General features: G+C 71.3%; 44 protein-coding genes (2 of these 44 only partly in view). 24 read left to right on the forward strand and 20 right to left on the reverse strand.

Annotated features, from left to right (window positions below; all coding sequences use genetic code 11):
• The 3 genes from OG542_RS39565 to OG542_RS39575 all read right to left on the reverse strand — a co-directional run.
• A protein-coding gene (locus OG542_RS39565; protein WP_328417554.1) for an MMPL family transporter crosses the window boundary here: on the reverse strand, positions 1-1575 show its 5' portion. Its footprint begins 687 nt before the window's first position; 1575 of the gene's 2262 nt are visible here — the first part of the coding sequence; its start codon is at positions 1573-1575; its stop codon lies beyond the left edge, outside the window.
• 42 nt (positions 1576-1617) lie between these two features.
• A complete protein-coding gene (locus OG542_RS39570; protein ID WP_328417556.1) occupies positions 1618-2616 on the reverse strand; it encodes a DMT family transporter in 999 nt (332 codons plus the stop codon).
• 92 nt (positions 2617-2708) lie between these two features.
• A complete protein-coding gene (locus OG542_RS39575) occupies positions 2709-3521 on the reverse strand; it encodes a chitosanase (RefSeq protein ID WP_328417558.1) in 813 nt (270 codons plus the stop codon).
• Positions 3522-3745: 224 nt separating this feature from the next.
• Between OG542_RS39575 and OG542_RS39580 the strand changes: the two genes are divergently transcribed.
• Positions 3746-3928: a hypothetical protein gene (locus OG542_RS39580; RefSeq protein WP_328417560.1), complete on the forward strand. Its 183-nt coding sequence runs from the start codon at positions 3746-3748 to the stop codon at positions 3926-3928.
• A gap of 7 nt (positions 3929-3935) precedes the next feature.
• On the opposite strand, the gene OG542_RS39585 is transcribed toward OG542_RS39580, so the two are convergent.
• On the reverse strand, positions 3936-4664 hold the full coding sequence (locus OG542_RS39585) for an ankyrin repeat domain-containing protein (RefSeq protein ID WP_328417561.1): 729 nt from the start codon (positions 4662-4664) through the stop codon (positions 3936-3938).
• Positions 4665-4822: 158 nt separating this feature from the next.
• Here OG542_RS39585 and OG542_RS39590 point away from each other — a divergent pair, with 158 nt between their 5' ends.
• The gene (locus OG542_RS39590) at positions 4823-6955 is read left to right on the forward strand and encodes a SpoIIE family protein phosphatase (RefSeq protein WP_328417563.1); all 2133 of its coding nucleotides are present in this window, start codon (positions 4823-4825) and stop codon (positions 6953-6955) included.
• 23 nt (positions 6956-6978) lie between these two features.
• Here the strand turns inward: OG542_RS39590 and OG542_RS39595 are convergent, their stop codons facing one another.
• Together OG542_RS39595 and OG542_RS39600 are read right to left on the reverse strand one after the other, a co-directional pair.
• Positions 6979-7641 carry a GAF and ANTAR domain-containing protein gene (locus tag OG542_RS39595; RefSeq protein ID WP_408057885.1) on the reverse strand — a complete coding sequence of 221 codons (663 nt, stop codon included), beginning with the start codon at positions 7639-7641 and terminating at the stop codon, positions 6979-6981.
• A gap of 457 nt (positions 7642-8098) precedes the next feature.
• Positions 8099-10672: a SpoIIE family protein phosphatase gene (locus OG542_RS39600; RefSeq protein ID WP_328417565.1), complete on the reverse strand. Its 2574-nt coding sequence runs from the start codon at positions 10670-10672 to the stop codon at positions 8099-8101.
• A 149-nt stretch (positions 10673-10821) separates the two neighbouring features.
• Between OG542_RS39600 and OG542_RS39605 the strand changes: the two genes are divergently transcribed.
• The gene (locus OG542_RS39605; protein WP_328417567.1) at positions 10822-11409 is read left to right on the forward strand and encodes an AMIN-like domain-containing (lipo)protein; all 588 of its coding nucleotides are present in this window, start codon (positions 10822-10824) and stop codon (positions 11407-11409) included.
• Positions 11410-11571: 162 nt separating this feature from the next.
• On the opposite strand, the gene OG542_RS39610 is transcribed toward OG542_RS39605, so the two are convergent.
• The 5 genes from OG542_RS39610 to OG542_RS39630 all read right to left on the reverse strand — a co-directional run bounded on the left by OG542_RS39610 (position 11572) and on the right by OG542_RS39630 (position 15651).
• Positions 11572-12675, reverse strand: a complete 1104-nt coding sequence (locus OG542_RS39610; RefSeq protein ID WP_328418322.1) for a GNAT family N-acetyltransferase — start codon at positions 12673-12675, stop codon at positions 11572-11574.
• Positions 12676-12771: 96 nt separating this feature from the next.
• A complete protein-coding gene (locus OG542_RS39615; RefSeq protein ID WP_328417569.1) occupies positions 12772-13161 on the reverse strand; it encodes a hypothetical protein in 390 nt (129 codons plus the stop codon).
• 146 nt (positions 13162-13307) lie between these two features.
• On the reverse strand, positions 13308-14003 hold the full coding sequence (locus OG542_RS39620) for a hypothetical protein (RefSeq protein WP_328417571.1): 696 nt from the start codon (positions 14001-14003) through the stop codon (positions 13308-13310).
• An 83-nt stretch (positions 14004-14086) separates the two neighbouring features.
• Positions 14087-15145 (reverse strand): LLM class flavin-dependent oxidoreductase, encoded by a 1059-nt coding sequence (locus OG542_RS39625; RefSeq protein ID WP_328417573.1) that lies wholly within the window; start codon positions 15143-15145, stop codon positions 14087-14089.
• Positions 15145-15651 (reverse strand): SRPBCC family protein, encoded by a 507-nt coding sequence (locus OG542_RS39630; protein WP_328417575.1) that lies wholly within the window; start codon positions 15649-15651, stop codon positions 15145-15147. Before OG542_RS39630 ends, OG542_RS39625 begins: the two co-directional genes overlap by 1 nt.
• A 325-nt stretch (positions 15652-15976) precedes the next feature.
• On the opposite strand from OG542_RS39630, the gene OG542_RS39635 reads away from it, so the two are divergent.
• A complete protein-coding gene (locus OG542_RS39635; RefSeq protein WP_328417577.1) occupies positions 15977-17329 on the forward strand; it encodes a diacylglycerol/lipid kinase family protein in 1353 nt (450 codons plus the stop codon).
• 67 nt (positions 17330-17396) lie between these two features.
• Here the strand turns inward: OG542_RS39635 and OG542_RS39640 are convergent, their stop codons facing one another.
• Positions 17397-17723 (reverse strand): antibiotic biosynthesis monooxygenase family protein, encoded by a 327-nt coding sequence (locus tag OG542_RS39640; RefSeq protein ID WP_184598889.1) that lies wholly within the window; start codon positions 17721-17723, stop codon positions 17397-17399.
• Between the two features lie 115 nt (positions 17724-17838).
• On the opposite strand from OG542_RS39640, the gene OG542_RS39645 reads away from it, so the two are divergent.
• Positions 17839-18789 carry a TIGR01777 family oxidoreductase gene (locus OG542_RS39645; RefSeq protein ID WP_328417579.1) on the forward strand — a complete coding sequence of 317 codons (951 nt, stop codon included), beginning with the start codon at positions 17839-17841 and terminating at the stop codon, positions 18787-18789.
• A 13-nt stretch (positions 18790-18802) separates the two neighbouring features.
• Here OG542_RS39645 and OG542_RS39650 read toward each other — a convergent pair whose 3' ends face one another.
• Positions 18803-19675 (reverse strand): hypothetical protein, encoded by an 873-nt coding sequence (locus tag OG542_RS39650; protein ID WP_328417581.1) that lies wholly within the window; start codon positions 19673-19675, stop codon positions 18803-18805.
• A 125-nt stretch (positions 19676-19800) separates the two neighbouring features.
• Positions 19801-19947 (reverse strand): hypothetical protein, encoded by a 147-nt coding sequence (locus tag OG542_RS39655; RefSeq protein WP_184598895.1) that lies wholly within the window; start codon positions 19945-19947, stop codon positions 19801-19803.
• A 139-nt stretch (positions 19948-20086) separates the two neighbouring features.
• On the opposite strand from OG542_RS39655, the gene OG542_RS39660 reads away from it, so the two are divergent.
• From OG542_RS39660 to OG542_RS39670, 3 genes are all read left to right on the forward strand, one after another.
• The gene (locus OG542_RS39660) at positions 20087-20515 is read left to right on the forward strand and encodes a hypothetical protein (protein ID WP_328336120.1); all 429 of its coding nucleotides are present in this window, start codon (positions 20087-20089) and stop codon (positions 20513-20515) included.
• A 292-nt stretch (positions 20516-20807) separates the two neighbouring features.
• Positions 20808-22448: a phosphoglucomutase (alpha-D-glucose-1,6-bisphosphate-dependent) gene (pgm, locus tag OG542_RS39665; protein WP_328417583.1), complete on the forward strand. Its 1641-nt coding sequence runs from the start codon at positions 20808-20810 to the stop codon at positions 22446-22448.
• A gap of 129 nt (positions 22449-22577) precedes the next feature.
• The gene (locus tag OG542_RS39670; protein ID WP_261681969.1) at positions 22578-22868 is read left to right on the forward strand and encodes a zinc ribbon domain-containing protein; all 291 of its coding nucleotides are present in this window, start codon (positions 22578-22580) and stop codon (positions 22866-22868) included.
• A gap of 52 nt (positions 22869-22920) precedes the next feature.
• Here the strand turns inward: OG542_RS39670 and OG542_RS39675 are convergent, their stop codons facing one another.
• A complete protein-coding gene (locus OG542_RS39675) occupies positions 22921-23322 on the reverse strand; it encodes a hypothetical protein (RefSeq protein ID WP_328418324.1) in 402 nt (133 codons plus the stop codon).
• A gap of 210 nt (positions 23323-23532) precedes the next feature.
• Here OG542_RS39675 and OG542_RS39680 point away from each other — a divergent pair, with 210 nt between their 5' ends.
• Positions 23533-24015, forward strand: coding sequence for an SRPBCC family protein (locus OG542_RS39680; protein WP_328417586.1), 483 nt, complete (start codon positions 23533-23535; stop codon positions 24013-24015).
• A 223-nt stretch (positions 24016-24238) separates the two neighbouring features.
• Positions 24239-25246: a trypsin-like serine peptidase gene (locus OG542_RS39685; RefSeq protein WP_328417588.1), complete on the forward strand. Its 1008-nt coding sequence runs from the start codon at positions 24239-24241 to the stop codon at positions 25244-25246.
• A 175-nt stretch (positions 25247-25421) separates the two neighbouring features.
• Here the strand turns inward: OG542_RS39685 and OG542_RS39690 are convergent, their stop codons facing one another.
• Together OG542_RS39690 and OG542_RS39695 are read right to left on the reverse strand one after the other, a co-directional pair.
• On the reverse strand, positions 25422-25676 hold the full coding sequence (locus tag OG542_RS39690; protein ID WP_184598906.1) for an EF-hand domain-containing protein: 255 nt from the start codon (positions 25674-25676) through the stop codon (positions 25422-25424).
• Positions 25677-25738: 62 nt separating this feature from the next.
• Positions 25739-26437, reverse strand: coding sequence for a helix-turn-helix transcriptional regulator (locus OG542_RS39695; protein ID WP_408057834.1), 699 nt, complete (start codon positions 26435-26437; stop codon positions 25739-25741).
• 89 nt (positions 26438-26526) lie between these two features.
• On the opposite strand from OG542_RS39695, the gene OG542_RS39700 reads away from it, so the two are divergent.
• Positions 26527-26964 carry a hypothetical protein gene (locus OG542_RS39700; RefSeq protein ID WP_328417591.1) on the forward strand — a complete coding sequence of 146 codons (438 nt, stop codon included), beginning with the start codon at positions 26527-26529 and terminating at the stop codon, positions 26962-26964.
• 85 nt (positions 26965-27049) lie between these two features.
• Here the strand turns inward: OG542_RS39700 and OG542_RS39705 are convergent, their stop codons facing one another.
• Positions 27050-28024, reverse strand: a complete 975-nt coding sequence (locus tag OG542_RS39705; RefSeq protein ID WP_328417593.1) for a tyrosinase family protein — start codon at positions 28022-28024, stop codon at positions 27050-27052.
• Positions 28025-28027: 3 nt separating this feature from the next.
• Positions 28028-28414: a hypothetical protein gene (locus OG542_RS39710; protein WP_328417595.1), complete on the reverse strand. Its 387-nt coding sequence runs from the start codon at positions 28412-28414 to the stop codon at positions 28028-28030.
• Between the two features lie 205 nt (positions 28415-28619).
• Here OG542_RS39710 and OG542_RS39715 point away from each other — a divergent pair, with 205 nt between their 5' ends.
• Both OG542_RS39715 and OG542_RS39720 read left to right on the forward strand, forming a co-directional pair.
• Entirely contained in the window at positions 28620-29009 is a 390-nt protein-coding gene (locus OG542_RS39715) for a cupin domain-containing protein (RefSeq protein WP_193482836.1), read from the forward strand.
• 148 nt (positions 29010-29157) lie between these two features.
• On the forward strand, positions 29158-30393 hold the full coding sequence (locus tag OG542_RS39720) for a glycosyltransferase (RefSeq protein ID WP_328417597.1): 1236 nt from the start codon (positions 29158-29160) through the stop codon (positions 30391-30393).
• A gap of 226 nt (positions 30394-30619) precedes the next feature.
• Here OG542_RS39720 and OG542_RS39725 read toward each other — a convergent pair whose 3' ends face one another.
• On the reverse strand, positions 30620-31651 hold the full coding sequence (locus OG542_RS39725) for a LacI family DNA-binding transcriptional regulator (RefSeq protein ID WP_328417599.1): 1032 nt from the start codon (positions 31649-31651) through the stop codon (positions 30620-30622).
• Between the two features lie 267 nt (positions 31652-31918).
• Between OG542_RS39725 and OG542_RS39730 the strand changes: the two genes are divergently transcribed.
• From OG542_RS39730 to OG542_RS39780, 11 genes are all read left to right on the forward strand, one after another.
• Entirely contained in the window at positions 31919-33229 is a 1311-nt protein-coding gene (locus tag OG542_RS39730; protein ID WP_328417601.1) for an ABC transporter substrate-binding protein, read from the forward strand.
• A 36-nt stretch (positions 33230-33265) separates the two neighbouring features.
• Positions 33266-34219 carry a carbohydrate ABC transporter permease gene (locus tag OG542_RS39735; protein WP_328417603.1) on the forward strand — a complete coding sequence of 318 codons (954 nt, stop codon included), beginning with the start codon at positions 33266-33268 and terminating at the stop codon, positions 34217-34219.
• 31 nt (positions 34220-34250) lie between these two features.
• On the forward strand, positions 34251-35072 hold the full coding sequence (locus OG542_RS39740; RefSeq protein WP_328418328.1) for a carbohydrate ABC transporter permease: 822 nt from the start codon (positions 34251-34253) through the stop codon (positions 35070-35072).
• A gap of 57 nt (positions 35073-35129) precedes the next feature.
• Positions 35130-37064, forward strand: coding sequence for a glycoside hydrolase family 127 protein (locus tag OG542_RS39745; protein WP_328417605.1), 1935 nt, complete (start codon positions 35130-35132; stop codon positions 37062-37064).
• A complete protein-coding gene (locus tag OG542_RS39750; protein ID WP_328417607.1) occupies positions 37019-41236 on the forward strand; it encodes an Ig-like domain-containing protein in 4218 nt (1405 codons plus the stop codon). The genes OG542_RS39745 and OG542_RS39750 overlap by 46 nt, the downstream gene beginning before the upstream one ends.
• Before the next feature lie 22 nt (positions 41237-41258).
• A complete protein-coding gene (locus tag OG542_RS39755; RefSeq protein ID WP_328417609.1) occupies positions 41259-43412 on the forward strand; it encodes a glycoside hydrolase family 127 protein in 2154 nt (717 codons plus the stop codon).
• 355 nt (positions 43413-43767) lie between these two features.
• Positions 43768-45030: an MFS transporter gene (locus OG542_RS39760; protein ID WP_328417611.1), complete on the forward strand. Its 1263-nt coding sequence runs from the start codon at positions 43768-43770 to the stop codon at positions 45028-45030.
• Positions 45030-48356 carry a type I polyketide synthase gene (locus OG542_RS39765; RefSeq protein ID WP_328417613.1) on the forward strand — a complete coding sequence of 1109 codons (3327 nt, stop codon included), beginning with the start codon at positions 45030-45032 and terminating at the stop codon, positions 48354-48356. Before OG542_RS39760 ends, OG542_RS39765 begins: the two co-directional genes overlap by 1 nt.
• Before the next feature lie 47 nt (positions 48357-48403).
• Positions 48404-55606: a MupA/Atu3671 family FMN-dependent luciferase-like monooxygenase gene (locus OG542_RS39770; protein ID WP_408057886.1), complete on the forward strand. Its 7203-nt coding sequence runs from the start codon at positions 48404-48406 to the stop codon at positions 55604-55606.
• Between the two features lie 196 nt (positions 55607-55802).
• Complete coding sequence (locus OG542_RS39775; RefSeq protein ID WP_328417617.1) at positions 55803-57008, forward strand: glycoside hydrolase family 64 protein; 1206 nt, start codon at positions 55803-55805, stop codon at positions 57006-57008.
• Between the two features lie 245 nt (positions 57009-57253).
• Positions 57254-57671, forward strand: the 5' portion of a protein-coding gene (locus OG542_RS39780) for a hypothetical protein (protein WP_328417619.1). It continues 251 nt past the right edge of the window; the window shows 418 of its 669 coding nt (coding positions 1-418); its start codon is at positions 57254-57256; the stop codon falls past the right edge of the window.

Here is a 57671-nt window from a genome sequence, read left to right on the forward strand (position 1 = left end):
GGCATCCGGCAGCGTGTCGTCGACGAGGCGGTTGGTCAGATCCGTGGTCGTCCCGCTCTGCGGGGACTGGGCCGAGTAGACCGTGCCGATCAGGACGTCACCGTCCTGGGTGGGCGTCAGGGGAGTGACGACGACGGCGCCTTCGACCGAGTCGAGCGTCGTCTGGGCACGCGAGGCCAGATCGTCGCGCTGCGAGTCCGGTACGTCCGTCTGGTCGATGACGACGGTGAGCGGACCGTTGGACCCGGGTCCGAACGCGTCGCTCATCAGGTCGTACGCCCGCCGGTCGGTGAAGGAGGTCGGGTCGGCGCCGTCCCCGATGTGGCCGAGCCGGATCGACAGCACCGGGATCGCGAGCACCACGATCACGGCGACACCGGCCGCCAGGAACCACAGCGGCCTGCGCTCCACCCGCTGCGCGTACCGGTGCCAGGTGCCCTGCGGCGTCTCACCAGTCTCGGCGTCGGTCTCGGCGACGGGGCGGCGCACCCGGTAGCGGTCGATGTGCCGGCCGATGAGGCCGAGCAGGGCCGGGACCAGGGTGAGCGCGCCGATGACGGCCGAGACGACGGTGACGGCGGCGGCGAGTCCGAGCAGGGCGATGAACGAGACCCCGGACGCGGACAGGCCCGCCAGCGCGATGATCACCGTGCAGCCGGAGACGAGCACGGCGTGGCCGCTGGTGCTCGCGGCCTGCCCGGCGGCCCGCACCGGGTCCATACCGTCGATGAGGTTCTGCCGGTGACGCGTGATCAGGAACAGGGCGTAGTCGATACCGACCCCGAGGCCGATCATTGTGGCCAGGGTCGGCGAGACCGTCGCGAAGGTGAACGCGACGGCCAGCAGCCCGAGGATGGCGAGACCGCCGACGACGCTGATCAGCGCGGTGAGCAGCGGAATGCCGGCGGCGATGACGCTCCCGAATCCGACCAGCAGCACGATGACGGCCACACCGAAGCCGATCAGCTCGCTCACCCGGTCGTCGGCCTCCGGCCGGGCGAGCTCGCCGAGCGGCCCGCCGTACTCGACCTCCGCTCCCGCCGAACGCAGCGGCTGTACGGCATTGTCGACGCCGCTCAGGTAGCCGGCGCCGAGAGTCGAGGGCTGCTGGTCGAAACGGACGGTGATGTACGCCGTCTTCTCGTCGTCCGACAACGGCCCGACGTTCTGCTGCTGCGACTGCCCCGAGGGCGAGCCCTGGGCGGACAGCGGGTTCTGTGCCGACAGGACGTGCGGGAGCTTCTCCAGGTCAGCGACCGTGGTGGACATCTGTGAGCTCAGCGCGGTCAGGGGCTGCTGGTCGTCGTGCAGCACGATCTGGCTGCTGTAGCCGCCCGCCTGTGGATCGTGCTGCTCGAGTACGTCCAGGCCCTTCTGGGACTGCGCCTGGGGCAGGGTGAAGTTGTCGGAGTACGTCCCTCCTGAGACATGGTTGACGACCTGGAGAGCCACCAGCGCCACGAGCCAGGCCCCGATGACGATCCCGAAGTGGCGTGCGCACCACTCGCCCAGCCGCCGCAGCAGACCCGCACGTGCGGGCTTGCTGTCCCCTTCACCGGTGCGGGTGTGCGGCATGGACGTCACTCCTGTGTCGGCCGAGAGGTTCGGTGCCGTCCATTAGAGGCGCGGGGTGTCACTCCGGCGTTCCTGGCGCGCGGACTCCTCGCCACTCCGGGCGGGCGTTCCCCCAGGTGGCCGCCGGGGGAGCGTGGCGGCCCGTCGGCCAAGGCGACCGCCGAGGAAGGCCACGTCCAGCGCCCCGGACCCCAGGGCGACGCCCAGGCCGACCAGCGCGCTGCCCGCCGCCTGCGCCAGGCCGTAGGAGCCCGTGCCGGCCAGCGGTGCGGTGCCGGCCGCCGCGACCGGGATGAGGCCGGAGAACAGGGTGGCGCGTTCCGCGCCGATCCGCTGCATGCCCATGTACCAGCACACGAATCCGACCACGGTGACCACCACCGCCTGCCACAGCAGCGCGGCGGCCTCGGCGGCGTCCGGACGCCGCAGCCACCCGGCCCCGTCGACCAGCACTCCGACCGCCGCCGACTCCAGTGCGGCGACCGCGCACACGGTGGCGGACAGCAACCGGGGCCCGAGCGGCCGAAGCACGGGTACGGCGAGCACGGCGAATCCGACCTCCCCCGCCAGGGCGCACACGGAGAAGGCGAGGCCCGCGCCGTCGGTGCGCCCCCAGCCCTGGACGGCGCAGGCACCGACGGCCACGAGCAACGCCCCGTACAGGACCGCCCGCTTGGGCCCGCGTCCGTCCAGGAGGGGCACGAGCACGGCGACGACCACCGGCGCACAGCCCACGAACACGCCGGGAACCGCCGGTTCAGCCGTGCGCTCCGCGGCGATGACGGCCAGGTTGAAGCCGACCATGCCGATCGCGGCGAGCAGGACGAGACGGACCCACTGACGAGGCGCCAGCGCCCTCAGCCGGGCGGTCGATCCCTCCCCCGCCAGGGGCAGGAGCAGCAGACAGGCCAGCCCGTAGCGCAGGAACTGGCCGCCCGCGTACGGGTACTCGCCCAGGACGCTGTTGGCCGTGAAGGAGGCTCCGACTAGGACGCAGGCGAACGCGGCGAGCAGTGCTCCCCGCGTGGTGGTGACGTTCATAGCGGCGACGCTAGGCAGCGCGGCGGCCCGGTTCGAGGTCCACTCCCGTCCCGGCTTCGTGGACCAATCCGGCCCGGGCCGCCGCCTCCGGGTCAGCCGATGTGGTAGCTGTCGCCGTAGACCTTCCAGTCCAGCGGCGGGTCGAGGTCGAGGTTCCGCTTGCGCAGGAAGACGCGCTGCGCCGTGTCGACCCGGCTCGTGTCGCTGTGCGCTTCCTCCTGCCGCATGGCCCACACCCGCGCGTCCAGGAAGGCGTCGAGGTACGACACCTCGTCACCGCCCCACGCCGGCGGGTTCGCCGTGCGCAGCGCACGCTTGCGGATGTTGCTGAAGCTCAGGGGGTCGTTGCCGTCGCCGTGCATGACGATGGCGTCGTAGTACGCGAACTGGCCCAGCACCCGCAGCCCGTCCGCCTTGCCCTGCCGGACCGCCGGGCCGAAGTACACCCGGTCGCGCTCGTCGTCCTGCGCCCGCCGGAACGCGGCGTCACGGGCCGCCCGGCGCCAGTCGCCGGGGAAGCCCGGGTCGAGTCCGTCGTGCGAGTCGGAGCCGTCGACCTCGCGCAGCGCCGGCAGGTACCTCGCGAGGACGTTGCCGGGCTTGCGGTCGGTGTAGAGCTCGACCAGGTCGAGCATGTCGCCGGTACCGGAGCAGAACCCGATGATGCCGGCGGTGTAACCGCGGCCGTCGCCGATGTCCTCGATGTACTGGTACTGCGCCTTCCAGTCGAGCGAGGAGTTCTCCGCGCTCGACACGAGCCGCATGGCGATCTCCTTCTTCGCCGGGTCGTCGAGCCCGATCGCACGGACGGAAGCCGTGGCGTGCGGCGGCTTCAGGAACGGAGCGGCGGCGAGGGCGACGCCGAACAACGCCAGAGCGGTGCGGCGCGGGGTCGGGTGTCTCACGGGGCCTCCAGACAGAGTGGGGGTGGGGAGAGCTGGCCGTGCAGAACTGATAGGAAGGTTTCCTATCACTGTCCGCGTGTCTCCGGAACCGTCAGATGCGAAGTTCGTATGCTCGAACGAGCCGGCTGAGCACCGCCACGGGAACCAAGGGCCCGCCCCGCACGTCAACTCTTTGCCCAGGGAGGCCGACCGGTCTCGGAGGCCGGCGAGAGAGGGGAATCGCGGTGGACGACGCGACGTCGCAGCAGGGGAGCGAGGCGGAGGCCGCAGCACGCCGGGCCCGCTTCGGCGCGCTGCCGGAGCCGGTTCGCGTGGAGGAGATGGTCGAGGAACGAGCCGCGAGCGCCCCCGACCCAGCGCGCACCGCCTACAACCAGGACGAGTGGCTCGTGCGCTACTGCCTGTGACGCGACCCTACGAGCGGCTCTTCGCGCCCAGGTCGCGCAGCCACCGCACGACGTCGTCGGCGTCATGGGCGCGGGCGATGTCGAGCGGTGTCATGTCGTCGTAGCCGCACCAGCCGGCGTCGGCGCCGTGCTCGTGGAGATACCGCGCGGTGGGCAGATGCCCGCCGTGGCAGGCGCCCCAGAAGGCGCTGGTGATCTCGTCGGGCGAAGGGCGCTCCCCGGCCTCTACGCAGTCCCGCACCCGGTCGAGCAGGCCGAGCGTGGCGGCGTCCTGGAGGGTGGTGCGGGCGCCGTGCTCGACCAGCCGGCGCGCGGCACGCCACTGGCCGAACGCGCGGGCGTCGGCGAGCGGCGTGCCACCGGCGATCACTGCCCCGGGGGCCTCGATGTCGGCCCCGGCGGCGATGAGCGCGTCCAGGACGGCCACGTCGTTGCTGCTGGCGGCCCAGTGCAGCGGCGTCTCCGTGTGCGCACCGCCGAACCGGGCGTCGGGATCGGCCCCCGCGGCGACCAGGGCGGCGACCACCTCGGGCCCGCGGGGGAAGTGGCCGGGCCAGTCGGTCGCGATGTGCAGCAGACTGCGCGTGCCCTTGCCGTCCTCACCGTGCTCGGTGATGCGTGCCGTGGCCAGACCGGGATGGTCGGCGAGCAACTGCCCGAGTCCGGGCAGATCGCCGGCCCGGATCGCTCCGGTGACGGCGACGGCCAGCGGATCCTGTGATGTCAGCGTCTGCAAGCCGGCCTCCCGATCGCCGTCCAGGGCTTCCGATTCTGTACGACGACGCCCCCGCACACCACGCTCCGTGCCCTTAGCACTCACTCGCGAGGTCATGCCCGACGACATGCCCGCAGGCCCCGCGAGGCGTAGCGTCCGGGTAAGAGCGGGAGGACAGCATGTCCGCGAGCGACGCGCCGCCCGGGGGCGCCGGGCCGCTGGACGCCCTGGGGGTGGCCCTGGCCGACACCGTGCGCGGAACCGGAGCCTCGATCGGCGGCCTGTACCTGATCGAGGAGGCGGAGCCCGTGCTGCGCCTGGTCGCGCTGTGCGGTCTGCCGATCGCGTTCAGCGCCCCCTGGCAGCGGCTGCCCCTGACCGCACCGGTCCCGGTCGCCGACGCGATCTACGAGGACGCACTGGTCAGCATCGCGAGCCAGGAGGAGATGGCCCGCCGCTACCCCCGCGCCGCCGCGGTCCTGCCCTACCCGTTCGCCCTGACCGCCGCTCCGCTGGCCGGCGTACGGCGCCGCTGGGGCGGCATCGTGCTGATGTGGCCCGCCGTGCGTCCGCGCCGCATCACGCCACGCGAAAGCGGCCACATCACCTCCAGCGCCCGCCGCATGGCCCGCCTGCTGGACGCCGCCGCAGGGCCGCCCGCCCTTCCCGACCAGCCGCGCATCGTCCCCGTCGACGCCGCGCACCACCCCGTGCAGACCGGTCTGGCAGCCGCCGACTACCTCGAACGCCTCCCCGAAGGCGCCCTCGCCCTCGACCTGGAGGGCCGTATCGCCTTCGCCACCGTCACCGCGGCCCGACTGCTCGGCCGCCCCGCCGACCGGCTGCTCGGCACCCGGCCCTGGCAGTCTCTGCCCTGGCTGGACGACCCCGTCTACGAGGACCACTACCGCACGGCGGTCGTCAGCCGCACACCCGTGTCGTTCACCGCGCTCCGCCCGCCCGACCTGTGGCTCACTTTCCAGCTCTACCCGGACTCCAGCGGGATCAGCGTCCGCGTCGTCCCGAGCGGAGAGCGGAACGAGGCCCCTGCACCGCCCGCCACCGCGCGCAGCCCCGCGGCGGCACCGACGGGACGCCTCTACCAACTGGTGCACCTGGCCGCCGCGCTCGCCGAGGCGGTGACCGTGCGCGACCTCGTGGCGCTGAGTGCCCACCAGATCCTGCCCGCCTTCGGCGCCCAGGGCCTCGTGCTGTCCGTCGCCGAGGCCGGACGTCTGAAGATCACCGGCCACCACGGCTACCCGGCCGACGTCATGGACCGGCTCGACGCCCTGTCGCTGGACACCGACCTCACCCCGGCCGGCCAGGTCCTCGCCAGTGGCACCCCCGCCTTCTTCGCCGGCCCGGCCGAGCTGGCCGCCAACTACCCCGGCGCACCCCAGATCAGCGGCAAACAGGCCTGGGCGTTCCTGCCGCTGATCATCTCCGGCCGGCCGGTGGGCTGCTGCATCCTGTCCTACGACCACCCGCACACCTTCACCGCCGATGAACGCGCCGTCCTGACCTCCCTGTCCGGTCTGATCGCCCAGGCCCTCGACCGCGCCCGGCTCTACGACACCAAGCACCGTCTCGTCCACGAACTGCAGCGCGCCCTGCTGCCTCGGGCCCTGCCGAACCTGTCCGGCCTCGACGTCGCCGCCCGCTATCTGCCCGCCGGCCACGGCATGGAGGTCGGCGGCGACTTCTTCGACCTCCTGCGCCTGGACGAGACGACCGCGGCCGCCGTCATCGGCGACGTGGAGGGCCACAGCATCGCCGCCGCCGCTCTCATGGGTCAGGTGCGCACCGCCATCCACGCCCACGCCACCGCTGGCGCCGCACCTGACCAGGTCCTCGTCCGGATCAACCGGCTTCTGTCCGACCTCGACTCCGAACTGCTCGTCTCCTGCCTCTACGCCCATCTCGACCTGGCCCGCCACCAGGTGGCCTTCGCCAGCGCGGGACACGTGCCGCCGCTGCTGCGTCACACCAGCCGCGCCGCCGCAGTCCTCGACGTCGAGCCCGGCCCGCTGCTGGGCATCGACACCGGCGGCCACTACCCGGTCACCACCGCGCCCCTGCTCCCCGGCACCACCCTCGCCCTCTACACCGACGGCCTGGTCGAACTCCCCGGCACGGACGCCACCCGGACCACGTCCGACCTCGCCGGGCAGCTGGACGCCGCCGACGGCCACGACCTGGAACGGATCATCGACCGGCTCGTCCACCACGCGACGCCCACCGGACAGCACACCGACGACATCGCGGTACTCCTGCTGCGCGCGTACCGCTCCGACGGCGACCGGGCCTGAGGCCGCTGCCCGCAGCGTTCTGGTCAGGCCGGGTCGGTATCCGTGCGGACGTGCAGGGCGACATCGCGCAGCTTGATGTTGTGGTTCTGCGAGATACGCCGCAGCACGCCGAAGGCCTCGTCCTCGCTCAGTTGGTGGCGTTCCCTGAGGATCCCCATGGCCTCTCCCACCGCATGCCGGGTCTCCAGGGCGTGCTCGAGCTGGTCGACGGTACGGGCGGTGGCCAGTGCCACGGCGGCATGGGAGGCGAGCAGCCAGCCCGCGGCCTCGATGTCCTTGCCGAAGGCCCCCGGGCGGCGCGAGTAGAGGTTCAGGGCGCCGAAGTTCTCCCGCTCGGTGTAGAGCAGCACACCGGTCATGCTGCCGATCCCCAGATCGCGGGCCGCCCGGGAGAACCGCGGCCAGGACGGCTGCGGCGTGGTCATGTCGGCGATACGGAACAGCCGCTCGCCGTCCACACGGCGGGCGGCGTCGAAACACGGCCCCTCGCCCAGCTCGCCCTGGAGCCGGTCGGACTCCTCGACCATGTAGCCGCACACGGCCAGCGTCACGGCCCGGCCCTTGGACACCGTCAGGATCCCCGCCGCGTCACAGCCCTCGACGAGCTTCACCGCCGAAGCGGCGATCTCGTCCAGCGTCGCCTGAACCGAGTCCTGGGTCACCAGATCCCGGGCAAGCTGCGCCATCTGCTCGGCGTACCGCTGCCACTCCACCGCCACCACCGCCTCGCTCACCGGTCCCGACCACCGTACTCCGGGCCACGCCGCCCGTCCGTGCGGCCCTGCGCAGCGACGGGCGAGCGATGCCGAGGCGGCGGGACCGACGAGAGGCCCGGGCAGCCCCCACCCGCCGGTCCGGCCCGCGCCACACCGGAACCCGCCGGGTCCGGAAGCGGCGGCGCTCACCGGGCCTGGGTGTGCCGGTGGTGGTGGGGCTGGGTGTGCCGGTGCCGGCCGGGCTGGGTGCGGTGGTGTCCGTCGGTCTGGGTGTGCCAGAGCCGGCCGGGCCCGATGCGGCGGCGTTCACCGGGCCTGGATGTGCCGGAATTCGCCGGGCCTGGCATGGCGACGATGCCGGAGTTCGGCGGCCGGATGCCCCGGAATACGTCGGCGCATCCGGGGCCGTACCCGGCGGCCGGGCCGGTCAGCGGTACGCCGTCAGCAGCAGGGCCACGTCGTCCGGCCGCTCGGGGGCGCGCCGGGCCGTCCTCACCAGCCGGTCGGCGAGATGCTCCACCGAGTCCGCCGGGGTGCCGGCCAGAGCACGGCGGACTTCCTCGATCCCCGTCTCGATGTCGCTGCCGGGCTGCTCCACGAGCCCGTCGGTGTACAGGGCGAGGACGCTGCCGGGGGCCAGCGTGAGCGCGGTGACCGGATAGACCGAGTCGGGCTGCACACCCAGCATGACCCCGCCCACCAGGTCCAGCGGCTCCGCGCGCCCGTCGGGGTGGCGCAGCAGCGGCGGGGGATGGCCGGCCCGCACGGCGAGTGCGCGCCCGGTACGCGGGTCGAGTTCGATGTAGCAGCAGGTGGCGAAGACGTCCGACTCCAGCTCGGCCAGCAGCCGGTTGGTGTGGGTGATGACCTCCTGCGGCGGCCGCTCGCTCGCGGCGAAGGCGTGCACGGCACTGCGCAGCTGGCCCATCACCGCGGCGGCGCCGACACTGTGGCCCTCGACGTCCCCGATCACCAGGGCCACACCCCGCCCCGTCGTGATCACGTCGTACCAGTCGCCGCCGATGGCCATGCCCTGGGTGCCGGGCAGATAGCGGCCGGTGGTGCGCAGCCCCTCGACGGCGGGCAGCCGGTGCGGCAGCAGCCCCTCCTGGAGGCCGCGGGCGACGGCGGACTCCGAGTCGTAGAGCCGTGCCCGCTCCATGGCCTGGGCTGCCAGCCCGCTCAGCGCGGTGAGGGCGGAACGCTCGTCGGCGGTGAACCGGTGCGGGGCGTCCCAGCCGAGGATGCAGGAGCCGACGGGATGACCGGAGGCGATCAGCGGCAGGAACGACCAGGCGTGCATCCGGTCCAGGGCGATGCCCGGGTAGGCGACGGAGAGGTCCTCGGGTGACTCGAAGAAGAGCGGGAGCCGCGTGGTCAGCGCATGGACGCCGGGCAGGTGCGTGTCGAGGGCGACGCCCTCGAACTGGGTGAGAAAGCCCTCGGGGTACCCCGACTCCCACTGCAGGTACATCCGGCCCTCGCGGACGGTGTACAGGGCGAGTTCCCGCGCGCCGAACGCGGGCAGCAACTGCTCGGACACGGCCCGGCACACGTCCTGCACGGTGACCGCCTCGGTGAGCACGCTCGCCATCTGCACCACGTGGTACAGCGCTCCGGCCCGCGCCGCCGCGACCGGCCCGGTCGGCGGCGCCACGGCCGCGGTGCCCGGCACGGGACCGGCGGACGACCCGTCCTCGCGCTCCGCCTCACCTCCGGTGGGCGGGACGGTCGGATGGACCCGGCCGGTCAGCCCGTGCACATCCGGGTACAGCACGAAGCTCAGCCAGTTCCCGGCGGGATGCCGCACGAGGAAGGACACCTGCTCCTGCGACAGCATCGCCGCCCGGTAGCGGTCCTCGTACGCGGGATCCCGGAGCCAGGTGATCACCTCCCACGGGTAGCGGCCCAGAAGCTCTTCCCGGCCGGCGCCGAGCAGTTCCTCGCAGCGGCGGTTGCCGTACGTCACACGGCCGTCCTGGTCCAGGGAGAACAGCCCGTCGGGCAGCCGCTCCGCGGCCTCGGCCGCGGTGAGCCCGCCTGCCGCGTCCACGAGGGCGCCCACCAGGATCCGGGCGGAGCCGGAGCCGCCGCGCACGAGATGGCCCCACAGCTCGACGGGCCGGTAGCTGGTCTTCCCGCCGCCGACGGCCTCGTCCCGGACCCGGAAGCGACGGGATCTGACCCGGCCGTGCGTCAGCGCGTCCTGCCGGCTCGCGCGCAGTTCGTGCAGGTCGTCCGGGCTGACGCGGGCCTCGACGGCCGCCATGGTGCCGTCGAAGTCCGCTCCGGCGATGCCGAGGAGCGCGAGGGCCTCGTCGTCCGGCGTGCACCGGTCGCTGTCCAGGTCCCAGTCGAGAAGCCCGACCCGCACGGGGTGGACGGCGGCCGTGGGCAGCCGCACGCCGACGGGTTCGTCGTCGTACTCGATCGGGTAAGGACCGGAGCCCGAGCCGGACGGGCCGACCGCGAGGCGTCCGAGGCGCTCCTCCAGATCCTGCTCGGCGGGGCGCAGCGCGAGATCCACCGCCTCCGCGTCCGTCGGCGACCGGGCGGCCGAGCGCAGCACGACCAGCACGCCCACGGCTTCCCCGCCGGCCCGGACGGGCTGGTAGGCGGAGCCGAAGGAGTACGGCAGCCCGGCGGTGAAGTGCGGGAAGCGCACCATGGTGGCGCGCTCGTCCGGCAGCCACAGGGTCTCGTCGCGCCGGTAGGCCTCGGCCATGGGCAGGGCGCCGCTGATGGGCACCCGCCACCACGACCTGAGCAGTGACCGGGGCACCCCGGTCACCAGGGCCAGCACCAGCGAGCGCCGGTCGCGGGAGCGCAGGTAGACAAGGCCGCCGTACCCACCGAGGTCCCGCACGGCCGCGATCAGCGGAGCGGTGAGGGCATCCTCGACCCGGCCGGTGTCCCCGGTCCGGGTCCGGCCGTCACCCCCGCCCCGGCCCGGGCCGCCGAGAGACCGCGGCCCGTCCGGTACGGCGGCTGCCTCATCCATCTCGCGTCCTCCCGGTACGGACGCACCGGACACCGATCGCTCCCCATCAGGATGTGTCATCGTCGGCACTCCGGCGCGGCAAGTGCAACCTTTCGGTCGTCACGGGCGTCTCACCCGATATCAGCAACACGCAAGCCTCGGGGGCGAAAATGGTACGAATCAGAACAGCATGCGCGACTCTCGCGCTCGTGGGTGCCACGCTGGGAATGGCGGCGGTCCCGGCCGGCGCGGCTCCGGTCGCCACCCGGCAGGCGACCCAGGCCGCGTCGTGCCCGACCGGCTGGGGAAGTCTCGCCAAGACCGACACCAGCGCCACGATCGCGCCGGTGAGGGACGTCAGGACCGGCCGTCACAGCTGCTTCGACCGGATGGTCATCGACCTGCCCGGCGCGGGCGGCGACGTCGGCTACTCCGTCCGCTATGTCGACCGGCTCCACCAGGACGGATCGGGTCGCCACATTCCCGTGGCCGGCGGAGCCGTCCTCGAGGTGCGGGTGGCCGCGCCCGCCTACGACCCGGAGACCGGCGCCGCCACGTATCCCGGCCGGGTGGCGCGCCCGCTGCCGGGCGTGGACCTCACCGGCTACCGCACCTTCCGGGACACCCGCTTCGCCGGCAGCTTCGAGGGGGAGACCCAGATCGGACTCGGCCTCCGCGCCCGACTGCCCTTCCGTGTGCTGCAGCTGGACGACCGCATCATCGTGGACGTCGCCCACAGCTGGACCGCCACGAGGTGACGGCACAGCGCGCCCGGTTCTCCGGAGCCGGGCGCGCGGGTCCAGGCGATCCGCAGGGAGGCGACAGGGCAAGCGCCTCAACGGTGATACGTCCGCTCGGTCCGCGCCCACCAGGGCCCCCGCGCCTACCAGGGCCCCCGCGCCCGCCCGGCGGGACCGCTCTCACCGGCCGCGCACGCGCCCCAGTTCCGCCAGGGTCCGTGCCGCGGCACCGGCCAGGCGGGGCCGGTTTCGTACGAAGCGGCGGGCGGCCCGGGCGGGCTCCCGGCCCAGCCAGTGGACGGCTCCGGCCGGCACAGGCCGTACCACCGCCCCTTCGTACACCCGCAGGTCACGGGTCTTGAGCGACTCCTTGTAGCGGGCGGGGCCGCTCCCCAGGTCGACCGTCTCGACGCCGTCGGCAGCCGCGGCCTCCAGCATCCTCAGCTGCAGCACGAGACCGGGGGAGTACTTGGCGTAGGCGCGGTCGTACGCCGGGAACCACCAGCACAGCACCGTGCGCGAGCGCAGACCGAAGTGCGCGGCCACAGGCCGGTCAGCGGCGTAGAGCACGGACAGCACGCCACGGCACTCCGGTTCCTCGCTCTCCCCGAGCAGCGCCACCAGCCGGGTGATCCACTCCTGCGCGAACCGGTCGCGCCGGCCGGTCCGCCGGTACTGCGCCGACTTCCAGTCCATCAGCGCCCGCAGAGCGTCCGGATCCAGGGCGTCGTACACGAACCGAACCTCGCCGACCTGCCGGGCCAGCTTGCGCTCCTTGGCCAGGGTCTGTCTGAGGAAGCTCGGCGACTTCGCCCGCAGCCGCTTCGTGTACCGCTCGAAGCCCTCGCCGATGTCGACGACCGGCGAGGCGAGTTGCTCGGCCGCGTGGGGCACGAACAGTCCCTGGCCGGCTTCGAGGTTGTCGAACTCCCAGGACGACAGTGCGCAGGACCGCAGTAACCCGCGCGCGTCGAGCCGGATCCCGGGCCGTAACACGGCCCCCTGGCTGTCGGACACACCGAGCCCGATGGCCCGGCCCTGCCCCAAGGGGCCCCTCTCGTAAGGGAAGAACCCGACCGGGGAGCCGTCGTCCAGCAACACCGCCACTCTCGCTCCCGGCCTGACCTGCCCCACCAGGGTGGTGAACGCCGGGTCGAGAAAGGGATTCGCGGGGGCCGCGGACTCCGTCCGGATCTCCCGCCACATCTTCTGGTCGTTCGGGCCGAGTTCGTCCGGCCTCAGAACGAGAACGCGCTTTCCAGGCAACTCTGCCTCCTGTGTCATCGGCATGGGACACACGAAGGCCTGCACATCACCGCGAATCGGCACCAGGCAGTACTCAGGCCGCACGGCGCAGGCCCTTGTCGGTACTGGCGTCACTCAGCAGCGGAACGTCTGCAGCTCGACGGCGTTCGGGGCGGATCCGACCGTCCCCGCGCACCGGCCCGTCCCCGCCGCCCGGATGTCCGTACCGCCCCGGTCCACCACGGGCGCCCCGGTCACCACCGCGCTCGCCCCGGCCGCGCCCGCGGCCCTCGGTGTCCGTGCCGCCAGGTGCCGGAGCGACGGCTCCTCCTCGCACGGACAGGGCTCCCCGGCTCCTTCAACCTCAGGCGTCGAAGCCGCACCGGTTGCCCGCACATCCACGGCTGCTGTGGCCGCGGCCCCCGCCGTGCGCTCGCCCTGCGACGTGAGCCCCGGGACGACGAGCCGCAGCAACAGCAGGCAGGCCACCAGGCCCACCAGCGCTGCCCATCGTCGCCGCACCATCAGACCCCCCGACACGGCCGGCTGCGCCTACCAGTAGGCCGAGCGCGTCTCGCCCCCGTCAAGCCCTTGTGGGCCGATTCGCCCCGCTCGGCCAGTTGCTGCCGAAATCCAACGGAAAGCGCTGCCGCCCTTCTCGCGGGATCAGGTCAGCGGCTGCCGCCGGGCGTGCTCAGTACCTCGCCCGCCTTCGGCGCCCGGATGTCGAGCGGCTCGTCGAAGGCGCTGAACGAGGTGGTGGTCTGCTGCGCGCCGCTCTTGTAAACGGTCTTGAGCAGGTAGGGCTTGCCCTCGTCGGCCACGTAGAAGGTGTACGTCCCTTGCTTGTCCGCCTCGTCCGTCACGATCAGCTCGACGGCTCTCGTATCCCCGACCTGAGCGGAGCCGCCCTTCTTCGCCGTGCCGAACGAGTCGAAGGGCCGTTCGCACGAGGTGAGACCGTCGCCCGAACCGGCCGGGTCCACCGGCGTCTTCACCCACAGTTTCTGCTCGCCGGTGACACCCGGCGTCTTCTTCCACTTCTGCAGGTAGGCCCGGTTCGGCCGGACGTAGTCGGTCTCGCCCAGACGGATCTGCTCCAGGGCACCGCCTCCGGGCATCTCCGTCTTCGACCTGCACCGGCTGTCCAGGTCGGTCACGAGATGGCTCGTGACGGTACCGCTCGTCGTGCGGTTGGTGATGTCGACGGTGACGGAGTCCAGCTTTCGCATCGTCGCGTTGGCCTCGTCGAGGAGGTCGCCGGCGGACTTGTCCTCGCCGCTGCCGCCGGAGCCGCACCCGGCGAGGGCGGCGCCCGCCAGCAGGCACGCGAGCGCGGTCGTCGTCACGGTGGCAATGGCCCGCACGGAGCCCCCCTGATGTTCGTGTCGGCCGTTGATCAGCAGGGGAGCCTACCTGGCCGCCGGTGCGCGCGGCGGACAGGCCGGGTTCATGCGCCGGTACCGGCCTCGCGGACCAACTCGATCGCTCGGCCAAGGGTGTCGAGCCGGTCATCCAGGGTCTCCCCGGCCGGGTAGAGACGGACCGTGTCCACACCGGCGTCCCGCCAGACACGCAGTCGCCGCCGCACCATCTCCTCGGTGCCGATGAGCGTGGTGGCCAGCACCATCTCATCGGTGACGAGACCCGCCGCGCCGTCCCGGTCGCCCGCCTGCCAGCGCTCCCGCACCTCCGCAGCGACCTCGGCCCAGCCCTGACGGCCGTAGGCCCGGTTGTAGAAGTTGGTCGACGCGGAGCCCATGCCGCCGAGGCTGAAGGCGAGTTCCTTCCTCCGGCCCGCGACCATGGCGTTGAGCGCCTCCTCGTCCCGGGCGAACGCGACCTCGGCGCCCTGGCAGACGTCGAACCCGGCGCGTCCGCGCCCGGCGGCGGCCAACCCCTCGTCCAGCGGGGCGAAGTAGGCCTCCGCCGCGCCCTCCGGTACGAAGCTGGTGCCGAGCCAGCCGTCCGCGACCTGGCCGGTCAGCCGCAGCATGGCGGGCGACAGTGCGGCCAGGTAGACGGGGACGGGGTGCTCGGCCCGCATCGACAGGCGCATCGGCACCGCCTCGCCGCCGGGCAGCGGAATCCTGAACTCGGAGCCCGAATGGGAGATTTTGCCGCCCGCGACCACCTTTCGCACGATCTCCACCGTCTCGCGCGTCCGGGCCAGCGGACGGGCGAACGGCACCCCGTGCAGGCCCTCCATCACCTGCGGTCCGGACGGGCCCAGACCCAGCAGGAAACGCCCGCCGGACAGGTTGGACAGGGTGATCGCCGCCTGGGCGAGGGCCACCGGCGTGCGCGTCCCGACCTGCATGACCGCGGAGCCCAGCAGCATCCGTTCCGTGCGGGCCGCGTAGAAGCCCAGGGCGGACGGGGCGTCCGACCCCCACGCCTCGGCCACCCAGCAGACGTCGAGCCCCAGTTTCTCCGCCTCGACGACGAAGTCGGCCTGCCGGGACCAGGAACCGAGGGCCGCCGCCTCGACGGTCGTCGCCGTGCGCATCACGCCTCCGCCCGCTGCCTGATGTGCTCCAGCGTGGCGGTCATGCCTCGCTCGAACTCCCGCAGTCTCACGAACACGATCTTCTGCTCCTTCTCCGGCATGGCGTCGATCGCGAAGGAGAGGCCGGAGCGCCCCGGCCCCATCCGCATCCACTGCGACAGTTCGGTCCCGCCGTCCCTGGGCTCGAGCCCGAACCGCCAGACGGCACTGGGCTCGGCCGGATCCCCGACCGCCCAGGCGAACACCCGCTCCGGGTCACAGGCGACGACCGTGGAGGTCGTCTCCCACTCGCCGAACGACTCGTGCCGGCTCCGGCCGGTGAACCGCGCCCCGACGGCCGGCCCGGCGGCTTCGTCGACCCACCCCGCCCACTGCAACTCCTCGCTCAGGTCCGGCATCCGCGTCACATCCGACACCAGCGCCCACACTCTCCCCGGCGGAGCGGCGATCCACGTCGTCACCTCCACCGTCGGTTTGTCCGCGTACCGCGCGCCCGTCCACTCCATCGCGTGCCGGCCTCCTCGTCGACAGGGACTGTGACGGTAGAGTTTCGTAATAAGACTCACCAGGTCAAGAGAGCGTGTGTGTCCATTCCCTCAAGGGGTGGTGAAGGCGGGCGCCGATGTGCCCCGGTGCGCGGAACCGCGCTCGCAGGGCCGCGTACGCTACCGATGGCTGGACCCCGAGGGATCTTCACGTCTGACGTGCCCGCCGGTGGGGAGCCATCAGGGACGGCAGTGGCCGAGCCGATCTGTCGGCGGGCACCATGATGCACGTGCCGGGCGCGGTCGCGAGGGTGCGTTCGAGCCGGCCTTCGAGCGGAGGAACGAGATGGGATCGGCGATGGGGGAGCGGGATCACCGCCGGCAGAGATGGGCGGCCAGAGGAGCCCTGGCCGCGGTCGCGCTGGCGGCGTTGCTGCCTCTCGTCTCCGGCGGTCTTAAAGGACTGCTGCTGCTTCTGGCCGGCCTGGTGGGACTCGCCCTGACCGCGGCGGCGCTCTGGTGGATCCTGTCCCGCCGAGGACCGGCACGCATGGCGGCGGCCGTGCTGGCCGTCGTCGCCCCCGTCGGCGTCATCACCCTCTTCGCCGCCGCGAATCTGATCTGGGTGGTCTTCGCCTCGCTGCTGCTGTGGTGCCTCGCGGTCTGGAGCGGCCGCTACGCCCTGCGCAGCACGGGTCTGCGGCCGATGCGGGTCAAGGAGTACCGCACACCGCCACCGCAGCGCCCCTTCATCCTGCTCAACCCGCGTTCCGGCGGCGGCAAGGTCGGGAAGTTCTCCCTGAAGGAGAAGGCCGAGGAGCTGGGCGCCCAGGTGGTCCTGCTCGACCCGGACCACCATCAGGACGTCACCGCCCTGGCCAAGGCCGCCGTGGCCGACGGAGCCGACCTCCTGGGCGTGGCGGGCGGCGACGGTACGCAGGCGATGGTCGCCGCCGTCGCGGCGGAACACGGCCTTCCGTTCCTCGTCATCTCGGCCGGCACACGCAACCACTTCGCCATGGACCTGGGCCTGGACCGTGACGACCCGTCCACCTGCCTCGACGCCCTCACGGACGGGGTCGAACTCCGCGTCGACCTCGGCTTCGCCGACGGTCGCCCCTTCGTCAACAACGCGTCGTTCGGCGTCTACGGGGCCGTCGTCCAGAGCCCCGGCTATCGCGATGACAAGGTGGGCGCCGCGCTGGAGCGGCTGCCCGAGCTGCTCACCCGGCAGAGCGGCCCGCGTCTGACGGCGAGCGCCGACGGCACCACCATCGCCGACCCGCAGGCCGTGCTGGTGAGCAACAACGCCTACCGCATGGACGACCCGTTCGGCTTCGGCCGGCGCGAGCGGCTCAACTCCGGGAAGCTGGGCGTGCTCGCCGTCCGCGTGGACAGTGCCGTGGAAGCGGCCGAACTCCTGCTGTCCCCGCGCCCGGAAGGCCTCACCGTGCTCACCGCCCAGCACGTCGTCGTCGACGCCGACGAACCGCATCTCGAAGTCGGCCTGGACGGCGAGGCGCTCACCCTGCCCGCCCCCGTCCACTGCCGCATCGCACGCCGGGCCCTGCGTGTCCGGGTGCCCCGCAACCGCCCTGGAGTCCCCGAGGCGCCACCGCGCCTGGACTGGCGCCGGCTCCGCAAACTGGCGGCCGCGGTCGGCCGTACCGCCGCACCCGCGCGTTCCCGGCGCTCCTGAGCCCGTAGGTGCGAGGTCCCCCATGCCCGAAGCGGCACGGGGGACCTCGCACCTACGCTCAAGCGGGCTACGCGCCCTTCGGCGCCGCCTGCTGCACGACCTCGAAGGACCAGAGGGTCGAGTCGCTCGCGGCGGGCTTGGGGCGCTCGCCGCCCTCGCCGCCGCCTTGGTGCGCGGCCTTCATGGGCCCCTCCATCCAGGCCTGGAACGACGCCTCGTCACGCCACCGCGTGTAGACGAGGTAGGTGTCGGTGCCCTCCACCGGGCGGAGGAGCTCGAACCATTCGAACCCGTCGGAGCTCTCCACGGTGTGCGCGCGGGAGGCGAACCGCTTCTCCAGTGTCTCCCGCTGCTCGGCGGGCACGGTCAGCACATTGATCTTGACTACGCTCATGGCCCCATCTTGCCCGATGTCAGGTCCGAGCCGACCGGGACCTGCACTCCCGTAGGTTTTGAACGTGTTCAAATATGAGCTAGGGTCGATCCCGCACGTCGAGGGGGAGACCTTCATGAAGATCGTGATACCCGGCGGGACCGGGCAGGTCGGCACGGTCCTCAAGCGCGCGTTGAGCGCCGCCGGACATGACGTCGTGGTGCTGAGCAGACGCCCCGCACACCAGGACGAAGTGCACTGGGACGGTGCGACCCCGGGGCCGTGGGTGGAAGAGATCGACGGCAGCGACGTCGTCGTCAACCTGGCCGGCCGGAGCGTCAGCTGCCGCTACACCCCGGCCAACCTCCGCGACATGATGGACTCGCGGGTCGACTCCGCCCGGGTCGTCGGCGAGGCCATCGCCAAAGCCGCCCGGCCGCCCCGGGTCTGGCTCCAGATGAGCACCGCGACCGTCTACGCCCACCGTTTCGACGCGCCCAATGACGAGGCCACCGGCGTGATCGGCGGAGCCGAACCCGACACCCCCGGCTACTGGGCCTACAGCGTCGACATCGCCAAGGCCTGGGAGCGGGAGCAGGAGGCGGCCGACACGCCGGACACCAGGAAGGTGGCCCTGCGCGCCGCCATGGTGATGAGCCCGGACCGCGGCGGTGTCTTCGACGTCCTGCTGAGACTCGCCCGGCTCGGCCTCGGCGGCCCGGTCGCCGGCGGCGCACAGTACGTGTCCTGGATCCACGACCAGGACTTCGTCCGGGCGGTGGAGTTCCTCGTCGCCCGGGACGACATCGCGGGCCCGGTCAATCTCGCCGCTCCCGCGCCCTTGCCGCAGCGCGCCTTCATGCGCGTCCTGCGTACCGCCTGGGGGATGCCGGTGGGTCTGCCCGCGACGCGCTGGATGGCCGAGGCCGGCGCCTTCGTGCTGCGTTCGGACACCGAACTGCTGCTGAAGAGCCGACGCGTCGTCCCCGGCCGTCTGCTGGAAGCGGGCTTCGATTTCGAGCACCCCGGCTGGCGGGAGGCCGCGGACGACCTCGTGCGGCGGCTGCGCGGCCGGGGCGATCAGTGAGGGTGAGCCGACGTCAGCTCTGACCCTTGCCCTGCTCGAGGGCCTGTCCGGTCATGTCGGTGACCTGTCCGGCCGGGGGTGCGTCCGCTTCCACCTCGGTTCCGAAGTCGGTGAACTCCATGAGGGTGCGCACCTTGACCTTCTGCGGCGAGGACGAGGCGTCGGTGGAGGAGCGTTCCGTCGACGTCGGCGCGGCCTGAAGGGTCATGTCGAACTGCTGGCGCCGCATACGGCCCTGTTCGTCGAGCCACACGTCCATCGGCAGGGTCGGACCGACCTGCTGCCGCAGGGTGTCGCCGTTGGGCAGCTTGGCGACGTCGACGGAGACGCGGTAACGCGTGGTCTCGACCCCGTCGATGGTGGCCGTGCCCTTCTTGGTCACGTCCTTGTCGGTGATCCCTTTGGCGTACGCGGCGGACTGTGCCGGGTCGCTCATGGACTGGTCGCCGCCGCCCTGCCGCCCGGCGACCTTCCCCAGGTCGATCTTGATCCAGGGCTTCTTGCCCGGCGCCTGTCCCTTGGGCATCTTCTGGTACAGCACCTGATCGACCACGCGCTGCTCGATCCGCTGCCCCTGCACCGTGACCGTCATGACGCTGTCGCCGTCGTCCAGGTCCACGGCGCCCTGTCCGTTCGCGGTCGCCGAGTCGCTCCGGGCCGAGGTCCGCACCTGCAGCTTCACCCGGGCGGTGTCCTCCTCGGCCGTCCTGTCGTAGGCCGAGCGCACCGCCTGGGTGCCCTGCTCCTGTGTGCCGCCCTTGCCGGAGGAACCCCGCGCACCGTCGCCCGTGCCGTCGTCGTCGCCGCAGCCGGTCAGCACCGTTCCCGCCAAGACACCGGCGACGCCTAAGACACAGACCTTCCTGCCCTTCCCTGCCCTGCTCATCGAACCAGCTCCTCTCAGGTGTGGTGCCACCCGAGTGCCCATACCGGGCATGAACACACGTGCCCGCACGAGGAGTTGGTTTCCGCAAGGATCGTGATGCGGCCGGTGCGGGCGCCCGTCTCCGATCAGTGGCGGCCGCGGAGCTTGCCCAGCAGGCGCTGGGCCTGGGCCCGCTTGCGGGGGTCGGCCGCGGCCCGCCGTGCCTGCTCGACGGCCCGCCGCCCCTGCGGGCTCCGGGCGAACTGCTTGATGCGATCCAGGATGTTGGCCATGAGGCACCTTTCCTTGTGCTCTGACGTGCTTCTTGTCTGTACCCCGCCTACCCCTCCGGCGAGGTGCTCAGCCCTCACCCGGCCGGATGGTGCGCGACCGAACGTGTTTGCCGACGGAGTCAGAGGCAAGTCGGTGTCCATGACTGAACAGAACAAGCGCACGAATCAGAAGCCGACCACCATCCGGACGACGGAGTCCAAGGCGCGCAGCGCGGCGGACAAGGCGACCGCGCCGACGTCCCAGGCCGCGAAGCGCGCGGCGGCCAAGGCCGATGACGCGGGGTCAGCGGTCAAGGCCGGCGCCGAGCGCTCCGCCGAGGCGACGACGGCGGCCATGCAGACCGCGGCCAAGGGCGTCGAGGCCGGCCGCCAAGCGGTCGTCACGGCCTCCGGCCATGTCGCGGCCACGGCGAAGACGGCCTGGACGGTCATCGCCCACCGCAAGCTCGTCGCCGCGGGCGTCGGAGCCGGCCTGACCGCCCTGAGCGCCGCGTCGTACGCGGTGGGACGCCGCGCGGAACGCGGTACGCACGGCCCCGTCACCCGGTTCACCGGCGGCCGGATCTGACCACGGCGAGGGCGTTCGGCGTGACGGCCCAGAGGAGGGCAGGCGGCGCGGCGCGCATCACCGGACTTCCCGGTGGTCCGCAGCGCCGCCTCCTTGTGGTCTCCGGCGCGCCTCGGCGTCCGCTGGCGCCGCCTCCGCGTGCTCCATGGCGACCCCCGCCGTCCGAGACATCTCCTCTCGTGGCTTGGCGCACATCCGGCCCTCGTAGTGGTGTCCCCCTCGCGCGCCACCGCCGTCACGAGGAAGGATGAGACCGCAAGCGAAGGATCAACCCATGCGGAGGAGCGGGCCCATGCAGCACGAGCGAGCGGGCAATCCGGCCGGTTTCGAGGATCTCGTCGATGTGGCCCGGCTGGTGACCGCGTACTACGCGCTCCACCCCGACCTGGACGATCCGGGGCAGCGCGTCACCTTCGGGACCTCCGGACACCGCGGATCGTCCCTGGCGACCGCGTTCAACGACGACCACATCGCCGCCACCAGCCAGGCCATCTGCGAGTACCGCTCCGGCCGGGGCATCGACGGCCCGCTCTTCCTGGGCGCCGACACACACGCCCTGTCGGAGCCCGCGCGCGTCACCGCCCTGGAGGTGTTCGCCGCCAACGAGGCGACGGTGCTGATCGACGACGCGGACGGCTACACCCCGACCCCGGCCGTCTCGCACGCCATCCTCGCCCACAACCGCGGCCGCACCAAGGGCCTCGCGGACGGCGTCGTGGTCACGCCCTCCCACAACCCGCCCGCCGACGGAGGGTTCAAGTACAACCCGCCCAGCGGCGGCCCGGCCGCCTCCGACGCCACCTCCTGGATCCAGGACCGGGCCAACGAGATCATCCGGGGCGGCCTGAAGGACGTACGGCGCATCCCCTGCGCCCGGGCCCTCGCCGCCCCCACCACCGGCCGCTACGACTTCCTGGGCACCTATGTCGCCGACCTGCCCGGGGTGCTCGACCTGGACGCGATCCGGGCGGCGGGGGTGCGCATCGGGGCGGACCCGCTGGGCGGGGCGTCCGTCGCCTACTGGGGTCGCATCGCCGAACAGCACGGCATCGACCTCACCGTGGTCAACCCGCACACCGACCCCACCTGGCGGTTCATGACGCTGGACTGGGACGGCAAGATCCGCATGGACTGCTCGTCGCCGTACGCGATGGCCTCGCTCATCGAGCAGCGCGACCGCTTCCAGATCTCCACCGGCAACGACGCCGACGCCGACCGGCACGGCATCGTCACCCCGGACGCGGGCCTCATGAACCCCAACCACTACCTCGCCGTCGCCATCTCCTACCTGTACGCCCACCGCGACCGCTGGCCGGCCGCCACCGGCATCGGCAAGACCCTGGTGTCCTCCGCCATGATCGACCGCGTCGCCGCCGACCTGGGCCGCGAGCTGGTCGAGGTGCCCGTCGGGTTCAAGTGGTTCGTGGACGGGCTGGCCGGCGGGACCATCGGCTTCGGCGGGGAGGAGTCGGCCGGGGCGTCCTTCCTGCGCCGGGACGGCTCCGTATGGACCACCGACAAGGACGGCATCATCCTGGCGCTGCTCGCCTCCGAGATCACGGCGGTCACCGGCAAGACGCCGTCGGAGCACTACGCCACGCTCACCGCCCGCTTCGGCGAGCCTGCCTACGCCCGGATCGACGCGCCGGCGTCCCGCGAGGAGAAGGCCCTCCTCGCCAAACTCTCCCCGGCCCAGGTCAGCGCGGACACTCTGGCCGGAGACGCGGTCACCGCTGTCCTCACCGAGGCCCCGGGCAACGGCGCCCCCATCGGCGGCATCAAGGTGACCACGGACAACGCCTGGTTCGCGGCCCGCCCCTCGGGCACCGAGGACGTCTACAAGATCTACGCCGAGTCCTTCCTCGGCCCCGACCACCTCGGCCGGGTCCAGGAGGAGGCCAAGAGCGTGGTGCTGACGGCACTGGGTGGCTGAGCGACCGACAGGACCGCACACGGCCCGGGCCACGTCATCGTGGCCCGGGTCGTTCGGGGCTGCCGGCTCGTCCTGGCGGACCGCGATACAGGACACTGGGTGCAGATCCGATCCGGGAAGGACCGTCACGTGATCATCTTTGGCACCAAGGGGTACCTGTACCAGCTGGCGATACTGACGCTGGTCTGCGGGCAGTGCGGCAATCCCGCCGCGCACACGCTCAGGAAGCGCGTCACGAAGTTCACGCTGTTCTTCGTGCCGCTGTTCCCGATCTCGACGAAGTACCTGACGCAGTGCACCTTCTGCGGCGCGGAACAGAAGGTGACCAAGGAGCAGGCGGAGCAGCTGCAGACCCAGAGCGCGGGCGGCCAGGGCGGTCAGACGTACGGGCAGCCGGAGCAGCAGCAACACCGGTTCTAGGGACCCGCACCGCGGCCGGTGAGCGCATCCGGTACCGCCTACGGCGATCAGCTCACCGGTCGCCCACGGGCGCCGCACCCTCCTGTGTCCGGCGCCGTCGCTCGTACCGCAGCGCCACAGCCGTCGCGACCGCCCCCGCTCCCTCCCGCAGGCCCACACCGACGAAGACGTCCGGCGCCCTCCCGCCGAGCGCGGCGACGGTGAAGACCGTGCACGTGAGCAGCCGGAACGGCACGGTCCACCGGAAGAAGGACCGCCAGTCGGCCAGTGCCGCCAGCACGTAGTACACGCCCATGTTGAGCGCGGCCATGGACGAGGCCGTCATGAACGCCGGTGTGGAGTCCCCGGCGGCGCGCTCTCCCGGAGCGGCGAGGCCGAGCAGCGACAACTGCGCGGTCGGCGAGACCAGCCCCACCACCCCGAGGGCGGCGGCGAGCACGCCGATGACGGCCATGGTCCAGCCCGGGGCGGAGCGGGGAAGGCGCACGCCGGGATCGTATCCACGTTCGATCAGCGGCCGGGCCGGTTCCGTTCCCTTTCCGGGCGGCGCTGATCCGTGTGGCAACCGGAAGATCTCGGGTACTCGTCCCGCCACACGGGCCCGGACCTGTGATGTGGGCCGATGGGCCTCCTGCAGTCGACCAGTGAAAACGGAGGCATGAAGATGAGCACCGTCAAGGAAACCGTGGAAGTCGACGTCCCCGTCCACACCGCCTACAACCAGTGGACCCAGTTCGAGGAGTTCCCGAAGTTCATGGAGGGCGTCGAGGAGGTCAGGCAACTGGACGACCGCCACAACCACTGGACCACCAAGATCAGCGGAGTGCGGCGCGAGTTCGACACCGAGATCGTCGACCAGCTTGCCGACGAGCGCGTCACCTGGCGCACGACCAGCGGCGACGTCAATCAGAGGGGCTCTGTCCGCTTCGAGCGTGTGGACGACACCCATACCAGGGTCGAGCTGGTGATGGACATCGAGCCCAGCGGAGCCGTGGACAAGGCGGCGGACATGACGGGCACGATCGACCGCCGGGTCAAGGGCGACATGAAGCGCTTCAAGCAGTACATCGAGGAGCGCGGAGCCGAGTCCGGCGCATGGCGCGGACGCATCCAGCCCGGCGGCACCGGCGGCCCCACCCCCCTCTGACACTCACGGTTCCGCCCCGGACCCGGCCTCCGCCGTGGAGGCCGGGTCCTTCTTCGCCCGCGCACGCGAAGAAGTGGTGATGATTCAGCCATCGTTATGACATGCACCTGTCCATATCGGTCTCCTGGTGGCACGCTGCCCTCTGACTGTCCGCAGTGACACCCCCTGCCTGACCGGGCGGACGGTTTCCCGCCGCCCGGCCCCCGCAGCAGAAGGAGACCGCGTGATAGGCAGACCCCGAAGCCCTCGCTCCTCCAGCGGCACCCCCCGCGTTCGCCATACCGTCCTCGGCGCACTCGCCGGCATCGCCGCACTCCTGGCGACCGGTGTCACCGCCGCACCGGCGAGCGCCGCGCCCGAACCGGGAGTCATGGCACCCGCGGCGCAGCGCAGCGCCCTCGACTTCTGGACCCCGCAGCGGATGCGCGCGGCCACCCCGCTCGACATCCTGTCCGTCGACCGCTCCGACGTCCGGGCATCTACACCGCGCAAGGGCAGGACGACCGTCGTGGCACCCAGTACACCCGTCTCCGACGCCGGACCCCTGGCGATCCCGCACGGGGGCGGCCCCTGGTCCGGCGGGGGAGCGGTGGCCAAGACCGCGGGGCGGGTGTTCTTCACCTACCAGGGGCGTACCGCCTCCTGCTCCGGCAACGCCGTCACCAGCGCCAACAAGAGCACTGTGATCACCGCCGGGCACTGCGTGAAGATGCAGGGAGCCTGGCACACCAACTGGGTGTTCGTGCCCGGTTACCACGACGGGCAGCGCCCGTACGGCACCTGGGCCGCGTCCAAGACCCTGTCCACGCCGCAGTGGACGGCCAGTGAGGACATCAACTACGACATCGGCGCCGCCGTCGTCGCCCCGCTGGACGGGAAGCAGCTGACCGATGTCGTCGGCGGCCAGGGGCTGGCCTTCAACACCGGCTACAACAAGCCCATGTACTCCTTCGGCTTCCCGGCCGCCGCTCCGTACGACGGCGAGAAGTTCATCTACTGCAGCGGAACCACCTTCCGTGACTTCCTGCTCTCCAGCGACCACGGTCTGACCTGCAACATGACCGGAGGCTCCAGCGGAGGCCCGTGGTTCACCCAGTTCGACGAGGCCACCGGGACCGGCCTCCAGTCCTCGGTGAACAGCTTCAAGTACAACTTCCTGCCGAACGCCATGTACGGCCCGTACTTCGGCGCGGACGCGCAGAACCTGTACCAGAGCGCCCAGTCGTCCTGAGCCATCGCACCAGCCGGGAGCCGGGTCCTTTGCCCAACCGCGGGGAAGGACCCGGCTGCCGCTGCCCGTCGACGGGGCCACGTGCAGCGCGTCGCCCGGCTGCGGGCCCTCATCGACCAGGCGATCGACTGCGAGGCCTACCGTGCTGGCCCCGAGGTGCCGCGCAGCGTGGGCGTCAGCTCCAGCCGAATCGCCGGTCCACCACCGCGGCGAACTCCTCAAGGGTCAGTACCGCGTCCCCGTTCTGGTCGGCCGTGTCGAACAGCGCGGAGGAAGCGTCGACGTCCTGCACCCCCCAGAACGGCAGTACGCCCGAGGCGGCCAGGGACGGTCCGTTCGTGTGCAGGGCGACAATCACCTCTTCCCGGGTGAGAACGCCGTCGTGGTCGAGGTCGAGCGCCTCGAACAATGTGCGGGCCTTGTCGCTCATCGTCGTCCCCGTCGCATGGAGGTCAGGCGGGCAGATGCATCCCGCTCACTGACGAGGACGCCCTACGCGCCGACCGGGTTGCCCTCCGGTCGGGAAGCCGGCTCCAGTCGAACACAGCAGTAGCCGGGACTCGGGGCCAGGCATGCCTGGAGGGTCTCCGTACCGAGGCCCTCGAGGGCGCCGCGGAGCAGGCGCAGGTTCATACCGCAGACGGTCTCTGTGTGGTCGCGGGCGAGCGCGTGGAAGGGACAGTTGCCCAGCACGATCGCGTCACCGTCGTAGCGGGGCTCGAACCCGTGCCGTTCCAGCAGGTCGAACACGCCCGTGCCGCCTTGGCCGGCGAGCTGGGCGCCAAGATCGTGGGCTTTGCGATGCAAGACGGTACGGATCGGCTCGCCGGTGGCCTCGGATTCCTCCATGGCCTGGGCGAGGAGGCGTCCGGCCAGCTCGTAGTGCCGCTCGGGCAGGCTGACGGAGACCTGCTTGGTGGAGCGCTTGTAGAGCTTGGCCGGCCTGCCCGCCCCTGGACCGGTGCGGCCGCTGCGCCGTTCGTAGACGACGTCGAGCAGCGACTCGTCCGCCAGGCGGTCCAGATGGAACGCCGCGGTCTGACGTGCGAGACCGAGGGCGGCGGCGGCTTCGTCGCGGCTGACGGGCTCCGGCTGGCGCACGACGTGCTCATACAGCCGCATCCGGGTCGGCTCGTCCAGTGCGGCGACCGCGGAAACGTCGGCACGGGGCGCTTGCTGCGGGTGGTCCATGAACACCAGTGTAAAACCCATGGCCCTTGACTAAAGAACGTTGCCGCGCTTCTATCGTTAATGAAAGTTATTGATAGAAGGAGGCTGTCATGTCGTCCCCCACCACAACCACCACGTCCGCCGTCCCTCGGCGACCCGGGTTCACCGACCCCGGCTACCAGGCGTTCGTCATCCTGCGTACCGGGTTCACCGTGGCGCCGATCCTGTTCGGGCTGGACAAGTTCGCCAACCTGCTCGTGGACTGGCCCACCTACCTCGCGCCCTGGATCAACGACGTCGTGCCCGGCAGTGCCCAAGCGGCGATGTACGCCGTCGGTGTCATCGAGATCGTCGCGGGACTCGTCGTGGCCATCGCCCCGCGCTTCGGAGGCTGGCTGGTGGCCGGATGGCTGGCCGGCATCATCGTCAACCTGCTGACCATCCCCGACTACTACGACATCGCGCTGCGCGACTTCGGTCTTCTGCTCGGCGCGGTCGCCCTGGCCCGGCTTGCCCAGCACTACCACGGCAAGCGGCCATCGCACTGAGGACACGGGGTTCGGCGATGTCCTTGCTGCCACCCGGACCGGGGTGTTCGACGGCTGCCTCGTCGGCCACCAGGTGTGTGCTGAATCAGGGGACCACGTCGTAGGTGAACAGGGCGGTGTTGTCGAGCGTCTTCCGGGGAGTGGCGCCCGCACCCAGAGGCGAGATGAGCGGGTCATCGATCCGGTGGCCCAGGAGGTCCGCTGATTCCGACATCGCAGGGACATAGTTTCGCCCGTGCCGATTCATCCAGCTTTCCCAAAGCCGGTCCACGTTGGCGTGGTGCAGGAAGAAGACCGGATCATTCGGTGACGAGGCCGGAGCCATGTCCCCACCGATCCACCGGTGCACCTGGTTGTGGAGCCCCGTTCCGGTGAAGCCCTCGAGCCTGCTGCGGAAGCCTCTCGAGTTGTGGAGCCAGGGAGCGAAGTCGTACGTGGCGAGGTCCGGGTCCCCGAGCGGCGCCGACTGCGTATTGAAGGCGGCCCCCACGTCCAGGGCATTGGGGAGAGTCGGAGAACCGCTCCGGAACTTGCGGCGCAAGCCCCTATTCGTCTGGCGGAGGTTGACGCCTGGGGGAGCCTCCAGCCTGACCCGGAATCCGTTCGGGTCGCCGGGCTTGAAGGCGAACGGTCCGTCGGCCACCGGATCGCCCGTCCCACCCATGAAATCCGGCTTCCAGATCAGCGCCGTCTCGGGGGCCGGCAGCGAGCCGTCGATCGACCAGTCCCAATACGGAAGTCCGAAGCCGGCATCGTCCAGGACTCGTTGGAGGTGTGCCTCCAGGAGATTCAGCATGAACCGGTGCCACGGCAGGAACACCGGGCCCCGGTGCGCCGCGTTGCGGAGGTTCACGTTCCCGCTCGGGGGGACGGGAGTCATCATCGCCTTGACGTGCCAGATGACGAACAGGTCATAGGTCCGTACCGGCGCGGGTGGTCCGGGGATACCGAATGCGGTGGTCTTGAGTGTCGAGTCTTCCCGCTTGAGGCGCAGGACACCCTCGATGTAGGCGTCCCGGGCGTCGGGGCTGGTGATGATGTTCCTGCGTACGACGGCCATGTGTCAGACGCCCCCCTTGTGCACGGGCCCGTGACCGTGGTGGTTCCCATGGCCTCCGTTGTCGCCGTCACCAGGGCCGTCGCCACCCGGGAAGTCGGCGGGGAAGTTCTCGATCAGAGCCCGGATGGTGTCTGTCGCGGACAGGAACTCGTAGGTGGGCAGGGCATGGCTGTGGACTTGACCGTCGTTCGACACGATGAGTGGAGCGGTGAGGGGCGCACCGTCCACCGTGATCTCGTAGGTCGTCTTGATGACGATGTGGTGGCCCTGGAACTCGTCTTCGCGGACGCTGAGCAGGGGACCGTGGTGGTGCGGCTGCTCAGGCAACTCCGCCAAATAGTTTCCGAGGATCGTGGGGTCGGCAGCCGCAGCCAGTTCCTCAGGGGTCACAAGACACCTTTCTTGAGCGCAAGACATCAAGGGCCATCGGCACGATGACTTTTGCCCTGAGTTTGGGAGTGCCCGGGTTCGGCTGCACGTCGAGTACGGCAAACAGGTGGGTCGCGCCTGCCGCGGTCTCCTCCCTGGTGCGCGTCGCGGCCGGACGTACCCTGCCGAAGGCAGCAGCAGGCACGTATCGGACGGTGGCAGATCGATGACCGACGCAGAGACGACCCCCGGCGCCCCCCTCCCGCGGGTGCTGTGCAACACCGAGTCGCTGATCTCTGACGACTCGACACCGGCGGGTGCGCTGTGGCGACTGGCCGAGTCAGGACGGCAGCTGGACGCCAACCTCATCCGCATCCCGCCCCAAGGGCGTATCGACACGCATACCGAGCCCGACCTCGACGTCATCCTGCTCGTGGTCGCCGGTGACGGCACCCTCGGTCCGGCAGCGGACCCGCAGCCCCTGGCCCCCGGCAGTCTGGTCTGGCTGCCGCACGGCAGCGAACGCAGCCTGGTCGCGGGCAGCCGCGGCTTGTCCTACGTGACCGTGCACCGTCGCCGCCCGGGCATGCAGATTCGTACCAGGTCCAGCACCTGACACCGACGGCACTCAGACCGCTGGGCGTCCCGGTACCGGTCCCGGTCTCAGGAAGTCGCGGCCCCACGCATCACCCGCACCGGCGATTCTCGGACGCCTGCCGCCGTACACCGCGTGTCGTCCGCCTGGCCGGGTCACACTGGGACCCATGCGGCTGGTGATCATGACGGCGGGATCGCGCGGCGACGTCGCGCCGTACACCGGGCTGGGCGCGGGGCTGGCGCGGAGCGGGCACGAGGTCACGCTCGTCACCCACGGACTGTTCGAGCCGCTGACCGCCGGTTCCGGGGTGCGGTTCCATCCGACCCCGGTCGACCCGCACGCCGAGTTGCACTCCGAGCGCGGCCGCGGTCTGCACGCCAGCACGACGGGGCTCGGCAAACTGCTGCGCGTGGTGTCGATGGCCCGGTCGGCGGCCGAGAAGATGACCGACGACCTCGTCCGGGCGGCACGCGGTGCCGACGCCGTGCTGGCCGCCGGTGCCGTGGCACCGCTGGGCCGCGCCATCGCCGAGGGACTGAGCCTGCCCAGCCTGGGACTGTTCCTCCAACCCCAGCACCCGACACGGGAGTTCGGGGCACCCATGCTCGGCGGACGCTCGCTCGGCACCGTGGGCAACCACCTGGGCGGACTGGCCGTCACCACCGCCGTCGATCAGGTCTTCACCCGGGCCATGCGCCGACTGCGCACCCGGCACGGCATGACCCTGCCCGGCCCCGCCGCGATCCGCCGGGCCCATGAGCGGGCGCGGTGGCCGGTGCTGCACGGCTTCAGCGAGGTGGTGGTGTCCCGGCCGCGGGACTGGCGGCCCGGGCTGGAGATCGCCGGGTACTGGTGGCCGTACGACACCCGGACCCTGCCTCCGGACGTGGAGGAGTTCCTCGCCGCCGGGCCCGCCCCCGTCTTCATCGGGCTGGGCAGCGCCACCGTGCCGGACCCTGAGCACCTGAGCGGCGAGATCGTGCGCGCCCTGCGCGCGGCCGGACTGCGCGGCATCATCCAGCAGGGGTGGGCGGGTCTCGGCGCCCGCACCGACGACGTGATCACGGTCGGCGATGTGCCGCACGCGCCGCTGTTTCCCCGGATGGCCGCGGTGGTCCACCACGCCGGAGCCGGCACCACCGCAGCCGTCCTGCGCGCGGGTGTCCCGACCGTTCCGGTGCCGGTGCAGTTCGACGCCGGTTTCTGGGCGGCCCGTCTCGTCGCGCTGGGCACCGCCCCCTGCGCCGTCCCTCTGCGCCGCCTCACCGCCGACACGCTCGCCCCCGCCCTGCGCCGGGCCGTGGGCGACCCGGCCCACCGCAGCCGCGCCCAGGAGGTCGCACGCCGCCTGGCCGAGGAGGACGGCGTGGCGCCGGTCCTGGCGGCACTTGGGGCCTTCTGATGGATCTCCGCAGCGTCGCGACGCCCGGCACGGACTCCTCCACTCTCGGCTTCGCTCGAGCGGGGGGACCCCCATGCCGCACGGCGCGAAGGCCAGGTGGCTCCGCCACATGCCCCTCCGCACCGCACGCCGATCGCACGCACCGAACGCCGCTCTTCTCCCGCGGAGATCCACCAGAAGGCCCCTGTACCGACTCGCGAAGTGAGCCGCGACCGGGCGCCGCGACTCACGACAGCGGCACGGTCGACCCCCTGATCACCACCCGGCAGGGCAGGGTCTCGACACCGGAACGGCGCGTGCCGCCGGAGATCGCCGTGAACAGGGCGTGCGCGGCGGCGCGCCCGACCTGTTCGAGGTTCATGTCGACACTGGTCAGCGGCGGCCGGGACGCGGACGTCAGGACCCGCCAGTTGTCGAAGCCCATGACCGCCACGTCCTCCGGCACCCGCCGGCCGCGCTCGCGCAGGACGTCGATGACGCCCCGGGCGATCTGGTCGCTGCCGCCCAGCACGGCGTCCACCTCCGGGTGCTGGTCGAGCAGCATCGCGGTGGCCGCCCGCCCCCAGCCCTCCGACCACGCCCCGAACCGCGGCTCGCCCACCAGGGCCAGTCCGGCGCCGGCGAGCGCGGCCCGGGCGCCCTCGGCCCGCTCCTGCGCGGCGGCGTATCCGGGGTCGCCGGTGATGTGCGCGATCCGGGTACGGCCGCAGGCCAGCAGATGCTCCACGGCGATCCGCCCCGCGCCGACGCTGTCCGGGACGATGGACGGATCCTCCGGATTCTCCGACGGCGCGTACGCGTAGACCACGGGGACCGGCAACTCCCGTCCCAGGGACGGCCGCGGGTCGGTCCGGCTGCCGACCACGATGAGACCGTCGACCCGGCGGCCCAGCAGCGCGCGGACATGGTGCTGCTCGCGGATCGCGTCCCCGCGGGCATCGCACAGGAACACCGCGACCTCACCCGCCCCGAAGGCGTCCTCGGCGCCCATCAGTATCGGGATGCTGAACCGGCCCTCCAGGTCGCTGGTCAGCAGACCCACGGTGCCCGTGCGTCCGGCCAGCAGGCCACGGGCCACCTGGTTGGGCCGGAACGCGAGGCGCTCGGCCGCCTCGATCACGCGTGTTCTGGTCTCCGCCCGCACCTGGCTGCGGCCGTTGAGCGCCTTGGACGCCGTGGCGATCGACACGCCCGCCAGCCGGGCGACATCGCTGAGGGTGGCGGGCTGCGAACGCGAGGGGCCGGTGGCCTGTGCCATGGGTCTTCTCCTGTCTCGCGTCGCCTGCCGACGCCGTCGAGGGCATCCCAAACAGTACGCGGAAATTTTCGGTCCTGTCCTCGTCCGGGTTTTCGAGTTCATCTCAGAAACCGCTTCACGCAAGGGGATTGACGGGTCGTGGGATGCATCCTTAGCGTCTCAGAAAGCCTTTTCGGTCCGTTTCCGCCACTCAGTTCAGTGCCACCACATCATTGTCCCGACCGGTAGGCCGCACACGGGCCCGCCGCGACACAAGGGGAATCGACCATGGGGAGCACGGCCGGACCGCGTGGACACATACGCCGCCTCGTCACAGGTGCCATCGCCCTGCTCGCCACCGCGAGCCTGGTCACCGCATGCGGCTCGGAGAACGACGGTTCCGGCGGGGGAGGGGGCAAAGCGGCCGCCGGCGGTGTCGACGACGGCACGAAGCTGACGATGTGGACGCGGGCCGCGACCCGGCCGCAGAGCGAGGCCCTGGTCGAGGCGTACAACGCGAGCCACGAGAACAAGATCGAGCTGACCGTCGTCCCCACCGACGACTACCAGGCCAAGATCGGCGCGGCGGCCGGATCACGCGACCTGCCCGACCTGTTCGCCTCCGACGTCGTGTTCGTGCCCAACTACACCTCCAGCGGCCTCTTCGCCGACCTCACCGACCGCGTCGACGCCCTTCCCTTCGCGGAGCACCTGGCCCGGTCGCACATCAAGGCCGGCACGTACGAGGACAAGAAGTACGTGGTGCCGCACACCCTCGACCTGTCGGTGCTCTTCTACAACAAGGAGCTCTACCGGAAGGCGAAGCTCGACCCCGAGAAGCCGCCCACCACCCTGCGCGAGTGGGACCGGCAGGCCCGGGCCGTGGACGCGCTGGGCGGCGGTGTCGACGGCACCTTCTTCGGCGGCAACTGCGGTGGCTGCGGCGTCTTCACCTGGTGGCCGTCCGTATGGGCGGCCGGGGAGGACGTCCTGAACGAGGAGGGCACCGCGGCGAATCTCGCCTCCAGCGCCTCGAAGAAGGTCTACGACACCTACCGCGGCTGGGTACGGGACGACATCGTCGCGCCCGGAGCCCGCGAGGAGACGGGCACGACCTGGACCGGGATCTTCCCGAAGGGCAAGGTCGGCGTGATGCCCATGCCGTCGACCACGCTCGGGCTGATGCCCAAGGATCTGGACCTCGGCGTCGCGCCCATCCCCGGCCCCGACGGCGGCAAGTCCACCTTCGTCGGCGGCGACGCCATCGGCATCTCCGCCACCAGCGAGTCGGCCGACCAGGCCTGGAACTTCCTCGCATGGTCCCTGGGCGACAAGGCACAGGTCGACGTGGTCGCCGCACACAAGGACGTGGTGGCCCGCACCGACCTGGCGTCCAACAAACACTCCAAGGCCGACCCGCGCCTGGTCACCATCAACGAACTGGTCGCCGAGGGCCGGACCCCCTACGCGATGAAGTTCGGGCAGACCTTCAACGACCCCAACGGGCCCTGGCTGGAGCTGATGCGCCACGCCGTCTTCGGCGACGGGAAGACGGTCGAGAAGGACAACGACGCCGTCACCGCCTCACTGGCCGACTGAACAGAACCTCCCGACGTCCTACGGCTAAGGAGAGCCATGCCGGTGAAAATGGCCGACCGGGCGACGGCCGAGCACGTGACACAGCCGGAGCGGCGGGCCGTCACGTCCCCGCCCCGCTGGCGTTCCCGCAAGGCCAAGGGCCTGGCCTACGCCGCCCCCACGGCGGTGTTCGTCGCGGTCTTCTTCCTGCTGCCCCTGCTGCTGGTCGGGCAGATGTCGCTCAGCGACTGGCCGCTGCTCGCGGGAGACCGGGGCGTCAACGCGCCCGAGAACTACACCGACATCACCGACAGCACCCTGTTCTGGCCCGCGATCCGCTTCACCCTCCTCTACACCGTGATCGTCACGGTCGTCCTGCTCGCCCTGGCGCTGCTCCTGGCCCTGCTGGTGCAGGAATCACGGCCCGGCGCGGGCTTCTTCCGCACGGTCTACTTCCTGCCCGGCGCCCTGGGCCTGGCCTCCGCGTCCCTGCTGTTCTGGGGCCTGTACAGCCCGACCACCGGCCCGCTCAGCCGCATCCTCGAAGGCCTCGGCCTCGTCGACGACCCGGTGTCCTTCCTCGGCTCACCGACATCGGCCCTGTGGTCGACGGTGTTCCTGATCGTCTGGAAGTTCGCCGGTTTCTACATGCTGATCCTGCTCGTGGGCCTGCAGCGCATCCCGCACGAGGTGTACGAGGCGGCACGGATGGACGGCGCGAGCCGCGCCCAGATCTTCCGCTCCATCACCCTGCCGCTGCTACGGCCCTCCCTCGCCCTGTGCCTGCTGCTGTGCGTGACCGGCTCCCTGCTCGCCTTCGACCAGTTCTTCATCCTCACCAAGGGCGGACCGGACAACAGCACGGTCACCGTCGTCCAGCTGATCTACCGGGAGGCGTTCCAGCGGCTGAACCTCGGTACCGCGGCGGCCCTTTCGATCCTCGTGCTGGCCGCGCTGCTCCTGCTGAACGCCCTGCAGTTCCGGGGCCTGCGCCGCGCCGACGAGTCATGACACCCGCCGCCTCATGAGAAGGGACACCACGGTGCTCAGCCGCGCCCTGGGCCGGACGCCCCACTACGTCGTCGCCGGCGGTCTGGCCGTCATCTTCCTCTTTCCCCTGCTGTGGAACGCCTGGGCGTCGGTGAGCGGCCAGCCGGGCACCGCCCAGGAGTCCGGCTACGGCCTCGGCAACTACCGCACGCTGCTCGAGTACGACGCGGGCCTGTGGCGGTACCTGCTCAACAGCACGGTCGTCTCGGCACTGACCGTCGCCCTGACCCTGGGGGTGTCCCTGCTGGGCGGCTATGCCTTCGCCCGCTTCGACTTCCCCGGAAAGAACCCGCTGTTCCTGCTGACCCTGGCCATCCTCATGGTTCCCTACGCCACCCTCCTCATCCCGCTCTACGTCCTGCTGGGCCGGCTCCAGCTGCAGAACTCGCTGATCGGGCTGAGCCTCGTCCTGGCCATGTTCCAACTGCCGTTCGCCACCTTCATGATGCGGATCTCCTTCGAGGCGGTGCCCCGCGAACTGGAGGAGTCGGCCCTCGTCGACGGCTGCGGCACGGCGGGCGCGCTGCGCCGTGTGCTCCTGCCGGCGGTACGGCCGGGACTGATCACCGTGGGACTGTTCGCGTTCCTCGCCGCCTGGAACGACTTCATCGCACCCCTGATCCTCATCTCCGACAGCGAGAAGGCACCGCTGCCCCTGGCCGTCGCGAACCTGCGGCAGCAGAGCATGGGCGCCGTCGACTACGGCGCCACCGAGGCGGGCGTGGTGGTCCTGGCCGTGCCCTGCCTGCTGCTCTTCCTGCTGCTGCAACGGCACTACATCAGGGGCTTCATGTCCGGCGCCCTCAAGGGCTGATCCACCGCACGACCGTTCAGCGGACAACCGAAAGGACGTGGACGGAGGCATGAACTGGTGAGGGACAACACGGCACGCCCGCTCGTGGTGCCGGTGGCGCCGGCCCGGGGCCGGCTGCGCCCGCTCGGCCTGGACGAGGTCCGGATCACCGGCGGCTTCTGGGCCCGGCGCCGCCACACCAACGCGACCGCGACGCTCGGCCACTGCCGCGACTGGATGGAACGCGAGGGCTGGACCGGTAACTTCCGGGCAGCCGCCGAGGGCCGGATCCACGCCGACCGGCGCGGCCGGGAGTTCGCCGACTCCGAGATCTACAAGCTCCTCGAGGCCATGGCCTGGGCGGGCGCTTCGTACGACGGGGACGTCGCCGCGCTCACCGACGTCATCGCCCCCGCCCAGCACCCGGACGGCTACCTGAACACCGCCTTCGGCCACCCCGGACAGCGGCCCCGCTACAGCGACCTCGAATGGGGCCACGAACTCTACTGTCATGGGCACCTCATCCAGGCGGGTGTGGCCCAGGCCCGCGCCCGGGGCGAGGGCGAGCTGGCGAAGATCGCCCGGCGGGCCGCCGATCACATCTGCGCCGCCTTCGGACCGGACGGCAACCAGGGCATCTGCGGGCACCCGGAGATCGAGACGGCCCTGGTGGAACTCGCCAGGCTGACGGGGGAACAGCGCTACCTCGACCAGGCCGCGCTGTTCCTCGGCCGGCGCGGCCACGGCACCCTCGCCGACATCGAGTTCGGCCCCGCCTACTTCCAGGACGACCTGCCCGTGCGCCGGGCCAGGGCTCTGCGCGGCCACGCCGTGCGCGCCCTGTACCTCGCGGCCGGCGCGGTCGATGTGGCCGTGGAGACCGGGGACGACGCGCTGCTCGCCGCGGTCGTACGGCAGTGGGAGGCGACGGTCGCCCGGCGGACCTATCTGACCGGCGGGATGGGCTCGCACCACCGCGACGAGTCCTTCGGCGACGACTTCGTACTGCCGCCGGACCGCGCCTACTCGGAGACCTGCGCCGGTGTCGCCTCCGTGATGCTCGCCTGGCGGCTGCTGCTGGCCACCGGTGAGCCGCGCTTCGCGGACCTGGCCGAGCGGACCCTGTTCAACGTGATCGCCGCCTCCCCGTCCGAGGACGGCCGGTCCTTCTTCTACGCCAACACCCTGCACCGCCGTCACCGGGGCACCGTGCCCCGGTCGGACCGCGTCAGCCCGCGCGCCGACTCGGGCCTGCGGGCCCCCTGGTTCGCGGTGTCGTGCTGCCCGACCAATGTGGCGCGCACGCTCGCCCAGCTGCCGGCCTATCTGGCGACGGCGGACGACGACGGCCTGCAGCTCCACCAGTACGCCGACGCGGAACTCGCCACCTCCCTGGGCGACGGGCAGGGCGTGGCGCTGCGGGTCCGCACCGACTACCCGTCCGGCGGGACCGTGGCCGTGCGGATCAGCCGCTCCCCGGACCGCCCCTGGACCCTGTCCCTGCGCGTCCCCGCGTGGACAGCGGGGGAGACCGCCCGGCTCGTCGACCCGGACGGGAACCGCCGTACGGTCGCCCCGGGCACGGCGCGGCTCACCCGGGCCTTCCGGCCCGGCGACGAGATACGCCTCGAACTGCCCGTCGCCCCGCGCTGGATCCGGGCCGACCCCCGCATCGACGCCACACGCGGCACGGTGGCCGTCCAGCGCGGCCCTCTCGTGTACTGCGCCGAATCCACCGACCTGCCGGACGGACACGACGTCGACGCGCTCCGCGTGGACCTCTCCGCCGCACCGGAGGACGGTCCGGGCGACACGGTCGTCGCGCCCGGTGAACTCGCCGAGCCGCACAACACCGCCTGGCCGTACCGGCCGGCCGACGAAGCCACCGCACCCGCGACCGACCCTGAGGCCATCACCCTCGTCCCCTACCACTCCTGGGCGAACCGCGGCCCCTCGACCATGCGCGTGTGGCTGCCGACGACCCCGCCCCCGACAACGCCGACCGAGAGGTAGCCGTGCCCGCTCAGCGAAGACGACACCGCCGCGGCCTCCTGGCCGGGGCGCTGGCCCTGGGCCTGCTGGCCCCGCTCGCCGCCACCGGCCCGGCAGCGGCGGACAACGCGGCGATCGGCTACCCGGTCTACACCGGATCCGACCACCCCGTTCCCACGCTCCCGGCCGGTTTCACCGTCCACCGCACCCTGCGCGCCCAGTACGAGGCCGACCGCAGGGCCGGGGACGGCACGGACTTCTGGATGGACCGCATGCTGGTCCGCAAGGGCGAGGACCCCTCGGGCGACTGGCTGTTCACCCGGGGACGCGCCCTGTTCATGAAGGAACACGCACCGTCCCGGCTGGGCTTCGCCGGCAAGGTCGCCTACTGGGAGAGCATCGACAACCGGTCCGCGTACACCATCACGCTCGACGTCGACGGCGAGAACATCACCCTGCGGGAGAACACCGGCGCCCGCACCCAGACCCCCAGCTACTGGCGCAGCGAGTTCACCCACGAGGCCACCGGCCTGAAGGTGACACAGACCAAGTTCATCACCGAGGCGAACGCCGCCGTCACGAACCTGGCCCTCACCAACACCGGCCCTGAGCGCCGTGAGGTCCGGCTGCGCGCCACGTCCCCGTACACGACGACCGCCGAGGGCCGTGAGCTCACCGGCGCGGTGCCCGCAAAGAACAACCTCACGACCGTCTTCCCCCGCCTCAGCGGTGACGGCTTCACCGCCGAGGACGAGTCGCTGTCACGCACGCTGACTCTGCCGGCCGGGCGCACCCTCGCGACCAAGGTCCAACTCGGCTTCGTCACCGAGGAGATCACCGGCTCCCGCACGGAGTACGACTCCGTGCGCACCGCGTCCCCGGCCACCGCCTTCCGCCGGCACGTACAGACGTACAACCGCTGGTGGGCCGAGAACCTGCCCTACCTCGACATCCCCGACGACAACATCGAGAAGACGCTGTACTACCGCTGGTGGCTGCTGCGCTACAACTACCTCGACGCCGACATCCCGGGCAGCGACTACCAGTTCCCCACCGCGATGGAGGGCGTGCTCGGCTACAACAACGCCATCGCCCTCACGGTCGGCATGTTCGTCGACGACCTCAAGTACCTGCGCGACCCGAGCTACTCGTACGGTCCGTGGGTGTCGGCCGGAGAGGTCTCGAAGAACGGCAAGTACACCGACAACCCGGGGGACCCGGAGAACTGGTCCAACAGCTACACCCAGTACATCTCCGAGGCGGCCTGGCGCTCCTACCAGGTGCACGGCGGCCCCGACGGCATCGTACGCAACCTCGCCCGGTACGCGGAGAAGGACGTCCGCGGCCAGCTCGAGAACTACGACGAGGACGGCAACGGGCTGATCGAGTACGACTGGGGCGCGATGACCGGCAACGACGCCGACGCGGTGTCCTTCGACTGGAAGCCCGGCAACCTGGACCGCGCCGAATCCGCCTACGTCCACAGCAACGCGACGGCGGCCGCCCGCGCGTACGACCTGCTCGGCGAGAAGGCCAAGGCCGACGAGATGCGCGGGACGGCGAACCGGGTGAAGAAGGCGGTCCTGGAGCATCTGTGGGACCCGAAGGACAAGCTGCTCAAGCACCGGCACGTCGCCAGCGACACCCTGGTGCCCTGGAAGGAGATCAACAACTACTACCCGTACAGCGTGGGACTGATGCCCACGCCGGAAGAGGACCCGCAGTACCTCGAGGCCCTGCGGCTGTGGGCGGACGCGAAGCAGTACCCCGTCTTCCCGTTCTTCACGGCCAACCAGGCCGACAAGGCGGAAGCGGCGGAGCAGGGCCACCCCGGGAGCAACAACTTCTCCGTCATCAACTCCACCGTCACCTTCCGCTTCCTCTCCTCGGTGCTGCGGAAGTACCCCAGCGAGTACATCGACCGCACCTGGTACAAGAAGCTGCTGTCCTGGAACGCCTGGGCCCACTACATCGACGGCGACAACCGGTACCCCGACCAGAACGAATTCTGGTCCGACGGCCGTGCCGACCCGCAGAAGATCGGCTACCGGTCCTGGATCCACCACACCATCCTCGGCACCACCAACTGGACCGTCATCGAGGACGCGATGGGGTTCAGGCCGCGCGACGACCGGAAGATCGAGCTGTGGCCGATCGACGTGGACTGGCCGCACTTCGCGGTCACCGACATCAACTACCGGGGCACGGACGCGGCCGTCCTGTGGGACGAACCCGGCGACGGGAAACGCCCGTACGGCAAGCGGGTCCCCGAGGGGTACTCCCTCTACCTCGACGGGAAGCTCGCCTTCACCGCCGACCGCCTCACCCACCTCGTCTACGACCCCACGACCCGCAAGGTCACCTTCCCCGACGGCGGCGGAGGCAAGGCGAGGACCACCGGCCTGCGCACGGATATCGCAAAGCCGCAGGACGTCACCTACGGCCCGAAGGAGCGCGTCACCGACCTGTTCGCCAAGGCCGGACGGGACCTCACGGGCACGGCCAGGAACAACCTGGCAGCCGGCGCCACCGCCCGCGCCTCCCACGAGGCCGAGGGCCGGGGCGCCGCAGGCGCCGTCGACGGCTTCACCGTCAACGAGCCCTCCTGGGGCGCCCGCGGCTCCGGGAACACCGAGGACTGGTACGAGATCGACTTCGGCCGCACCCGCACGGTCGACGACGTCCGGCTCCACTTCTCCAGCGACAAATGGCCCGGCGGATACGCCGAACCGGCCCTCTACACCGTGCAGTACCAGGACCGGGCCGGCCAGTGGAAGGACGTGGCCCGGCCCGCCAAGTCACCGGCGTATCCCAGGGCCAACCTCAACCGGGTGCGCTTCCAGGAGGTGACCACGGGCAAGCTGCGGGTGCTCATGCGCCACCGCGACGGCCACACCAGCGGCCTGAAGGAGATCCAGGCCTACAACACCGACGGCCGCCCGCCGACGGCCCGCAACCAGACCCCCTACGTCGAGGCCTGGCGGGACCCGACGTACACCCGGCCGGGCCAGGTCAGGCTCACGGGCATCATCGAGGACGACGGACTGCCGAAGAGGGAACTCTCCGGCTCCTGGAAGACGGCCGACGGTCCCGACGGCGGCACCGTCATCTTCGACGACCCCCGAGTCCCCACCACCGTCGCCCGCTTCACCAAGGCAGGCACCTACACCCTCGAACTCACCGCCACCGATGGCGCGTCGACGTCGTCGAAGCAGGTCGTCGTGAAAGTCGAGGAGCTCGGTGACGGCCGGGTGAACCTCGCACCGTCCGCGACCCCCACCGCGTCCTACACCTCCGGCTGGGAGTCGGTGGCCGCGATCAACGACGGCCACGAACCGGCCTCGTCCTCCGACGCCCCGCGCTGGGGCAGCTGGCCCCAGAAGGACACCCAGTGGATCCAGTACACCTGGGACGACCCGGTCCGCGTGGACGGCTCCGACCTGTACTTCTTCCGCGACGCGCAGCCCGGCGGGGCCGACGGGGTGGGCGTGCCGGCCTCCTGGGTCATCGAGTACCGCGACGGCGACACCTGGCGCGAGGTCCCCGCCCCCAGCGGCTACGGCACCGCCGAGAACCGCTCCAACCGGACCACGTTCACCCCGGTCACCACCACCGCACTGCGGGCGAAGCTCACCGGACACCCGAATCTGGCCCTCGGCGTGCAGGAATGGAAGGTCTACGCCGAGGCACCGGAGTCGGTGCGCGAGACCCACATCCCCACCCTCCGCGGCACCATCCCCGACCTGCCCGGTCAGGTGACGCTCGTGTACGCCGACGGCTCCACGGCGCGCTCACCCGTGGCCTGGCCGGCCCTGACCGAGGACCAGGTCGCCGAGGGCGGTACCAGCGTCACGATCACCGGCCTCGCCGACCGCACCGCCCAGCCGGTCACCGCCACCGTGTGGGTACGGCACACCGACGCGGTCGAGATCACCAGCATCGCCGAGGAGCGCGTCACCACTCGCCCCGGCATGGCCCCCACGCTTCCCGGCACGGTGGTCGCCACCTACAACGACGGCTCCAGGGACAGCCGGACGAAGGTCACCTGGGACCCGGTGGATCCGGACCAGTACGCCGGCCCCGGGACCTTCGAGGTCAGGGGAACCGTGCCGGACACCTCCCACCGCGCCACGGCCACGATCACCGTGACACCCCCGCGCGACCCGGGTGAAACATCTCCTGCCCGCCGATGACCGACGACGATCGGAGTGCGCCATGTTCCAGCCACCCACCCGACGCCGCGTGCTGAGCCTGACCGCCGGCGCCGCGGCCACAGCGACCCCGCTCATCGCCTCCGGCCCACCGGCCCAGGCCGCCCCCGCCGGCTCCCTCGCCGAGGCCGCCACACGAGCGCTGCCCGCCCAGCCGACCTGGGCGGTGCGGCCTTTCGGCCTGGAGCAGGTCACTCTCGGCGGGGGCGTCTTCCGGGCCAAGCGCGACCTGATGCTCGACTACGCCCGCGCCTACCCGGCCGACCGCATCCTGGCCGTCTTCCGCGCGAACGCCGGACTGGACACGCGCGGCGCACGGCCGCCGGGCGGCTGGGAAACCGCCGACGGCAACCTGCGCGGCCACTACGGCGGCCACTTCCTCACCCTCGTCGCGCAGGCCTACGCCGACACCCGCGAGGCCGCCCTCAAGACCAAGCTCGACCACCTGATCACGGCCCTCGGCGAGTGCCAGCAGGCCCTCGCCGAACACGGCGACCCGAAACCCAGTCACCCCGGCTACCTGGCGGCCTACCCGGAGACCCAGTTCATCCTCCTGGAGAGCTACACCACGTACCCCACCATCTGGGCGCCGTACTACACCTGCCACAAGATCATGCGCGGCCTCCTGGACGCACACACCCTGGCCGGCAACCAGCAGGCGCTCACCATCGCCGCGAAGATGGGCGACTGGGTGCACAGCCGCCTGGGCCGGCTGCCGAAGGCCCAGCTGGAACGCATGTGGTCGATCTACATCGCCGGCGAGTACGGCGGCATGAACGAGGTCATGGCCGACCTGTACGCCCTCACCGGCCGGCCGGAACACCTCGCCGCCGCCCGCTGCTTCGACAACACCACGCTGCTCGACGCCTGCGCCCAGAACCGTGACGTCCTGGAAGGCAAGCACGCCAACCAGCACATCCCGCAGTTCACCGGCTACCTCCGTCTGTTCGACCACACGGGCGAGGAGACCTACGCTTCCGCGGCCCGCAACTTCTGGGGCATGGTTGAGGGCTCCCGCACCTACGCCCTGGGCGGCACCGGCCAGGGCGAGATGTTCCGCGCCCGCGGCGCCATAGCGGCGACCCTCGACGACAAGAACGCCGAGACCTGCGCCACGTACAACATGCTCAAGCTGAGCCGGCAGCTCTTCTTCCACCAGCCGGACCCCGCCTACATGGACTTCTACGAGCGGGGCCTGACCAACCACATCCTCGCCTCCCGCCGGGACACCCCCAGCACCGACAGCCCCGAGGTCACCTACTTCGTCGGCATGGGCCCGGGGGTACGACGCGGATACGGCAACACCGGCACCTGCTGCGGCGGCACCGGCATGGAGAACCACACCAAGTACCAGGACTCCGTCTACTTCCGCTCCGCCGACGGCAACACCCTGTACGTCAACCTGTATTTGGCCTCCACCCTGCGCTGGCCGGAGCGCGGCCTCGTCATCGAGCAGACGAGCGACTACCCGGCCGAGGGCGTACGCACCCTGACCTTCCGCGAGGGCGGCGGCCGACTCGCCGTCAGACTCCGCATCCCGTCCTGGGCCACGACAGGCGTCACGGTCACGGTGAACGGAACCCCGCAAGGGGGCCGGGCCGCACCCGGTACCTACCTCACCCTGAACAGAAACTGGCGTCCGGGCGACCGCATACGCATCTCGACGCCCTACCGGCTGCGCATCGAACGAGCCCTGGACGACCGGACCGTCCAAGCGCTCTTCTACGGCCCGCTCCTCCTGACAGCCCAAAGCCCGGAGCAGCAATTCCGCACCTTCTCCTTCTACAAGGACTTCACGCTCCGCGGCGATCTGGCCGACGCGATCAAACCCGCCTCCCGCCCACTGCACTTCACCACGCACCACCTCACCCTCGCCCCCTTCCACCTGGGCGACGACGACGCCTATCACGCCTACTTCAAGCGCTCAGAACCCGTCATCGTGTTCGGTACCGCCGACTCCGGTGTCCCCAACCACGCCCGCCCCGACGGCGAGACCTTCCTCGACGCCCTGTGGCAACAGGCCCCCTTCCCGACCTCCGCCCGCTTCGTGCGCGCCGTACGCACCCTCGCGGACCGCTGGCTGTCCGAGAACCTGTTCACCCGCACCGAACGCGACCGCGTCATCACGGCCGCGAACAACGCGGACCTGAGGCGCTGAACTGCGCGGCACGCTGAACGGCGAGGCACGCGGAGCGGCCGACCGGAAGAGCCGCTCCGCTCCGGAACGCTTCGAAATCGCCAAATCCGGACCGGAAGTCGTCTGGACCACTTCCGAGTCTTGAACACGCCTGTCCGGGTCTGCTTGGGTGGCGGATCAATGGCCGCCATCCGGTGGCGTATTGGGGGGAATGGTTTCTGTGCTGGGCCAGCAGCGGGGCATGAACACGCCGTACGACGGGCGACCTCACCGGCCCCTTCCGTCCGCCTGGATCCCGCACCGCCACTGAGCGGGTGGGCCAGGCGATCCCGGTCTCACACCCTTCACACCCTTGATGCAGACCCGAGGAAGGTGCATGAGGTACTTCCGTCTGCTCGTTCTGGGCAACGGCATCTCGGCGTACGGCAGTTACCTGAACATGGTGGCGCTGAACGTCTTCGTCTACGACGCCACCGGCAGCGCGCTGGCCGCCGGCCTCTTCATGGCCGTACGCCTGGCGACCAGTGTGGTGTCGGGCTGGGTGAGCGGCCGGCTCGTCTCGGCCTACGACCGCAAGCGCCTGATGGTCGGCGCCGACCTGTGCCAGGCCGTGGCCCTGCTGTCGCTGCTGCTCGCCCCGGACGGGATTCGTCCCGGTCTGCTGTACGTCCTGGCCGTGGTCACGGGCGGCTGCTCGACGCTCTCCCAGGTGGCCCTGCGCAGCAGCATCCCCGAGATCGTCGGCGCGGAGCACCGCGTCCGGGCCAACGGGCTGCTCGTGACCGGACGTTCGCTCGCCATGATCGCCGGCTTCGCCTCATCGGGCGTGGTCGTGGCGCAACTCGGCTACTCCGCGGCGTTCGCGCTGGACGCCGCGACCTTCCTGGTCTCCGCGACCATGCTCTTCCTGCTGCCCGTCCGCACCAGGTCGGTCCCCGACGCCGCGGGCGCCGGCTCGGCGAAGGACTCCGGCGCGGCGCGCTGGACGGCCCGGATGCTGCTGGGCACCGCACCGGTACTCATGGCGATGGTCGCCATCCGGGCGGTCGACGGGCTGGGCTCCTCGTCCCACAACGTCGCCCTCCCCATCTACTCCAGCGGCCTGGACCCCGACCATCCGGCCACGTTCATCAGCCAGTTCTGGGCCACCTGGGCCATCGGCAACATCGTCGCCCAGCAGGTGATCGGGCGGGTCACCAAGAAGTCCGGACAGACCCCGGGGGAGCGGGCGTTCGCACTCGGCGCCGTTGTGATGTCGGCCGGCTTCATCGTGGTCTTCAGCGGGCTGCCGACCGTCCCCGCCGTCATCGCCGCGCTCGTCGCCGGAGCCGCCGACGGGTTCACCGAGATCGTCTACGTGTCGAGGCTGCAGACCGCCCCCGACGAGCAGCGCGGCCGCCTCTTCGGGCTCACCGCCTCGGTGGAGAACTTCGGGTTCGGGCTCGGCATGCTCGTCAGCGGCGCGCTCCTGGAGGCCTTCTCGCCGCTGCAGGTGGTGGGTGCCTTCCACGGCCTTGCGATCGTCCTGTGCCTGATCCTCCTCGGCTGGCTCTTGCGCCGGGGCAGGAGAGCCCCAGCCCCGCCCGCGGAGGAACCCGCCGGCCGTGACCAACCGACGGTGACGGAGGGACGCGGCTGATGAGCACCAGCGAACCCGACCCGCGGATGGCCGTCGTCGGCATGGCCTTCCGGCTGCCCGGCGCCGACACGCCCGAGGACTTCTGGCGGATCATCCGGGACGGCACGGACTGCATCACCCGCTTCACCGACGAGGAACTCGCCGCTGCCGGTGTGCCTGCCGAGGAGTACGAGGCGGAGGACTTCGTCGGCGCCTCCGGGCTCCTCGACGACATCGCCGGCTTCGACGCCCAGCACTTCGCGATGAGCCCCCGCGAGGCACAGCTCACCGACCCGCAGCACCGCATGTTCCTGGAATGCGCCCAGCACGCCCTGGAGAACGCCGGCTACCCGGACGAACGGGACGGCACCCGCGTCGGCGTCTACGCCAGCACCGGCTACCACCTGTACACCATGCAGAACTACCTGCTCAACAACGTCCTGCCCAGCGCTCCGGTGCCCGACTGGACGTCGGGCATGCAGGTCACGGTCGGCAACTACGCCGACTTCACCGCCACCCGGGTCGCCTACCGGCTGGGTCTCACCGGCCCCGCAGTCAACGTCCAGACGGGTTGCAGCAGTTCGCTGGTCGGCGTGCAGTCGGCCGCACAGTCGCTGCTCATGGGGGACTGCGACATCGCCCTCGTCGGCGCCACCGCCGTCCACGTGCCGCAGGTCCTGGGATACCGCTACGTCAAGGGCTCGATCCTGTCCCGATCCGGCCGTCTGCGCGCCTTCGACGCCGGCGCCGACGGCACCGTGGGAGGCACGGGCGTCCTGGCCGTGGTCCTGAAGCGGCTGGCGCGGGCGGTCGCCGACGGCGACACCGTCCACGGCGTCGTCCGCGGCTGGGGCATCAGCAACGACGGCGCGGACAAGAAGGCGTTCACCGCCCCGAGCGCCCGGGGCCAGCGCGCTGCCGTCCGCCAGGCCCTGCGGCGCGCCGGCGTCGGCGCGGACACCATCGGCTACCTGGAGACCCACGGCACCGGCACGCTCAAGGGCGACCCGATCGAGTTCGACGGCGCGGTCGGCGCCTACCGCGAGGACACCGACCGCGACGGCTACTGCGCCCTGGGCTCGACCAAGGCCAACATCGGCCACCTCGACGCCGCCTCCGGACTCGCAGGCCTCGTCAAAGCCCTGCTGGTCCTGCGCCACGGTGTCATCCCGCCGATGGCGAACTTCAGCGCACCCAACCCCCTCATCGACTTCGACCACAGTCCCTTCTACGTCCCCCGGGCCGCCCGGCCCTGGCCGAAGAGTGACGTCCCCCGGCGCGCGGGCCTCACCTCACTCGGCGTGGGCGGCACCAACGTCCATCTGATCCTGGAACAGGCCCCCGAGCCGGCGCCCAGGACCGGTGACGCCGCGCCGCCGGATGTGCTGCTGGTGTCGGGGAGCAGCCGGGAGGCCCTCGCGGACAACGCCCGCGCCTTCCGCGACCGGTTACGGCGGCCGCCCGCACCGCACCTGGCGGACCTCGTCACCACCGCCGCTCTCGGCCGCGTCCACAGCCGTCACCGCCTCGCGGTCCGCGGCTCCACCCCGGCAGCCCTGGCCGAGGCCCTCGACGCCTGGCTCGCCGGAACCGCCCCTGCGGCGGTCACCACGGGGACGGCATCCGGGGAGGGCACCCCGCGCATGGCGTTCCAGTTCACCGGGCAGGGCAGCCAGTACCCCGGAATGGCCGACGCCCTCTACGCGCGTTACCCCACGGTACGCGACGTGTTCGACACCTGTGAGCAGCACTACCGCGACCTCACCGGCGACTCCCTGCTCGCCGCACTGCGGACGGCCGACCCGGCGGACGTACCGGGGGAGGGGCCGCTCGGGGGCACGGACACCGCGCAGCCCGCGCTGTTCGCCCTGCAGTGCGCCCTCGTCCGGCTGTGGCGCGACGCCGGCGTCGAACCACACGCCGTGACCGGGCACAGCGTCGGAGAGTACGCCGCGCTGTACGCGGCCGGAACTCTGTCCCTGGCGGACGGTCTGCGCCTCACCGCCGAACGAGGCCGGCTGATGCGGCAGCGCTGCGCACCGGGCGCGATGGTGGCGGCGCCGATCGACCGGGCGGCCGCCCTCGCCCTGGCCGACGAGGTTCCGGGACTGGAGCCGGCCGTGACCAACGGAGACCGGACCCAGGTGCTCGCCGGGCCCGTCACAGCCGTCGACCGGGCGTGCGCGCTGCTGGACGAACGCGGCACTCCGGGGCAGCGGCTGCCGGTGACCCGCGCCTTCCACACCGCCTTGATGGAACCGATGCTGGCGGAGTTCGCAAAGGTCCTCGACGACGTGGACCTCCGGCCGGTGCGCATCCCCTTCGTCAGCTCCCTGGACGGTGCGACCCGCCTGCCCGGCTGGGCCCCCGACACGGACTACTTCATACGCCATACCCGCGAGCCCGTCCGCTACGACGAGGCGTTGCGCGGTATCGGCACCGAGTCGCCCGGCGTCCTGCTCGAGATCGGGCCGCACACCACCCTCAGCGGCCTGGCCCGCCGGGCGCTGCCCGACGTACCGGCGCTGCCGTCCCTGCGGCGCGGCACCGGACTCGGCGCCCTCTGGGGTGCGGCGGCGGGACTGCACTGCGCCGGAGCGGACGTCGGCTGGGACGCGCTCCTGGCGGGCAGCGGGGGCAGACGCATCCCGCTGCCCGGATACCGATTCCAGCACAAGGACCACTGGACGGGGCACCGGTCGACGCCCCTGAGTACGAGAACAGCAGCGAGAAAGGGAACCGAAGTGGTGCAGCAAGAGGCAGCGGTCGCACGGGTACTCCAGAGCATCGTCGAGGCGACCGCCCGGCACCTCGGCGGGGATCCGTCGGCGATCGTCGGCGACGCGAACTTCTTCGACCTCGGCGCCGACTCGCTGCAGATGATCAGTGTGCTGCGGGAGCTGGAGCAAGCGCACCACGTCAAGGTGACGATGAGACAACTGCTCGAGGAGACGGGCACGCCGCGTCGGCTGGCGGAGTTCATCGTCGCCCACATGCCGGACGCGACCGGGACAGCGCCGACCGAATCCCCGGTCCGGAGGACCGAGCCGGCACAGCCTGTGACACCGGCACCGGCACCGGATCCCGTCGCACCGGCACCGGATCCCGTCGCGCCTGCACCGGCTCCAGAGCCCGTCGCACCGGCACCGACTCCGGAGCCCGTCCCTGCCTCCGTGGTCCCTGCCTCCGCTCCCGAGTACGCGACCCGCGAGGAGCTGGAGGACCTCGCCCACAAGATCCAGCAGATGTCCCAGATACAGCTGCAGATGATGTCCCAGCTCTCCCAGCTGCTCGCCCTCCAGACCGCCTCGGTGACGGAGCGGCTCAACGGCAAGGTGGCCAAGTGACCGGGCTGAACGGCATATCCGCCGCGCTGGACCAGGACCTGGCGGCGATGACCGAACTGTCGCAGCGCATCGCCGAGCAGATGGGCGGGGCCGCCGCTCCAGCCGCGCAGCCGCCGGTCCACGGGCCCCGTGTGACGGTCGCGAAGTCCTCCGGCATGGTCCAGGACGTCTCGCCGCACACCCAGCAGGAGCACCTGACCGACCTCGTACGCCGCTACACCGCCAGAACGCCGACCTCCAAGCGGATCGCCCAGCGCTACCGCCGCGTCCTGGCCGACAGCCGTGCGGTCGTCGGCTTCCGCAGCGGCACGAAGGAGATGCTGTACCCCATCGCCGGCCGCCGGGCGAGCGGGGCACGGCTCGAGGACGTCGACGGCAACGAGTACGTCGACATCACCATGGGCTTCGGCGTCCTGCTCTTCGGCCACGAGCCCGACTTCGTCACCGAGGCTGTGCGCGAGCACCTGTCCCGGGGCATCCAGCTCGGCCCCCGCACCATCGAGACCGGCGAGGCGGCGGAACTCCTCGCCGACCTCACCGGGCTGGAGCGGGTGGCCTTCGCCAACTCCGGTACGGAGGCGAACTCGGCGGCCATCCGCCTCGCCCGCGCCGCCACCGGCCGCGACAAGATCGTCTCGTTCCTGGGCGCGTACCACGGGCACGCCGACAACGTCCTGGGCCGGTCCTCGAACAGCGGTACCGACCAGATCACCGTGCCCGTCTCCCGAGGCATCCCGCAGGCCGCCGTCTCCGATCTGCTGGTCCTCGACTACGGCAGCGAGGCCGCCCTGGAGACGATCGCCCGGAACGCCGGCGACATCGCCGCGGTCGTCGTGGAGCCGGTGCAGAGCCGGCACCCCCAGCTCCAGCCGGTCGAGTTCGTGCGCAGGCTGCGGGAGCTGACCCGCCGCCACGGCATCGTGCTGCTCTTCGACGAGATGCTGACCGGCTTCCGCCCCGCCCCGCGCGGCGCGCAGGAGCTGTACGGAGTGACCCCGGACCTCGCCACCTACGGCAAGCTCCTCGGCGGTGGCTTCCCCATCGGTGCCATCGCGGGCCGCGCCGACATCATGGACGGCGTCGACGGAGGCTACTGGTCCTACGGCGACGACAGCTACCCGCCCGCCGACACCACCTTCTTCGGCGGTACGTACATCCAGCACCCGGTGTCGATGGTCGCCGCCCGCGCCGTACTGACCCACCTCAAGGAGCACAGCCCGCGTCTCCAGGAGCGCCTCAACGCGCGGACCGCCGAACTGGCCGCGACGCTGAACGACTTCTTCGAGGCAGAGGAATACCCGCTGCGGATGAGCCACTTCGGCTCACAGTTCCGCTTCGAGCACCGCGCCGACATGGAGTTGCTCTACCACCACCTGATGCTGCGCGGCGTGCACGTGTGGGAGTGGCGCAACTTCTTCCTGTCCACCGCCCACTCGGACGGCGACATCGAGTTCATCGCCGACGCCGTACGGGAATCGCTGCGCGAACTGCGGTCGGCGGGCTTCTTCCCGGGGACGCGGCCCGTGGCGCCGAAGACAGCACCGCCGAAACCGGCACCGCCGAAACCGGCACCCGCCACGACCGCCCCGGCAGCTGCCCCTGTGGCCGCCATGGCCTGGAACGCCGCGGCAGTCACCGCACCTCGCACGGCACCCGCGAAGGAAGTCGTTCCGCGCACGCCAGACTTCAGCGTCTACTTCTTCGGCGACTACCCACAGGACACCTCGGCACCCCGCCAGGGCCAGTACGAACTCCTCATGGACGTCGCCCGGTTCGCCGACCGGCACGGCTTTCACTCGCTGTGGATGCCTGAGCGGCACTTCCACTCCTTCGGCGGCCTCTTCCCCAACCCGGCGGTGCTCGCCGCCGCGCTGTCCCGCGAGACCGAACGCATCCGGCTCAACGCGGGCTCCGTCGTCCTGCCCCTCCACGACCCCATCCGGGTCGCCGAGGAGTGGTCGATGGTCGACAACCTCTCCGGAGGGCGCGTGGGTATCGGTGTCGCCAGCGGCTGGAGCGCCAACGACTTCGTCTTCTTCCCCGACCGCTTCGGCCGGCACAAGGAGCTGATGTACGAACAGCTGGAAGAGGTAAGGAAGTTCTGGCGCGGCGACGCCGTGCGCCGGGCCGGCGGGGACGGCGAGGCCGAGGTACGGCTCTTCCCCCGGCCGGTGCAGGACGCACCGCCCATGTACACCGCGGTGGTCGGCAATCCCGCGTCATACGAACTCGCCGCCCGCCACGACCTGGGCATCGTCACCAACCTGATGACCCAGACCGTCGAACAGCTCCGGGACAACATCGCCCTCTACCGGCGCACCCGGGCCTCACACGGCCTGGACCCGGACGCCGGGCGCGTGGCCGTCCTGCTGCACACCTACCTCGCGGAGGACCACGACTCCGCGCGGACCGAGGCGTACGAACCGCTGTCCCGCTATATGCGCGCGTCCCTGTCCGTGTTCAGCGGCGTCACCAACAGTCTCGGGCACAGCATCGACCTGGCCGACCTGAGCGAGGACGACCTGGATGCCGTGTTCCGCCGCGCCTACGGCCGCTACTGCGATCAGCGGGCCCTGATCGGCACGGTGGACAGCGTGCGGCCGGTGGTGGACGCGGTGACGGCGGCCGGCGCCGACGAGATCGTCGCCCTCGTCGACTTCGGCGTCGCGCAGGACGCGCTGCGCGGCGGCCTGCCGCGCCTGGACGCCCTGCGGCGCCACTACCGGGAACCGGCTCCCTCCGCTCCCAGTGGCGCGCCGTTGTCGCCCGGCCAGGAACGGATCTGGTTCCTGGAGCGGCTCCTGCCGGGACGTACCGCCTACAACGAGGTCAAGGCCATCCGCCTCGACGGCCCACTCGACGTACCCGCTCTGCACGCGGCACTGCGCGGACTCGTCGCCCGTCACGAGGGGCTGCGTACCGTCTTCGTCGAAGCCGGAGGGGAGCCCCGGCAGGTCGTGCGGGCGTCCGCTGAGCCCGACTTCGAGATCGTGGACGGCGCGCTCCAGGACGTCCTCGCGGCCGAGAGCGCACGCCGGTTCGACCTGGCGGACGGACCGCTGTTCGTCACCCGGCTGGTCAGGCTCGCCGAGGCGGAGCACGTCCTCGTGCTGTCCCTGCACCACATCGTGGTCGACGCGGCCTCCGCCACCGTTCTCGCCCGTGACCTGTCCGCCCTCTACCGGGCCGAACGCGAGTCCACCGCCCCTGACCTCCCGGCCCTCACCTGGAGCTACGCCGACCACGCCCGGGAACTGGCGGCATCCGCGAACAGCCCCGAGGCGGAGGAGGACCTGGCCTACTGGCGCCGCACCCTCGGCGGCGAGCTGCCCGTCCTGGCGCTGCCGGCCGACCGGCCGCGCCCCGCCACGATGACCTCCAACGGCCGGGCGCTCTTCCACACCCTCGACCCGGAACTCTCCCGTCGCCTGCGCGAGTTGAGCCGCACCCGTCGCAGCACCCTGTTCATGACCCTGCTCGCCGGATACGCGACGATGCTGCACCGGATCACCGGACAGACGGACATCGTCGTCGGCACTCCGATCTCGGACCGTCCCGAGCGGGCCGAGCACTTGCTCGGCTTCTTCGTGAACACCCTCGCGCTGCGCCTCGACCTCTCCGGAGACCCCGCGTTCTCCGCGCTGCTGGAGCGCGTGCGCACGGTCGCCCTCGACGCCTACGACCACGCGCGGGTCCCCTTCGAGACGGTGGTGCGCGAGCTCGCCCCGACCAGGGCGGTCGACCGGACGCCGGTGTTCCAGGCCTTCGCCGAGTTCCAGCGCGCCGAACCGTTCCGCTTCGACCTGCCCGGCATCGAGGCCACCCCCCTGGACGCCGGCCCGGACAAGTCCCTCACGGACCTCACCGTCTACTTCACCGACCAGCCGCACGGCATCCGCTGCCATCTGGAGTACAACACCGACCTGTTCGACCAGCACACCGTCGACCGGTTCTTCGAGGCTTTCCAGGACCTGCTCACGGCGGCGGTCGACACCCCCGAGGCAGCCCTGTCCCAGCTCGCCGCCACCGCCGTCGACACGGCGGCCGAGGGCGACCCCGTACCGCGGTCCTGGCAGCACGGCCCTTCCCGCCCCTCGGTGGACACCACCGTCCACGCCCTCTTCGCCCGACAGGCCTCCGCGCAGCCGAACAGCACCGCGGTGCTCAGCGGAAACTCCCGGCTGACCTACCGGGAACTGGACGATCGGGCCGAGCAGTTGGCCTCCGCCCTGCAAGCCCGGCACACGACGGGCGGCGACCAGGCGGGGACGGTGGCCCTGTGGCTGCCGCGCTCCGCCGACCTCGTCGTCGCCATGCTCGCCGTGCTGAAGACGGGCCGCGCCTACGTCCCGCTCGACCCCTCCCTCGGCCGGGCGCGCGCCGAGCAGGTCATCGCCGAGTGCGGGGCCGGGACGCTGGTGTCGACGCGCGAAGAGGCGGCGGCCCTGAGGCTTCCCGGGCATGTGACCGTCGTACCGCCGGACGCGACCGCACCGCGCCGGCAGAGCGTCCCGTCCACCCCCGACGACCGGTCCCCGTGCTGCGTCCTCTACACCTCGGGCAGCACCGGCACGCCCAAGGGCGTCGTGGTGCCACACCGCGGCGTCGTCGACCTCTGCGCATGGCAGCACCGGCGTTTCGCCTTCACCCAGGCCGATCGCAGCGCCGTCGTGTGCAGCCAGAGCTTCGACGCCTCGCTCCTGGAGATCTGGCCGGCGCTGACCGCGGGAGCGTCGATCGTCATCGCCGACGAGGAACTGCGCAGGGATCCGCGGTCCCTGGCCCGGTGGTACGCCGAGCAGGGAATCACCTTCTCGATCCTGCCCACCGCCCTCGGCGAACAAGTGCTTCGCCTGCCCCCGGCCGACCAGCCGCCCCTGCGTCACCTGCTGCTCGGCGGCGATGTGCTGCGCACCCGGCCGCGGCCCGAGGCGCCGTACGAGACGGTGAACGTGTACGGGCCCACCGAGGTCACCGTGCTGTGCACCACGCACACCGTGCCCCCGCAGGGCGAGGACCCCGCCGCCGCGATCGCGCTCGGGCGCCCGGTCGACAACGTGAGACTGAGCGTGCTCGACGCGTCCGGCACCCCGGTGCCCGTCGGCACGGTGGGGGAGTTGTACGTCGGAGGCCCCGGCCTGGCCCTCGGCTATCTGCACCGCCCCGAACTCACACAGGAGCGCTTCCTGCCGGATCCGCTCGGCGGCCCGGACGCCCGCCGGTACCGCACCGGCGACCTGGTCCGCTGGAGGGGTGACGGGACGCTGGAGTTCTGCGGCCGGGCCGACGACCAGGTGAAGATCCGGGGCTTCCGGGTCGAGCCGGAAGAGGTCTCCCGCGTGCTCAACGCCCTGGACGGGGTGCGCGAGGCGGCCGTACTGGCCCGCCGCAACGACCGCGGCGAGGCCTACCTCGCGGCCTACGCCGTCCCCGCCGACCCGATCGGCTCGGAAGCCGACGACCGGCAGGCGTTCGCCGACCTCGTGGCCGAGGAACTGGCGGCCCGGCTGCCGGAATACCTGGTACCGCGTGCCTGGCGGGTCCTGCCGGACCTTCCCATGACGGGCAACGGCAAGCTGGACCGATCCGCGCTGCCGACGCCCGACCTCGTCACCACCGCCCCCAGCCCCAGGCCGGGCACCACCGGCGACGACGCCCCGGAGGCCGGTCATCGCACGGACGTCGAGCGGCGCGTACGGCGGCTGTGGGCGGACGAGTTCGGCATCGACGCGGACGGCATCGCGGCCGACGCCTCCTTCTTCGACCTGGGCGGCCACTCGATCACCGCGATGCGGCTGGTCAACCAGGTCCGTGAGGAGTTCGGCACCGAGTACCCGATGCTGAACTTCTACCAGGAACCGACCCTACGGGCCATGACGGCCCAACTGGCCCTGGCAGCGGGCGAGATGCCGCCGGGCCCGCAATCCGAGTCCGACGAAGGACCCGGCTCGGTGGAACGCCGGGCACCCGCCACCGCTCAGCAGTCCCGTTTCGCCGCGGTGCACGCCGAACACCTCCTGCCCCAGGTCTTCAACGTCGCCCTGCGGGTCACCCTCTCCGGAAAGCTGGACGTGGCGGCCCTGCGCACGGCCCTGACCGGCCTCGTCGAGCGGCACGAGGGACTGCGGACCCGTCTCGTGCCCAGCGGGGACGGCTGGGAGCAGCAGGTCCTCCGGCCCGGTGCGGTGGAGCTGCCGATCGAGGACCTCACCGCACGGCCCGCCGGGGAGCGGCAGACAGCCCTGGACAAGGCCGGCACGGCGGCCGCCGAAACACCGGTCGACCCCGCCCGCGAAACGCCCATGGCCGTGCGCCTCCTGCGCACCGGTGAGAGCACCTGGGTCCTGCTCCTCGTCCTGCACCACTCCGCCTGCGACGGCTGGTCCGTCAGCCTGCTGCTGAAGGAACTGGCCGCCCTCTACGGCGCTGCCGTGCGGGGCGAACCCCACACCCTGCCGCCCGTGCAGTGCCAGCCCGTGGAGTACGCCCACTGGCAGCGGGGCCAGGCGGACAAGGCCGCCGACGAACGCAAGCTGCGGTTCTGGCTGCGCGAACTCGACGGAGTGCCGTTCAACGTCGACCTGCCCCTGGACCGCCCGCGGCCCGAGAAGCCGAGTGGCCGGGGCGGTGCCGTGATGTTCACCGTGCCGGCCGACGTGCGGACAGCCGTGGAGCGGTTGGCGCGGCAACGGGGCACGACGCCCTTCGTGGTCACGGCGGCGGCCCTGGGCCGGCTGCTCGCGCAGAAGTCCGGACAGACCGACGTCGTGTTCAACATCTCCTACGCCAACCGCGAACGCCGCGCGTTCGAATCCCTGCTGGCCTGCACGATCACCGGCTTCGCGCTGCCCGTGCGCGACGGAGCCGCCGGTTCCTTCGCCGGCCTGACGGACCGCATCGCCCGCACGGCGGTGGAGTGCATGGACCGGGCCATGCCGGTACGCCTGATCGCCCCCGCGCTGCAGGAGCGCACGGGGGTGGCCGTGCCGGACCGACTGGACGTCGGCTTCGCGTACCAGAGCTCCCTGGACGCCGAGATCGAACTGCCCGGACTGACCACGGCCATCGAGGATCTCGCCCCGGCCGCGTCCCGCACGGAACTCACCTTCGGCCTCGTCCCGGCCGGGGACCAGCTCCAGGGCTTCGTGGAGTACTCGGCCGACCTCTGGGACCGCACCACGATCGAGGGCTGGACCCGTGACTACGTCGCCCTCCTGCGCGACGAGACCGGCAGGGCGCTCGAGGGCTGACCCCGGTCCGTGTCGCCACCCCGAGGTGCGCCCCGATCCGGCGCACCTCGCGGGCGGTGTCACGGACCTGCCCGCCGACCACCAGCGGGAGCCAGACCATTCGTCTCGACTCATTGACAGGTCCGTACCAACACGGCACGCTCTGAGAGCGCTCTCAAACTTCCCGCATCGGCCCTCTGTCGAACGGAGAAAGAGCATGTTACGGACCCTCAGACGCCGGGCTGCGGCCGTCGGACTGTCCCTCGCGACGGTCCTGAGCGGCTCATTGCTCGCAACCGGAGTCGCCGCGCCGGCCCGCGCCGCCGTCCCGGCGACGATCCCGCTGAAGATCACCAACAACTCGGCCCGTGGCGAACAGGTGTACATCTACAACCTCGGCACGGAACTGTCGACCGGACGGCAGGGCTGGGCCGACGCGAGCGGCACCTTCCACCCCTGGCCGGCGGGCGGGAATCCGCCGACCCCCGCCCCCGACGCATCGATCCAGGGCCCGGCAGCAGGCCAGTCGACGACGATCCGCATGCCGAAGTTCTCCGGCCGCGTGTACTTCTCCTACGGTCAGAAACTGGTGTTCAAGCTGACCACCGGAGGCCTGGTCCAGCCCGCCGTGCAGAACCCGGCCGACCCCAACCGGAACATCCTGTTCAACTGGTCGGAGTACACACTCAACGACTCGGGCCTGTGGATCAACAGCACACAGGTCGACATGTTCTCCGCGCCTTACGCGGTAGGTGTGCAGCGAGCCGACGGAAGCACCGCGAGCACCGGTCGGCTCAAGCCCGGCGGATACAACGGCTTCTTCAACGCCCTCAGGGGACAGCCCGGAGGCTGGGCCAACCTGATCCAGACCCGGTCCGACGGCACCGTACTGCGCGCCCTGTCGCCCCTGTACGGACTGGAGACCGGCGCACTGCCGGCCACCGTCATGGACGACTACATCAACCGCGTCTGGCGGAAGTACTCCACCTCCACTCTGACGGTCACGCCGTTCGCCGACCAGCCCGGCACCAAGTACTACGGCCGGGTCTCCGGCGGCGTCATGAACTTCACCAACGGCGCGGGCGCCACCGTCACCCGCTTCGACAAGCCGGACGCCGCGTCGATCTTCGGTTGTCACAGGAGGCTGGACGCGCCGAACGACCTGATCCGCGGCCCGATCTCACGCACCCTGTGCGCCGGCTTCAACCGCTCCACGCTGCTCGTCAACCCCAACCAGCCGGACGCCGGCGCAGACGCCTTCTACAAGGACAACGTCACCAACCACTACGCCCGCAAGATCCACGCGCAGACGGCCGATGGCAAGGCCTACGCATTCGCCTTCGACGACGTGGGCCACCACGAGTCACTCGTGCACGACGGCAGCCCACGCCAGGCCTATCTCACTCTCGACCCGCTCAATTGACCTGATTGCCCGTCATGGCTCCACGGCCACCTGCACCGCAACCGGCTCGCGGTGCAAGTGGCCGCAGCAATAGTGAAGTTGACTGTTCACTATTTCTGGAAATCAATTACAACTTTACTGTTCCTTGGTGTAGATGAACTGCGGTTTACGTGAGCCTCATTGGCACCACGCGGTGACTTCGGACCCTCTCGTAACAGGAGGGTGTGGTCACTGTCCCCCATGCGATGGTGAGAGGCACCAACGAAATGACGATGAATCACACCCTGCGGTACGGCGGACGCACGCTGGCGTTGACGGCGACGGCCCTCGGGGTGATCGCGACGGCCGTGCCCGCCGCGGCCGAGGAGCAGCCCACCGCGGAGCAGATCATGGCCGACTGCGCTTCCGGAGAGGGCAAGTGCTCCTTCAACTCCCCTGAGCTCGGCCAGGCGTACCTCGGTGAGCCGCGTCAGGTGTCCGACCTGCTCTTCAACTGCACCGACTCGCCCGCCGCCCAGTCGATGTCATGGGCCGACACCGTCGGCTCCTCCCATTCGGTGGGAGGCTCGGTCACCGTCGGCGGAGGCATCGAAGGCATCATCACGGCCAGTGTCACCGCGACGTACAACTACACATGGCAGAGCTCCCACACGGAGACGAGTTCCTTCACCGTGAACGTGAAGC

The sequence above is a fragment of the Streptomyces violaceus genome, from assembly GCF_036014075.1.
GTDB lineage: Bacteria > Actinomycetota > Actinomycetes > Streptomycetales > Streptomycetaceae > Streptomyces > Streptomyces violaceus.

Coding starts and splice junctions, on each gene's coding strand:
- OG542_RS39570 (WP_328417556.1), bottom strand. CDS start 2,616: ATGAACGTCACCACCACGCGGGGAGCACTGCTCGCCGCGTTCGCCTGC.
- OG542_RS39590 (WP_328417563.1), top strand. CDS start 4,823: ATGTCCGCGAGCGACGCGCCGCCCGGGGGCGCCGGGCCGCTGGACGCC.
- OG542_RS39595 (WP_408057885.1), bottom strand. CDS start 7,641: ATGGCGCAGCTTGCCCGGGATCTGGTGACCCAGGACTCGGTTCAGGCG.
- OG542_RS39600 (WP_328417565.1), bottom strand. CDS start 10,672: ATGGATGAGGCAGCCGCCGTACCGGACGGGCCGCGGTCTCTCGGCGGC.
- OG542_RS39605 (WP_328417567.1), top strand. CDS start 10,822: ATGGTACGAATCAGAACAGCATGCGCGACTCTCGCGCTCGTGGGTGCC.
- OG542_RS39610 (WP_328418322.1), bottom strand. CDS start 12,675: ATGACACAGGAGGCAGAGTTGCCTGGAAAGCGCGTTCTCGTTCTGAGG.
- OG542_RS39615 (WP_328417569.1), bottom strand. CDS start 13,161: ATGGTGCGGCGACGATGGGCAGCGCTGGTGGGCCTGGTGGCCTGCCTG.
- OG542_RS39625 (WP_328417573.1), bottom strand. CDS start 15,145: ATGCGCACGGCGACGACCGTCGAGGCGGCGGCCCTCGGTTCCTGGTCC.
- OG542_RS39630 (WP_328417575.1), bottom strand. CDS start 15,651: ATGGAGTGGACGGGCGCGCGGTACGCGGACAAACCGACGGTGGAGGTG.
- OG542_RS39635 (WP_328417577.1), top strand. CDS start 15,977: ATGGGATCGGCGATGGGGGAGCGGGATCACCGCCGGCAGAGATGGGCG.
- OG542_RS39640 (WP_184598889.1), bottom strand. CDS start 17,723: ATGAGCGTAGTCAAGATCAATGTGCTGACCGTGCCCGCCGAGCAGCGG.
- OG542_RS39645 (WP_328417579.1), top strand. CDS start 17,839: ATGAAGATCGTGATACCCGGCGGGACCGGGCAGGTCGGCACGGTCCTC.
- OG542_RS39650 (WP_328417581.1), bottom strand. CDS start 19,675: ATGAGCAGGGCAGGGAAGGGCAGGAAGGTCTGTGTCTTAGGCGTCGCC.
- OG542_RS39655 (WP_184598895.1), bottom strand. CDS start 19,947: ATGGCCAACATCCTGGATCGCATCAAGCAGTTCGCCCGGAGCCCGCAG.
- OG542_RS39660 (WP_328336120.1), top strand. CDS start 20,087: ATGACTGAACAGAACAAGCGCACGAATCAGAAGCCGACCACCATCCGG.
- pgm (WP_328417583.1), top strand. CDS start 20,808: ATGCAGCACGAGCGAGCGGGCAATCCGGCCGGTTTCGAGGATCTCGTC.
- OG542_RS39675 (WP_328418324.1), bottom strand. CDS start 23,322: ATGGCCGTCATCGGCGTGCTCGCCGCCGCCCTCGGGGTGGTGGGGCTG.
- OG542_RS39680 (WP_328417586.1), top strand. CDS start 23,533: ATGAGCACCGTCAAGGAAACCGTGGAAGTCGACGTCCCCGTCCACACC.
- OG542_RS39690 (WP_184598906.1), bottom strand. CDS start 25,676: ATGAGCGACAAGGCCCGCACATTGTTCGAGGCGCTCGACCTCGACCAC.
- OG542_RS39695 (WP_408057834.1), bottom strand. CDS start 26,437: ATGGACCACCCGCAGCAAGCGCCCCGTGCCGACGTTTCCGCGGTCGCC.
- OG542_RS39700 (WP_328417591.1), top strand. CDS start 26,527: ATGTCGTCCCCCACCACAACCACCACGTCCGCCGTCCCTCGGCGACCC.
- OG542_RS39705 (WP_328417593.1), bottom strand. CDS start 28,024: ATGGCCGTCGTACGCAGGAACATCATCACCAGCCCCGACGCCCGGGAC.
- OG542_RS39715 (WP_193482836.1), top strand. CDS start 28,620: ATGACCGACGCAGAGACGACCCCCGGCGCCCCCCTCCCGCGGGTGCTG.
- OG542_RS39720 (WP_328417597.1), top strand. CDS start 29,158: ATGCGGCTGGTGATCATGACGGCGGGATCGCGCGGCGACGTCGCGCCG.
- OG542_RS39725 (WP_328417599.1), bottom strand. CDS start 31,651: ATGGCACAGGCCACCGGCCCCTCGCGTTCGCAGCCCGCCACCCTCAGC.
- OG542_RS39730 (WP_328417601.1), top strand. CDS start 31,919: ATGGGGAGCACGGCCGGACCGCGTGGACACATACGCCGCCTCGTCACA.
- OG542_RS39735 (WP_328417603.1), top strand. CDS start 33,266: ATGCCGGTGAAAATGGCCGACCGGGCGACGGCCGAGCACGTGACACAG.
- OG542_RS39755 (WP_328417609.1), top strand. CDS start 41,259: ATGTTCCAGCCACCCACCCGACGCCGCGTGCTGAGCCTGACCGCCGGC.
- OG542_RS39760 (WP_328417611.1), top strand. CDS start 43,768: ATGAGGTACTTCCGTCTGCTCGTTCTGGGCAACGGCATCTCGGCGTAC.
- OG542_RS39765 (WP_328417613.1), top strand. CDS start 45,030: ATGAGCACCAGCGAACCCGACCCGCGGATGGCCGTCGTCGGCATGGCC.
- OG542_RS39770 (WP_408057886.1), top strand. CDS start 48,404: ATGACCGAACTGTCGCAGCGCATCGCCGAGCAGATGGGCGGGGCCGCC.
- OG542_RS39775 (WP_328417617.1), top strand. CDS start 55,803: ATGTTACGGACCCTCAGACGCCGGGCTGCGGCCGTCGGACTGTCCCTC.